Source organism: Flavobacterium hercynium, from assembly GCF_002217285.1.
Taxonomy (GTDB): Bacteria; Bacteroidota; Bacteroidia; order Flavobacteriales; family Flavobacteriaceae; genus Flavobacterium; species Flavobacterium hercynium.
Genome location: NZ_MUGW01000021.1, coordinates 1 through 57,671 on the forward strand (window position 1 = coordinate 1; position 57,671 = coordinate 57,671).

General features: G+C 33.4%; 55 protein-coding genes (1 of these 55 running past the window's edge). 22 read left to right on the forward strand and 33 right to left on the reverse strand.

Features of this window, described 5'->3' with window-relative positions:
- Window positions 1–216 precede the first annotated feature (216 nt).
- Entirely contained in the window at window positions 217–1,218 is a 1,002-nt protein-coding gene (locus B0A66_RS10880; protein ID WP_089049867.1) for a transposase, read from the forward strand.
- A 113-nt stretch (window positions 1,219–1,331) separates the two neighbouring features.
- Here the strand turns inward: B0A66_RS10880 and B0A66_RS10885 are convergent, their stop codons facing one another.
- From B0A66_RS10885 to B0A66_RS10895, 3 genes are read right to left on the reverse strand one after another with little or no spacing between them, the layout of a single operon-like run.
- Window positions 1,332–2,054, reverse strand: coding sequence for a hypothetical protein (locus B0A66_RS10885; protein ID WP_089049868.1), 723 nt, complete (start codon window positions 2,052–2,054; stop codon window positions 1,332–1,334).
- A complete protein-coding gene (locus B0A66_RS10890) occupies window positions 2,051–3,604 on the reverse strand; it encodes a zinc metalloprotease (protein ID WP_089049869.1) in 1,554 nt (517 codons plus the stop codon). The genes B0A66_RS10885 and B0A66_RS10890 overlap by 4 nt, the downstream gene beginning before the upstream one ends.
- A gap of 3 nt (window positions 3,605–3,607) precedes the next feature.
- Window positions 3,608–5,416, reverse strand: coding sequence for a type VI secretion system Vgr family protein (locus B0A66_RS10895; RefSeq protein ID WP_089049870.1), 1,809 nt, complete (start codon window positions 5,414–5,416; stop codon window positions 3,608–3,610).
- Between the two features lie 925 nt (window positions 5,417–6,341).
- Between B0A66_RS10895 and B0A66_RS10900 the strand changes: the two genes are divergently transcribed.
- Window positions 6,342–6,887, forward strand: coding sequence for a hypothetical protein (locus tag B0A66_RS10900; RefSeq protein ID WP_089049871.1), 546 nt, complete (start codon window positions 6,342–6,344; stop codon window positions 6,885–6,887).
- Between the two features lie 125 nt (window positions 6,888–7,012).
- Here B0A66_RS10900 and dtd read toward each other — a convergent pair whose 3' ends face one another.
- From dtd to B0A66_RS10965, 13 genes are all read right to left on the reverse strand, one after another.
- Window positions 7,013–7,465, reverse strand: coding sequence for a D-aminoacyl-tRNA deacylase (gene dtd, locus B0A66_RS10905; protein WP_089049872.1), 453 nt, complete (start codon window positions 7,463–7,465; stop codon window positions 7,013–7,015).
- A 98-nt stretch (window positions 7,466–7,563) separates the two neighbouring features.
- Window positions 7,564–7,926: a four helix bundle protein gene (locus tag B0A66_RS10910; protein WP_089049873.1), complete on the reverse strand. Its 363-nt coding sequence runs from the start codon at window positions 7,924–7,926 to the stop codon at window positions 7,564–7,566.
- A 30-nt stretch (window positions 7,927–7,956) separates the two neighbouring features.
- On the reverse strand, window positions 7,957–8,934 hold the full coding sequence (gene rsgA, locus B0A66_RS10915; RefSeq protein WP_089049874.1) for a ribosome small subunit-dependent GTPase A: 978 nt from the start codon (window positions 8,932–8,934) through the stop codon (window positions 7,957–7,959).
- 262 nt (window positions 8,935–9,196) lie between these two features.
- The gene (locus B0A66_RS10920) at window positions 9,197–10,279 is read right to left on the reverse strand and encodes a bifunctional 3-deoxy-7-phosphoheptulonate synthase/chorismate mutase type II (protein ID WP_089049875.1); all 1,083 of its coding nucleotides are present in this window, start codon (window positions 10,277–10,279) and stop codon (window positions 9,197–9,199) included.
- A gap of 13 nt (window positions 10,280–10,292) precedes the next feature.
- Window positions 10,293–11,150 carry a prephenate dehydrogenase gene (locus B0A66_RS10925; RefSeq protein ID WP_089049876.1) on the reverse strand — a complete coding sequence of 286 codons (858 nt, stop codon included), beginning with the start codon at window positions 11,148–11,150 and terminating at the stop codon, window positions 10,293–10,295.
- A 195-nt stretch (window positions 11,151–11,345) separates the two neighbouring features.
- A complete protein-coding gene (locus B0A66_RS10930) occupies window positions 11,346–12,491 on the reverse strand; it encodes a pyridoxal phosphate-dependent aminotransferase (protein WP_089049877.1) in 1,146 nt (381 codons plus the stop codon).
- A 153-nt stretch (window positions 12,492–12,644) separates the two neighbouring features.
- A complete protein-coding gene (locus tag B0A66_RS10935) occupies window positions 12,645–13,475 on the reverse strand; it encodes a prephenate dehydratase (protein WP_089049878.1) in 831 nt (276 codons plus the stop codon).
- Between the two features lie 376 nt (window positions 13,476–13,851).
- Complete coding sequence (locus B0A66_RS10940; protein WP_089049879.1) at window positions 13,852–14,151, reverse strand: type II toxin-antitoxin system RelE/ParE family toxin; 300 nt, start codon at window positions 14,149–14,151, stop codon at window positions 13,852–13,854.
- On the reverse strand, window positions 14,151–14,357 hold the full coding sequence (locus B0A66_RS10945) for an addiction module protein (protein ID WP_089049880.1): 207 nt from the start codon (window positions 14,355–14,357) through the stop codon (window positions 14,151–14,153). Before B0A66_RS10945 ends, B0A66_RS10940 begins: the two co-directional genes overlap by 1 nt.
- 81 nt (window positions 14,358–14,438) lie before the next feature.
- On the reverse strand, window positions 14,439–15,431 hold the full coding sequence (locus B0A66_RS10950; RefSeq protein ID WP_089049881.1) for a KilA-N domain-containing protein: 993 nt from the start codon (window positions 15,429–15,431) through the stop codon (window positions 14,439–14,441).
- 131 nt (window positions 15,432–15,562) lie between these two features.
- Complete coding sequence (locus B0A66_RS10955) at window positions 15,563–17,962, reverse strand: ribonucleoside-diphosphate reductase subunit alpha (RefSeq protein ID WP_089049882.1); 2,400 nt, start codon at window positions 17,960–17,962, stop codon at window positions 15,563–15,565.
- Between the two features lie 251 nt (window positions 17,963–18,213).
- Window positions 18,214–19,191 (reverse strand): ribonucleotide-diphosphate reductase subunit beta, encoded by a 978-nt coding sequence (locus B0A66_RS10960; protein WP_089049918.1) that lies wholly within the window; start codon window positions 19,189–19,191, stop codon window positions 18,214–18,216.
- A gap of 335 nt (window positions 19,192–19,526) precedes the next feature.
- Window positions 19,527–20,096 (reverse strand): DUF3109 family protein, encoded by a 570-nt coding sequence (locus tag B0A66_RS10965; protein WP_089049883.1) that lies wholly within the window; start codon window positions 20,094–20,096, stop codon window positions 19,527–19,529.
- A 316-nt stretch (window positions 20,097–20,412) separates the two neighbouring features.
- Here B0A66_RS10965 and B0A66_RS10970 point away from each other — a divergent pair, with 316 nt between their 5' ends.
- The 3 genes from B0A66_RS10970 to B0A66_RS10980 all read left to right on the forward strand — a co-directional run bounded on the left by B0A66_RS10970 (window position 20,413) and on the right by B0A66_RS10980 (window position 21,905).
- The gene (locus B0A66_RS10970) at window positions 20,413–20,991 is read left to right on the forward strand and encodes a MarC family protein (protein ID WP_089049884.1); all 579 of its coding nucleotides are present in this window, start codon (window positions 20,413–20,415) and stop codon (window positions 20,989–20,991) included.
- Between the two features lie 106 nt (window positions 20,992–21,097).
- On the forward strand, window positions 21,098–21,298 hold the full coding sequence (locus tag B0A66_RS10975; RefSeq protein WP_089049885.1) for a hypothetical protein: 201 nt from the start codon (window positions 21,098–21,100) through the stop codon (window positions 21,296–21,298).
- Between the two features lies 1 nt (window position 21,299).
- On the forward strand, window positions 21,300–21,905 hold the full coding sequence (locus B0A66_RS10980; protein ID WP_089049919.1) for an FAD-dependent oxidoreductase: 606 nt from the start codon (window positions 21,300–21,302) through the stop codon (window positions 21,903–21,905).
- A 110-nt stretch (window positions 21,906–22,015) separates the two neighbouring features.
- Here B0A66_RS10980 and B0A66_RS10985 read toward each other — a convergent pair whose 3' ends face one another.
- From B0A66_RS10985 to B0A66_RS11005, 5 genes are all read right to left on the reverse strand, one after another.
- Window positions 22,016–22,327, reverse strand: a complete 312-nt coding sequence (locus B0A66_RS10985; RefSeq protein WP_089049886.1) for a hypothetical protein — start codon at window positions 22,325–22,327, stop codon at window positions 22,016–22,018.
- Window positions 22,328–22,404: 77 nt separating this feature from the next.
- Window positions 22,405–22,770, reverse strand: coding sequence for a nuclear transport factor 2 family protein (locus B0A66_RS10990; protein ID WP_089049887.1), 366 nt, complete (start codon window positions 22,768–22,770; stop codon window positions 22,405–22,407).
- 19 nt (window positions 22,771–22,789) lie between these two features.
- Entirely contained in the window at window positions 22,790–24,367 is a 1,578-nt protein-coding gene (locus B0A66_RS10995; RefSeq protein WP_089049888.1) for a S41 family peptidase, read from the reverse strand.
- Window positions 24,367–24,798: a deoxycytidylate deaminase gene (locus B0A66_RS11000; protein ID WP_089049889.1), complete on the reverse strand. Its 432-nt coding sequence runs from the start codon at window positions 24,796–24,798 to the stop codon at window positions 24,367–24,369. Before B0A66_RS11000 ends, B0A66_RS10995 begins: the two co-directional genes overlap by 1 nt.
- 6 nt (window positions 24,799–24,804) lie before the next feature.
- A complete protein-coding gene (locus B0A66_RS11005; RefSeq protein ID WP_089049890.1) occupies window positions 24,805–25,398 on the reverse strand; it encodes a HupE/UreJ family protein in 594 nt (197 codons plus the stop codon).
- A 172-nt stretch (window positions 25,399–25,570) separates the two neighbouring features.
- Here B0A66_RS11005 and B0A66_RS11010 point away from each other — a divergent pair, with 172 nt between their 5' ends.
- A complete protein-coding gene (locus B0A66_RS11010; RefSeq protein ID WP_089049891.1) occupies window positions 25,571–26,002 on the forward strand; it encodes a tellurite resistance TerB family protein in 432 nt (143 codons plus the stop codon).
- 108 nt (window positions 26,003–26,110) lie between these two features.
- Here the strand turns inward: B0A66_RS11010 and B0A66_RS11015 are convergent, their stop codons facing one another.
- Window positions 26,111–26,503, reverse strand: coding sequence for a fimbrial biogenesis chaperone (locus B0A66_RS11015; protein WP_089049892.1), 393 nt, complete (start codon window positions 26,501–26,503; stop codon window positions 26,111–26,113).
- Window positions 26,504–26,687: 184 nt separating this feature from the next.
- Window positions 26,688–27,692, reverse strand: coding sequence for a class 1 fructose-bisphosphatase (fbp, locus tag B0A66_RS11020; RefSeq protein ID WP_089049893.1), 1,005 nt, complete (start codon window positions 27,690–27,692; stop codon window positions 26,688–26,690).
- A 266-nt stretch (window positions 27,693–27,958) separates the two neighbouring features.
- Between fbp and B0A66_RS11025 the strand changes: the two genes are divergently transcribed.
- The 5 genes from B0A66_RS11025 (at window position 27,959) to B0A66_RS11045 (ending at window position 35,275) form a co-directional block, all read left to right on the forward strand.
- Window positions 27,959–28,447 carry a GNAT family N-acetyltransferase gene (locus B0A66_RS11025; RefSeq protein ID WP_089049894.1) on the forward strand — a complete coding sequence of 163 codons (489 nt, stop codon included), beginning with the start codon at window positions 27,959–27,961 and terminating at the stop codon, window positions 28,445–28,447.
- Between the two features lie 62 nt (window positions 28,448–28,509).
- On the forward strand, window positions 28,510–29,769 hold the full coding sequence (locus B0A66_RS11030; RefSeq protein ID WP_089049895.1) for an aspartate kinase: 1,260 nt from the start codon (window positions 28,510–28,512) through the stop codon (window positions 29,767–29,769).
- A gap of 201 nt (window positions 29,770–29,970) precedes the next feature.
- Entirely contained in the window at window positions 29,971–33,402 is a 3,432-nt protein-coding gene (locus tag B0A66_RS11035; protein ID WP_089049896.1) for a hypothetical protein, read from the forward strand.
- 64 nt (window positions 33,403–33,466) lie between these two features.
- Window positions 33,467–33,970, forward strand: coding sequence for a hypothetical protein (locus B0A66_RS11040; RefSeq protein WP_089049897.1), 504 nt, complete (start codon window positions 33,467–33,469; stop codon window positions 33,968–33,970).
- Window positions 33,971–34,204: 234 nt separating this feature from the next.
- Window positions 34,205–35,275, forward strand: coding sequence for a glycosyltransferase (locus tag B0A66_RS11045; RefSeq protein WP_089049898.1), 1,071 nt, complete (start codon window positions 34,205–34,207; stop codon window positions 35,273–35,275).
- 2 nt (window positions 35,276–35,277) lie between these two features.
- On the opposite strand, the gene B0A66_RS11050 is transcribed toward B0A66_RS11045, so the two are convergent.
- The 3 genes from B0A66_RS11050 to B0A66_RS11060 all read right to left on the reverse strand — a co-directional run bounded on the left by B0A66_RS11050 (window position 35,278) and on the right by B0A66_RS11060 (window position 38,741).
- A complete protein-coding gene (locus B0A66_RS11050) occupies window positions 35,278–36,573 on the reverse strand; it encodes a porin (protein ID WP_089049899.1) in 1,296 nt (431 codons plus the stop codon).
- A gap of 171 nt (window positions 36,574–36,744) precedes the next feature.
- A complete protein-coding gene (locus B0A66_RS11055) occupies window positions 36,745–37,824 on the reverse strand; it encodes a sensor histidine kinase (protein WP_089049900.1) in 1,080 nt (359 codons plus the stop codon).
- Between the two features lie 233 nt (window positions 37,825–38,057).
- Entirely contained in the window at window positions 38,058–38,741 is a 684-nt protein-coding gene (locus B0A66_RS11060) for a response regulator transcription factor (RefSeq protein ID WP_089049901.1), read from the reverse strand.
- Window positions 38,742–38,971: 230 nt separating this feature from the next.
- Between B0A66_RS11060 and B0A66_RS11065 the strand changes: the two genes are divergently transcribed.
- The 4 genes from B0A66_RS11065 to B0A66_RS11080 all read left to right on the forward strand — a co-directional run bounded on the left by B0A66_RS11065 (window position 38,972) and on the right by B0A66_RS11080 (window position 44,719).
- Complete coding sequence (locus B0A66_RS11065; protein WP_089049902.1) at window positions 38,972–41,725, forward strand: TonB-dependent receptor; 2,754 nt, start codon at window positions 38,972–38,974, stop codon at window positions 41,723–41,725.
- Window positions 41,726–41,863: 138 nt separating this feature from the next.
- Window positions 41,864–43,069: a hypothetical protein gene (locus B0A66_RS11070; RefSeq protein WP_089049903.1), complete on the forward strand. Its 1,206-nt coding sequence runs from the start codon at window positions 41,864–41,866 to the stop codon at window positions 43,067–43,069.
- Window positions 43,070–43,299: 230 nt separating this feature from the next.
- Window positions 43,300–43,641 carry a T9SS type A sorting domain-containing protein gene (locus B0A66_RS11075; protein ID WP_089049904.1) on the forward strand — a complete coding sequence of 114 codons (342 nt, stop codon included), beginning with the start codon at window positions 43,300–43,302 and terminating at the stop codon, window positions 43,639–43,641.
- Between the two features lie 97 nt (window positions 43,642–43,738).
- Window positions 43,739–44,719 (forward strand): LuxE/PaaK family acyltransferase, encoded by a 981-nt coding sequence (locus B0A66_RS11080; protein WP_089049905.1) that lies wholly within the window; start codon window positions 43,739–43,741, stop codon window positions 44,717–44,719.
- A 443-nt stretch (window positions 44,720–45,162) separates the two neighbouring features.
- On the opposite strand, the gene tyrS is transcribed toward B0A66_RS11080, so the two are convergent.
- Window positions 45,163–46,458, reverse strand: coding sequence for a tyrosine--tRNA ligase (gene tyrS / locus B0A66_RS11090; protein WP_089049907.1), 1,296 nt, complete (start codon window positions 46,456–46,458; stop codon window positions 45,163–45,165).
- A 54-nt stretch (window positions 46,459–46,512) separates the two neighbouring features.
- On the opposite strand from tyrS, the gene B0A66_RS23200 reads away from it, so the two are divergent.
- Window positions 46,513–46,647, forward strand: a complete 135-nt coding sequence (locus B0A66_RS23200) for a hypothetical protein (protein WP_262490200.1) — start codon at window positions 46,513–46,515, stop codon at window positions 46,645–46,647.
- 243 nt (window positions 46,648–46,890) lie between these two features.
- Window positions 46,891–47,892: an NAD-dependent epimerase/dehydratase family protein gene (locus tag B0A66_RS11095; RefSeq protein WP_089049908.1), complete on the forward strand. Its 1,002-nt coding sequence runs from the start codon at window positions 46,891–46,893 to the stop codon at window positions 47,890–47,892.
- 1 nt (window position 47,893) lies between these two features.
- On the opposite strand, the gene B0A66_RS11100 is transcribed toward B0A66_RS11095, so the two are convergent.
- Genes B0A66_RS11100 through B0A66_RS11110 form a run of 3 tightly spaced genes read right to left on the reverse strand, consistent with a single transcriptional unit; the run spans window position 47,894 to window position 50,490 of the window.
- On the reverse strand, window positions 47,894–48,406 hold the full coding sequence (locus B0A66_RS11100; RefSeq protein WP_089049920.1) for a DUF4296 domain-containing protein: 513 nt from the start codon (window positions 48,404–48,406) through the stop codon (window positions 47,894–47,896).
- A 7-nt stretch (window positions 48,407–48,413) separates the two neighbouring features.
- A complete protein-coding gene (locus B0A66_RS11105) occupies window positions 48,414–49,754 on the reverse strand; it encodes a dihydroorotase (protein WP_089049909.1) in 1,341 nt (446 codons plus the stop codon).
- Window positions 49,755–49,764: 10 nt separating this feature from the next.
- Window positions 49,765–50,490, reverse strand: coding sequence for a polyprenol monophosphomannose synthase (locus tag B0A66_RS11110; protein ID WP_089049921.1), 726 nt, complete (start codon window positions 50,488–50,490; stop codon window positions 49,765–49,767).
- 105 nt (window positions 50,491–50,595) lie between these two features.
- Here B0A66_RS11110 and B0A66_RS11115 point away from each other — a divergent pair, with 105 nt between their 5' ends.
- The 3 genes from B0A66_RS11115 (at window position 50,596) to B0A66_RS11125 (ending at window position 52,656) form a co-directional block, all read left to right on the forward strand.
- Window positions 50,596–51,264: a DUF4271 domain-containing protein gene (locus B0A66_RS11115; protein ID WP_089049910.1), complete on the forward strand. Its 669-nt coding sequence runs from the start codon at window positions 50,596–50,598 to the stop codon at window positions 51,262–51,264.
- A gap of 14 nt (window positions 51,265–51,278) precedes the next feature.
- Entirely contained in the window at window positions 51,279–52,028 is a 750-nt protein-coding gene (locus tag B0A66_RS11120) for a uroporphyrinogen-III synthase (RefSeq protein ID WP_089049911.1), read from the forward strand.
- A gap of 157 nt (window positions 52,029–52,185) precedes the next feature.
- Complete coding sequence (locus B0A66_RS11125) at window positions 52,186–52,656, forward strand: Lrp/AsnC family transcriptional regulator (RefSeq protein ID WP_035681816.1); 471 nt, start codon at window positions 52,186–52,188, stop codon at window positions 52,654–52,656.
- A gap of 184 nt (window positions 52,657–52,840) precedes the next feature.
- On the opposite strand, the gene B0A66_RS11130 is transcribed toward B0A66_RS11125, so the two are convergent.
- From B0A66_RS11130 to B0A66_RS11140, 3 genes are all read right to left on the reverse strand, one after another.
- Window positions 52,841–53,527 (reverse strand): zinc metallopeptidase, encoded by a 687-nt coding sequence (locus B0A66_RS11130; RefSeq protein WP_089049912.1) that lies wholly within the window; start codon window positions 53,525–53,527, stop codon window positions 52,841–52,843.
- A 92-nt stretch (window positions 53,528–53,619) separates the two neighbouring features.
- Complete coding sequence (locus tag B0A66_RS11135) at window positions 53,620–54,258, reverse strand: response regulator (RefSeq protein ID WP_089049913.1); 639 nt, start codon at window positions 54,256–54,258, stop codon at window positions 53,620–53,622.
- A complete protein-coding gene (locus B0A66_RS11140) occupies window positions 54,251–56,260 on the reverse strand; it encodes an ATP-binding protein (protein ID WP_089049914.1) in 2,010 nt (669 codons plus the stop codon). The genes B0A66_RS11135 and B0A66_RS11140 overlap by 8 nt, the downstream gene beginning before the upstream one ends.
- A gap of 165 nt (window positions 56,261–56,425) precedes the next feature.
- Here B0A66_RS11140 and B0A66_RS11145 point away from each other — a divergent pair, with 165 nt between their 5' ends.
- Window positions 56,426–56,812, forward strand: coding sequence for an MmpS family transport accessory protein (locus B0A66_RS11145; protein ID WP_089049915.1), 387 nt, complete (start codon window positions 56,426–56,428; stop codon window positions 56,810–56,812).
- A 383-nt stretch (window positions 56,813–57,195) separates the two neighbouring features.
- Window positions 57,196–57,671, forward strand: partial view of a T9SS type A sorting domain-containing protein gene (locus tag B0A66_RS11150; protein WP_089049916.1) — the 5' portion only. The gene runs 13 nt beyond the window's last position; only the first 476 of its 489 coding nucleotides appear in the window; the start codon lies at window positions 57,196–57,198; the stop codon falls past the right edge of the window.

Here is a 57,671-nt window from a genome sequence, read left to right on the forward strand (position 1 = left end):
TTCGCCTTTACTTTGGATTTGATAAAAAATTTTAAATTTATTCAAAGGAAAGCAGAGGTGAACTTTAGACTTCGCTAGTTAAGAACTAAGCTGTGCATTAGTCCTCTGCCTTCTCCTTGAATCCCGTTGAATTGCTTCAAATAGAATGATAGACATGACGGTCTAATAAAGGCTCTAAAGAAGTTCAACATTTTTGTTTATCCTAAATTCAAAGTTATGAAAAAGTATTTATTTTATGTGGGGATTGATGTATCAAAAGCTAAATTGGATATTAATATTCTTGATTCGTTAACTCTTAAATCAGAACATTTTATCATAGAAAACAGCATTAAAAGTATTTCTATTTTTATTAAGAAACTTAATAAAAAAATTGATAGCGAATCAGCTCTTTTTTGCTGTGAAAATACAGGTGTTTATACTAACTATTTATCGACTGTTTTAGTAAACCTCTATCAAGACTTATGGATTGTTCCCGCTATAGAAATTAAAAGATCAAAAGGAATTTCAAGAGGGAAAAATGATAAAACTGACGCTAAAGATATTTCTTATTACAGTTATAGAAACATTGATAAATTAAAACTATTTACTTTATCAAGTATAGATATTCAGAAATTAAAAATCCTTTACACAGAGAGAGAAAAAATGCTAAAAGCCCTATTGCTTATACAAACGACTAAGGAAAGCAAAGCTTTTACTAATAAAATAATTTTCAAAGAAGTATCTCAGGTCAATCAATCGTTAGTCAAATCTATTAAAAATTCAATAAGTAAAATCGAATTAAAAATCAAAGAAGTAATAAAATCAAACGAACAATTAAGCAAACAAGCTCAACTTATTAAATCAATTCCAGGATTGGGGGAACAAACTAGTGTTTATTTAATAATTGCTACAAAAGGATTTACGGCATTTAAAAATTGGAGACAATTTGCCTGTTATTCAGGTGTTGCTCCTTTTGAATATAGTTCGGGTTCCAGTGTAAAAGGAAGGACGAGAGTAAATCATATGGCAGATAAAAAAATGAAGTCATTATTGCAAATGTGCGCTATGACAACATTAAAATATGACCCTCAATTAAAAGAATATTATAGTAAGAAAAAAGCAGAAGGCAAAAATTCAATGCTAGTTTTAAATAATATTAGATGCAAACTTATAAGCAGGGTTTTCGCTGTAATAGCTAGAGAAACTCCCTATATAAATACCTATAAATTTGCATCATAAATTTTAACCTTATTTATTTGTTTTTTATCATAGAATGCACAGCTGGGGCTACTTGCGAAGATTTCTCACTATCCGAAAGTGCAAGATTGCAGAAAATATCTTTCCTCAGAATACTAATTAAAACCAATCTCTTTATAATATTCTAAGGTTTCTTCAGTTCTTTTTATAACCTCTCCAGTATTGCCATCGATAAAATATCTTTTCCCCGGCTGTGTTCGTGTTTCTCCTATTTGATTATCTGGTGTTTCTATAGTGTACGATAAACCAGTATGCACGTAAACACTCCATAGTTTTTTATCAGATGTTTCAGAAGAATAAAATGACCCAACCATTTTGTTTCTTCTATTTACATCATCTTTCAAACCTTTCTTTAAACTTATTAATTTTTCTTTATCAAGAAATTGAAGTAATTCATTATAACTAAATTTTCCAAACTTTTTATCCTCATCTATTTCTTTAATTAACTTCCCTTGCTCATTATATTCATACCAAATACCAATTTTAAATGTTTCAGTATAAGGATCCCAACCGAAGACTTTCCCTTTTCTTCTTATTTTATAACTCTTTTTATCATATTGATAAACAACGGTGTAAAATTGATCTTTCTGTGGATATACATAAATTTCCCAATATTGTGCACTACCAGTTGGATAAAATTCTAAACCTTTATAGATATAATATTGCGATCTATCACTTGTCTTAAAATCAACAAATTCAGTATTCCAACTTTCGATAGGAAATCTTTCAAAAAAATTATTTTTAAGATCGTTTTGTATTAATCCTGTTTTACAGCTACAAGACAATAATGTTATAATTAAAAGCAGTATCTTTTTCATAATCTATTTAATATTTTCCATTGCCAATACCATGTCGTAATTCTAGGAATCGGTGTTGGTAAATTATGTGAGTAATCCATTATATTATCTGTTGTTTGAGCTTGATAGCAAAATGAAATTTCATTTGGTAAATTTACACCAAAAAATGAATGACGTAATCCTAAACCATGTAAGCATTCATGAGCAATTGTATATTCATTATGCATTTTAAACATAACACCAAAATTTGCTTTTAAACTTGAATACCCCGCAGTATAACCTGTCAATAGTTTGTCTTTATCAAAAACTATATCAGTACCATTTGCTAAAAAGAAAAGTTTAAAATAATCTTGAAACTGACCAGGATAATCCCTTTCTAATGTATCCTTTAAAAAGTCATCAAGACCCTCTCTATTTCCAATATTCGAATATTCAGAATCTTTTACATCAACTTGAAAACTACTATTAAAGTCTTTATTATCCACGTTATTGGCAGAAATTGATAAGTCAATTTTCACAGATTCTAAAACACCCATTTTCATTGCCTTGGTTACTATATTGGTTTTGATTAAAGCTTGTTTTAAATTTCTTTTTAAAATATCTAACCCATTAGAGCTCCCTGTTCCCTTACTGGTATTAACTAAAACCAGTAAAATATTTTTTGTTGCTTTCTTAGCAGGAGCAATCATTTTCAACACTCCTGCCAATAATTTTGCCGTTTGATTTCCTGCTTTATCTACCGAAATTGCCCAAACTTTTATTTCTTTATCTTCCGCAAACTCAGCCTTACAAGTAATTTCAATGTTCTCTATTTTATTTCTTAGTTTATTCTGTAAAATAGTATGTCTATCTATACTTACTAGTGGATGATTTTCATCCATTAGCACACCATCCATCTCAAAAATCAGTTTACTAGGCTTTATTTCTGTTCCACCTTGTTTCTCAAACTGAATATATAAATCTAATTGTGCTATTCCAGTCTCTATAAATTTCCTCGGTCTTAGAGGATCAGCTTCCCTAGCAAACAATGCAAGAACTGGCTTGTAATATTTTTTATTTATTGGACTACCTGAACTATCATTTTCTAATGAATATTCATAAACACCATATAATTCTTTTAGTTGATCTATTCTGTTAAATCTCGAAAATTCAGCAGGCTGAGGATCAGCTTTAAAATTAGTCGACCATTTATTACCATTATTAACAATTTGCTTTGAAGTATCTGTTAACTCTTTATCATAGTGTCTACCTACTAAAGTTTCATAGTTTACATCGCCTTGGCGCCTTGTATCTCCAATTCTAAACCAATCAAAACCAAACTCTCCTTTCCAAGAACCGTTCGGTCTAAATTGAACAATACATTTTGCATCTAAAATTTTAGGTTCGTCAGTTTTATCTTCTTCTTTTTTCTTTGGTGGTACATACTCATGATGGGTAATGCCGTTTTCTCCGCCGTCCAATATAACTTGTTTTGCAGCACTCATTGTCAAGTTTCCATCTAAAGCTTCTAGTATTGTAGCACCTTTACTTGTTTTGGTGATACTTCCTCCAACTATTCTTATTCTTGACATACTTTAGCTTTTAGTTTTTTCTCCACTATGCTGTTGTAATTCTTTATTAGATTTTAAAGAAAAATTATCCTCAGCACTATGCATAACATATTCTTTTGCAGATGTCTCCTGCCTTTCTTTACCAGTATGTGATTCTAAATTACCCTCAATATTTTCCATAAAATTACCTACAACATTCAGCATGTGATCTCCACCAACATTGGTGTTTAGCATCATTCCAACAATAGTCGTTTTATCACCCCCTGCACTTTCAGAAATATTTACGCCCGCACTAATACTAATGTTCTGACTAGCATTTAAGTTGATTGTCTCTGCATTTAAGTTGATAGCTTTTAAAGAGGTGATATCCAAATTCCCACCAACACTGTCTAATTTTATTTCGTTACCACCTACATCAGAAATAACAATACTTTCATCTTCGGTAAATTTTATAATAAGTCCGCTTCTAGTATGAATAGCTTTGATATTATTCTTACTATCCGAATATGGGCTTTTATCGTTTCCGTTGTATTGTGTTCCAATTACATACGGGTTTTGAATATTATTTCCTTCAAAACCTATTAATACTTCTTCTCCTATCTCTGGAATAAAGTAGAAACCTTTTCCTGAACCGGAATAAGGCTGTACCATACGAATCCATTCCGTTACAGCTGTTCCGCTTGCACCGTAGAATTCAACTTTTATTCTTCCTAATCCTTCAGGATCGTTATTCTCTTTTACCTTAGCAGGTTGGCTTTCAGCTTTGGCAAAAACATGGACGTTGGTATAATGTGGTGCGCTTACATCAGCAGGAATCGCTTTAAACTCACAAGAGTAATTTCCATGAACCTGTGAGTGATGAACCACCTCGATAGCAATAAGTTCATGTTCTACAGTTTGATTTTGTATAGTAAATACTTGTCCAACACCTATCGGAAAATAAGAAATTCCACTGTAGTATACGCTGTTGGCGTCGCTTCCCGCTGTTTGCATCGTTACCATTTCTTCAATGTCTTCTTTGCTGTTGGCATTCACTGTATAAACACCATTGTTTAAGTCAGGATTGGTAACAGTTCCCTGATTGTAGTTAATCACCGTTGCAAAGCTATCTTTACTGCCTGTAGCCGTTTTAGCCGATGAATTTCGAAGATTAGAAGCATTGTTATAATCAAATCCTGTTAAGGATATTTTATGCGAAGTCATATTAGTTTGAATGGTAAAGCCATGAAGCGAAGCGCCATTGATTAGCTTTACTTTGCTTTGTTTGGTTTGTCCAAATTGCATGCGCATTCCGTCAAAATAAAACCATTGTGCGTATCGTTGAGACAATCTGTTTATAAACTCAAAATTAGTTTCGTTATACTGTACCAGATTTTTAAATTCTTTGCGGTAGGTTGATTTTATAGAATCTCTTTGGTAGAACTCGCCGGGACCTTCACTAAAGAGGCTCACCACGATGTCATCCATATTCCGTTCTTTAAATGTTCGGGATCTTTTCATATCGTCCAAAACAATACTATGACTTACTCCTGAAACGTGTAATCCTGCCGGACCTCCGTGAAGATCAATTGAAGTTAGTTCAGTAATGATACCTTTACTCATTAATTTGATTCCTGTAAGGCTTTTAAAAGTAAAAATTACTTCATCACCTAAATAACTTCTCAAAGCTTTTGCCTGATCTGCAGGATTAATAATTGCTTTACCTGTGTATTGCCAGACAAAAGAAAAATGATGATGATCACCCATTTTCTGAGAGACCTTTAAATCATAATAGACAACGTTTTGAGTAAAACTTCCAACAGAAATATGAACTTGTTCTGAAAAATGCGACATTTTGTATTTTCGTTTTAGTAGGTTGTAAAATTGTATTTTAAGCTCTCTAATTACCAAAACAATTCGAACGAAATTGTAATTTTCAATCTCATCAATTAATCTTAAAAGCTAATGGATTGGGCAGGTTTCTTAAAATTTGTGCGAAAAGTACATATTTATTATTTGTAATCATAATCTCCTAAAATCATTTTTTTTATTATGGAGCGATTTAAAAAAAAAGATGCCGAAGCATCTTTTCCTTTTTCATTTTTTCGAGCAATTTTTCAATTTTTCTAAAAAAATTACATATCTACTTTTAACAAAGTATACCCTTAATATTCAGAGAAATAGATTTATCTATAGCTTCATATGTAAGTTTTTACATCAGTATTACTGATTTATTTACAGAAAAAAGCTGTTCACCATTAAGAATACTTGTCCATTTTTCTTATATTTGCTTTTAATCCGCCAGGATTGTATTTTTGCGATTCTTCATATAAAACATTTGAAGCGTTCGCTTTGAGTCTCGCTCTTGAAAACTGGTAATTTTTGCAACGAGATGATAAGTAAGATGCTCACGTCCTATGGCGTGGGCTCACTTATTGTTGCAAGGGTATACCAGTACCTCAAGGGCAGTAAGCTGAGTTCCGCGCCTTTTTTATGCTCAAAACTCTCCTTAAATTCTTAGCGCTATTTTTTCTGTTTTGTTTTAAGTTTCGTATCACAAAGTCGAACCTTTAAAACAACTTATAACTGTGAAATAGAACTTTATCTCCTTTATGCTCATTAAGCCGTTTACTTAATACATAAAAAATGATCCTCTACCTCGTCGACAAACTAGTATAGAGGATCGTAGCTAATTAAATTATCATCAAATTAACTTATCCAATATTATGAATAAATTTTCATTTTATATGGATAGGCAAACGCTTTATATCGTTTCCGCATGAAAAAAAATAAAATATCTTTTGAAACTACTTTTTGGGCACACCAAGAATTAAAAAACCCATTTGAAGTCGTTGATGCCTTTTTAGGTTCTGAGAATCTGACTTATTACAAACAAACCCTGAGCGAAATAGTTTTTTACAGAAGTAAAGACGAAATCTATCAAAAAGAATGTCCCGGAGATGTGTTTTTTTCTTATACCGCTTTTCGCTCTTTTCTTAGAGCATGTTCGGCACTGCAACACAAAAGCAAAAAATGGAAGGTTACAGCAGTATCCGCCGAAAAAAGATCCATACTCTCTTTGGCTTCCTTAACAATCGAAGAATACGAAAATCCTTTTACGGTGTTTGAAAATGCCTTTGCAGAACACTCCTTAGCCGATTTCGAATTCTTCCTCTGCGAAGTAATACATCTGGCATTACGTCCCACTAATGTAGAATTTGATTCGGATTTGCTTACACCTTATATTCATGTAATAAAAATGCTCGACGCAAGCCAATTACTAATGGAAAGTCAAATTGAAAAATTAGTGAATAACTGTGTTTGATGTTTCAATTTTTGAAGTATAAACAATAATAAAAGCATCGGTAACGGGAGTATGATCTAAAAAAAATCGATTATTCGAAAAAAGAGTGCTTCCGTTTACTGCGCTTTGATATATCTAAGATTTTTTTACTCCCTATTTTTACTATCAATTATTATCGTTACGGGTCCGTCATTTAGCAGACTAACCTTCATATCTGCACCAAAAATTCCGGTTTGTATTTTTTTACCAAACTCTTTTTCGAGAGTGCTAACAAAATTCTCATACATAGGAATTGCAAACTCAGGTTTTGAAGCTTTTAAGTACGAAGGACGGTTTCCTTTTTTTGTAGAAGCGTGTAGTGTAAATTGACTTACAACAATAATGTTGCCATCGACGTCCTGAACCGAGCAGTTCATAACATCATTTTCATCGCCAAATATTCTTATTTTAATGATTTTTCCAACGAGCCAGTCAATATCTTCCTGTGTATCGGCATCTTCAATACCTACTAAAACCAATAATCCTTTTTGAATATCAGCTGTTTTATTTCCTTCGACAGTTACAGAAGCTGAAGAAACTCTTTGAAGAACTACTCTCATAATAAATTGTGAATTATAAATTGTGAATTGTGAATTTACTAAGCTACTATTTTTCTTTTGTGGTAACTATTCTTGATAACTCACTTTTTAATTGTAAATTATTTGGCTGCCAATTTTTGTTTTGTTGTAATTATAATTGACGCTAAGATTTTATTGATCTCCAGAATATCAGATTTTATAGACTTAAATTGAGTTTCATTTAAATAATCTGACTGAAACAAAAGTTCTAACCAATAATCTGTCTCATTAGCTTCTTTTTGTACTATAGCAAGTTTATGAATAAAATCTTTTTTACTTTCTGCTTGTTCAGATTCACGAACTAATGCTCCAATTGATGTCCCGCTACGAAGTAACTGTTTGCTTAAAATAAACTCTCTTTTTTCCTGATTTAAAAACTGAAATAATTTAATAATTCTCAATGCAAAACTGAAGGATTTTATTTTTATAACATTCTCAGACATAATTCACAATTAACCATTCACCATTCAAAATTACTTTCTCAACTCATCGCTTGCTTTTCGGTCTTCATCATACGAATCTGTTCGGTAATGCTCGTCGTCACCTTCGAGAATTTTCAAATAACTGTTATAGCGTGACCAGGCGATTTCGTCTTTTTCAAGAGCTGCTTTGATAGCGCAATGCGGTTCTTCTTTATGCAAACAATTATTGAATTTACATTGGTCTTTTAAACGGAAGAATTCCGGAAAGTATCCGCTGATTTCTTCTTTTTCCATATCTACAATTCCGAAACCTTTAATTCCGGGCGTATCAATGATTTTAGCATTAAACGAAAGATCATACATTTCAGCAAAAGTGGTTGTATGTTGACCTTGCTTACTTGCTTCAGAAATAGTTTTGGTTTTAAGATGCAGCGAAGGCTCCATTGCATTTACCAAAGTCGATTTTCCAACACCTGAATGTCCTGAAAACATGCTTACTTTGTCAATCATCATTTCTTTTAATTCCTCAATTCCTTTCATTTCTGTTGAAGACACGCGAAGACATTTGTAACCTATTTGCTGATAAACGTATTGCATGTACAACTGATCGTCAAGCGTGGTTTCATCAAAAGTATCTATCTTATTAAAGACTAAAATAGTTTCAATGCCGTATGCTTCTGCAGTTACCAGAAAACGATCTATGAAATTAAATGTGGTTGGAGGATTATTTATGGTAATCAATAAAAACACACGATCAATATTAGACGCAATAATGTGCATCTGATGTGATAAATTTACAGATTTACGAACGATGTAGTTTTTTCTTTCATGAATATTATGAATCGTTCCTGTAATGGCATCTGATGTTTCTTCTAATTCATAATCGACAATATCACCTACAGCAATAGGATTTGTACTTTTAATACCTTTCATCCTAAACTTCCCCTTCATACGGCATTCTATAAAATCGCCTTGTTCAGATTTTACAGTGTACCAACTTCCTGTAGATTTATATACGATTCCTGTCATTTTTTTATTTTAGATATCTGAATTTAGATTTTAATTAGTTATTCTAAATCTGTGCAAAGATAAATGAATAATTTTAACCATATCAGTAATAAAGCCAGTAGAATGCGAATTTCTATAAAACAAAAAAATCTCCAACACTTCATGAGAAGCGATGGAGATTCTAAAAAAACAATCTACTTTTAATAGTGTGATATAAGTAAACTTAACTTCAAGTTTCTTTAAAAACTCAGAAAACTTATATCACTTATATAATTTAAAACAATTAAGCATTAAATATTTTTTCCTGGTGACCAATACTTTCCTGGTGAATCGCTTTGAACATTCTCAAAACAAACTCTTCAGTAAGACCTTTTTTCTCACCTTCAAGAATCATTTTTCCTAAGATTTCATTCCAACGGTTGTTTTGAAGAATTGCTACGTTAGCATCTTTTTTCACCTGACCAATTTCGTCTGCTACTTTCATACGTTTTCCTAACAACTCTAATAAGTTAGCATCAAGAACGTCGATATTAGCTCTTAATTTAGTCATTTTTGAACTGTACTCATCTGTAGTATCGTCTGTTTTTCTAATCGTCAAATCTTTAATGATTTGTTTCAAAGACTCAGGCGTAACTTGTTGAGCAGCATCCGACCAAGCGTTGTCCGGATCGTAATGTGTTTCGATGATCATACCATCGTAATTTAAATCTAAAGCTTCTTGCGTTACTTCAAAAATCATTTTACGATCTCCTGTAATGTGAGATGGATCGATGATTAATGGTAAATCAGGGAATTTATTTTGTAATTCGATAGCAATTTGCCATTCTGGAATGTTTCTGTATTTTGTTTTTTCGTAAGTAGAAAAACCTCTGTGAATAACACCTAATTTTTCGATTCCTGCCATATGTAAACGCTCAACACCACCTAACCATAAAGCTAAATCCGGGTTTACAGGATTCTTAACCAAAACAATTTTATCAGTTCCTTTTAATGTATCAGCAATTTCCTGAACAGCAAAAGGGTTTGCAGTTGTACGGGCACCAACCCATAAAACATCAATATCATGCTCCAAAGCCAATTTACAATGAGCCGCAGTTGCAACCTCAGTTCCCATTAATAAACCAGTTTCTTTTTTAGCTTTTTGTAACCATTTCAAACCAATTTCTCCAACACCTTCAAATCCTCCCGGACGCGTTCTTGGTTTCCAGATACCAGCTCTAAAAACACTAACTTTTGAATCTTTTAATTCATGAGCAATTTTCAAAACCTGATCTTCTGTTTCTGCACTACATGGTCCCGCAATCACAAGTGGGTGATTCAAATTGAAATCTTCTAACCACTTTCTCATTTCTTTCTTATTTTCCATCTTTCTAATTATTTTATTTTTTAATTGTTAATCCGTTTAATATCTCTTTTATTTTATTCGTGCTTTCCATTTCTTCGAAAATGGCATCGTAATCTTCTTCTTTTAGCAAATCCCTAAACCGACTCAGATTTGAAATGTATGCTTCTAATATATCCAGAACGTGTTCTTTGTTTTGCTTAAAAATCGGTGTCCACATTGCCGGAGAACTTTTTGCCAAACGAACTGTACTTTCAAATCCACTCCCCGCCATATCAAAAATATCCTGCTCATCTTTCTCCCTGTCCATTACTGTTTTTCCTAGCATAAACGAACTAATATGCGACAAATGCGAAACGTAAGCGATGTGTTTGTCGTGCGAAATCGGATCCATGTATCGAATCCTCATTCCTATTTCGCTAAAAAGCTTCAATGCTTTTTCCTGTAGCTTAAAAGTTGTTTTTTCGACCTCACAAATAATATTAGTTTTTCCCTGAAACAATCCTCTTATTGCTGCCGAAGGTCCTGAATACTCCGTTCCGGCAATTGGATGCGTAGCAATAAAATTTCTTCTTTTCGGGTGACTTGCTATCGCATCACAAATTGGTTTTTTAGTCGATCCTACTTCAAAAACAATTGTTTTCTCGCTAACCAAATCCAGCACTTTAGGCAAAACCGTCAGGGCAACATCTACAGGAACCGAAACAATTACAAAATCTGCATCGGTAAGTTCCTCAAAACTTCCTGCATGATCAATAACACCCAACTTAATTGCTTCCTGCACATGTTTGTCGTTATTGTCAATTCCAAAAATAGTAGCTTCAGGATGCTTCTCCTTGATGTCCAACACCATCGAACCACCTATTAACCCTATTCCTATTACGTATACTTTCATCTTTATTTTTTATTTGAAGCTAATCCTGCTCTCCGCTATATCTTTTCCGCCGAACCCCGGCGCAAAAGGATGCCGCTTCTATCAGGGCTAGAACATCTCGTTTTTTAAGACTTTTATTTTTTAGACTTGCTTCTTTTAATTTCTAACAACTTTTGCGAAAAAAAAATCTAAAATCTACAGTCTAAAATCTAAAATCTAAAACCGATCTATTGCTTCTTGTACTTTTTCTTCTTTCACACACAATGAGAATCTGATATATCCTTCGCCGTTGCTGCCAAAAATGGTTCCCGGCGTAATGAAAATATGTTTCTCGTATAATATTTCGTCAATGAACTTCTCAGCTGATTCGATTCCTTCTGGTAACTTAGCCCAGACAAAAAGCCCAACACCTTCCTGATAAACCTGGCAGCCTAACTTTTCTGCCAATTTATTCGTCAGTTCACGACGACGTTTATAAATTTTATTTTGCTCTTCGAACCAGGATTTATCGCAGTTCAAAGCTGCAATAGCCCCTTTCTGAATTCCGTAATACATTCCGCTGTCCATGTTGCTTTTTACTTTTAAGACTGCATCTATAATTTCAGCATTTCCTAAAACCATACCGACTCTCCAGCCCGCCATGTTAAAAGTTTTACTAAGCGAATTCAACTCTAAAGCTACTTCTTTTGCTCCTGCTACTTGTAATAAGCTCATTGGATTATCGTTCAGAACAAAACTATACGGATTATCGTTGACCAATAATATGTTATGTTTTTTTGCAAAAGCAACCAATTTTTCAAATAACGCTAAACTTCCTCTTGCTCCTGTTGGCATGTGCGGATAACCAAGCCACATGATTTTTACTTTCGAAAGATCTAATTTTTCCAAAGCTTCGAAGTCAGGCTCCCATGCATTTGCTTCTTTCAAGTCGTAATAAATCGGAACCGCTCCAACCAAATTGGTTACCGAAGTGTAGGTTGGATAACCTGGATTCGGAATCAAAACGTGATCTCCTTCGTTTAAGAAAGCCAATGAAATATGCATAATTCCTTCTTTCGAACCCATCAAAGGCAAAATTTCATTATTCGGATTTAACGCAACACCAAACTGATTCTGATAAAAATCGGCCATTCCTTTTCTCAATTCCGGCAATCCCTGATAGCTTTGATAGCCATGCCCGTTTTCATCTAAAATTGCAGAAGCAACTGCTTCAATAACTTCTTTTGACGGACTCAAATCAGGGCTTCCTATTCCCATATTGATGATCGATTTTCCTTCAGATTGCAGTTGTCGAACCTCTCTCAATTTTGATGAGAAGTAGTATTCTTCAACTGTTTCTAATCTTTTTGCTGTTGTAATCATTTTTTCTTCTTACTTTACGCTGTAAGCTTTAGGCTTTAGGCTCTTTTTTAAACGTTTTTCTTTCTTGCTTTAGGCTGTAAGCCGTATGCTTTAAGCTCTTTTTTAACTTTCTATTTTTTGACTTTATGACTTTCGACTTTACAACTTTAAGACTTATAAAGGCTTTGTGTTTTTATATTCTCCAAGCACTTTTAAATATTCTGCCATGATGCTTAATAGTGATTTGGCTTTTGCAAAATCTTCATATTTCTCGAATGTAAAATCTACGAAAAATGAATACTTCCAAGGTGTTTCAATTTTTGGAAGCGATTGAATTTTTGTCAAATTCAGTTTGCAATCGCTCATTACATTCAAAACCGCTGCTAAGCTTCCTCTTTTATGGTCTAATTCAAATTTGATTGACGCTCTGTTGATTTCGCTTTCAGGTAAAAATGAATTTTGCTTTTTAATAATTACAAAACGCGTCATATTGTTTTTGATCGTTTGAATTTCTGGAGCCAGAATTTCTAAATCATACATTTCTGATGCTGTTTTACTCCCAATTGCTGCAATTCCGGTTAATTGTTTTTCCTGAATTCTTCTCGCCGTTTCGGCTGTATCTTTATCTTCGACCAATTTAATATTCGGAAATTGCTTTAAGTAATCCATACATTGCAATAATGCCATTGGATGCGAATGAACCTCTTTTATATCCTCCATTTTCTGACCTTTCAATGCCATTAAATTTTGGTGAATGCTCAAATAATGCTCTCCAATAATGTGTAAATTATTCTTGTCAATCAAGGCATAATTCGGAATAATTGGTCCTGCAATTGAATTTTCGATCGCCATAACTGCCTGATCCGATTTTCCTGAAAGCAAGCTATCCACCAATTCTTCAAAAGACAAACACTCATCAATAGCCACATTTTCAGCGAAATACTCCTTCACTACCTGATGATGAAAAGAACCTTTAATACCTTGTATTGCAATTTTAGTTGTCATATAGTCAAAAAAAAATCCTGATTTGCATCAGGATTGTATATTAGTTTTATTTGTATTTTTTAATTTTCTCAAATAACCATAGCACAATCCTCACTTCTACTAAAGAAGAAATAAAAAGAGTTGCTAAAATAAAAACGGTTATTAGACATTTTGTTTGTGTTTGCGATTTGTTTTTCAATAAATACTTTTGCGAATGTATAAATTATTTTGACTTCTCCAAAAAAAATATTAACTTTTTTACAATAAAAAACCCTAATCTAACAAATTGCCTGACTTTTGTATGATATTTCTAGAATTAAAGGTTACAAATGTGATATTCGAAATTGAATTTGATAAAAATTAAAAACTAGTGAGTTAGTAAAGTTCTAAGTAACATCTATAGATTTAGTCTTTTTGACCAATTTTTAGGGGAACGAGAAGTGTGAAAAACCCCAATAACAACAATTTCTTCTTTCTCCATTTGATAATGTATTCCATAAGGAAATCTGGAAATAAAATGCATTCTTATATTTTTATACTTTTTTTGAAATAGATTCGGATTTCTCGAAATAGAATCAATTCCAGCTTCTAAACATAACTCAAAATCATAAGAGAGGCCGATTCTTTGCTTTTCATACCATAAAACTGCATCTTCAATATCATACAAAGCTTCTTTTACAAAACGAATTTTGTACATTATCGTATCGCTTTTAAATGTGCCTTAACCTCATCCCAAGAATACAATTCAGACTTACCTTCTTCCAAATTCTGAATACGAATATCTAATTCTCTTTTCACATCATCAGATATATCTAACTCTTCTTTAGAAACACTATCCCATAACTGCTCTGCTAAAATAATTTTTTCAGCATTGCTATACTTCGATAAATTTTTGATTTCCATATTATAAATATTACTAGTGGTGTTACAAATTTAATCAATTTTAACGTTGAAATGAAGACTCCCAAATGAGATTTTTGAAATTTAAAAGTCTCTGTTATCATTTGATTTTTGATTCATTTGCTTTTTCCTATTATTAAAATCAAGTAAGTTTTTTTCACTTGCCTCTAAAATATCTTTTTTCGATTCCGCTTCAATTTCATCTGGAGTAAAATTTCCTGCATTAATATACGTCATTGGATTTGACTTTTTTATAGATTTAACTATATCTACTTTTGCAAATTTCTCTTGTTGTTCTAAAGCTGTTCTTCTAAGAAATTCAAATCGCTTACTTTTTGGTGTCCCCAATTTTATCAATTCAGAATTTAAAGATTCTAAATTCGACATTACTAATAAGTCATTAATACTTGAAAAATCCCTCATGTTTTTACCCTCTTTAGCATAATCCGGATTAGCATCTTTCCATTGCTTTGCTGTATATCCATATAGTGCTAAATTCAACAAATCAGCTTCATTTGCATATTCAACACCTTGCTTTTCTAAAGGCAAAGAACTTTCTGGAATTATATGTTTTTGAACAGCATCTGTATGTAAAACATAATTAACTTTTGTCATTAATCGTCTTACATCCCATTCCAAATTGTATTGATTACTTTCAACTTCTTTAAGACGCTGATATTCTTTTATTATATACAATTGAAATATTGGGCTAATCCAAATTCCAAAATTAAAAGCAATGTCTTTATGAGCGTACGTTCCGCCATATCTTCCTGCTTTTGATTTAATTCCAATTGCATTAGTTGTTTCAATCCATTTTTTAGCTGATAAATAAAACCTGTTTAGGCCTGCTTCTTTTTTAATTCCCTCGAATTCGAGGGAATTAAAATCTGAATTATATAACTGCTCCCAAGCACCTAATAATTCAATAGTATTCTTATTACGCAACCAATTCTCAATAACTGAATTTCCTCCATCTAACTTAGAAACCATATCTGTAAGACAAATATAATCCTCACTACCAATAGTTGCAATTGAAATTTCTGTGTCTTGAACTATTATTTTTGACTTTTTAATCATTTTATCTTTCTTAAATTAACCTATCCATTATATTATCAACTTCATCTCTAAAAAAAAGCAGCTACCATTACGATAACTGCTTTTATAAATATATTAAAAATCTAAAATCTTAGCTCTAAAATCTAAAATTATTAAGCTCCACACATTTCACAATCTTCAGGACCTGCCGCTTGTGCTTTTAGCAACATTGCTTTGTATTCCTCAACATTGATTGATTCCGTTTCCGGAACTAAAACTGCTGCTGGCGCATCTTCTTCTTTTTTATCGTTGTTTAATGTGAATTTAATCGCATCTACAGCTGATTTTGTTCTTAGGTAGTACATCCCTGTTTTTAAACCAGATTGCCAAGCGTAGAAGTGCATTGACGTCAATTTAGAATAGTTTGCATCTTGCATGAACAAGTTCAACGATTGTGACTGGTCAATAAAGTAACCTCTCTGACGTGACATATCAATAATATCTTTCATCGACATTTCCCAAACTGTTTTGTAAAGATCTTTTAAATCTTGTGGAATAACATCAATGTTTTGAACAGATCCGTTATGACGCATAATTTCTTGTTTCAACGTTTCCGTCCACAATCCTAATTTTACTAAATCTTCCAGTAAGTGTTTATTTACTACAATAAACTCTCCAGACAATACACGACGTGTATAAATGTTTGAAGTATATGGTTCAAACGCTTCGTTGTTTCCTAAAATTTGTGAAGTCGAAGCTGTTGGCATTGGCGCTACTAACAATGAGTTACGAACTCCGTGTTCCATTACTTCTTTTCTTAATGAAGCCCAGTCCCAACGTCCTGATAATTCTTCATCTTTCATTCCCCACATGTTGTATTGGAATTCCCCTTTAGACATTGGTGAACCTTCAAATGTAGAATATGGACCTTCTTCTTTAGCCATTTCCATAGAAGCAGTTACAGCTGCAAAGTATAATGTTTCGAAAATTTCCTGGTTCAATGCTTTAGCTTCGTCGCTCGTAAACGGCATACGCAACATAATAAAAGCATCCGCTAAACCTTGCACTCCTAATCCTACCGGACGGTGGCGTAAGTTAGAATTTTCAGCTTCTTTTACCGGATAATAGTTTCTGTCGATTACTTTGTTCAGGTTTCGGGTTACACGTTTCGTAACATTGTAAAGCGCCTGGTGATCAAATTTTCCGTTATCAATAAACATTGGCAATGAAATAGAAGCCAGGTTACAAACTGCAATTTCATCTTTAGATGTATACTCCATAATCTCAGTACACAAGTTAGAAGAACGAATTGTTCCTAAATTCTTGTGATTCGATTTACGGTTTGCCGCATCTTTGTACAACATGTATGGTGTTCCGGTTTCGATTTGTGATTCCAGGATTTTCTCCCATAATTCACGTGCACGGATTGTTTTTCTTCCTTTTCCTCTAAATTCGTAATCCAAATACATGGCTTCGAATTCTTCTCCGTAAACATCGTATAAACCAGGACATTCGTTAGGACACATTAACGTCCATGAAGCATCTTCCTGTACACGTTTCATGAATAAATCAGATGTCCACATAGCGAAGAATAAATCTCTCGCACGCATTTCTTCTTTACCAGTGTTTTTCTTTAAATCAAGAAATTCAAAGATATCAGCATGCCAAGTCTCAATGTATATCGCAAAACTTCCTTTACGTTTTCCTCCACCTTGATCTACGTAACGAGCTGTATCGTTAAATACTCTCAACATTGGAACAATTCCGTTTGATGTTCCGTTTGTACCACGGATGTAAGATCCGGTTGCACGTACGTTGTGAATAGACAAACCAATTCCTCCTGCTGATTGCGAGATTTTAGCGGTTTGTTTTAATGTATCATAAATACCATCAATACTATCATCCTGCATTGCTAATAGAAAGCAAGAAGACATTTGTGGTTTTGGAGTTCCTGCATTGAACAATGTTGGTGTTGCATGCGTGAAAAACTTTTTAGACATCAAATCGTATGTTTCGATAACTGATTTTAAATCGTCTAAGTGAATTCCAACTGAAACACGCATCAACATGTGTTGTGGTCTTTCTACAATTTTACCATTTATTTTAAGCAAGTACGAACGCTCTAAGGTTTTGAAACCAAAGTAATCGTAATTAAAATCTCTTGTGTAAATGATGTGTGAATCTAAGAAAGCTGAGTTTTCCTGAATTACTTTGAATACTTCATCAGAAAGTAATGGAGCTTCTTGCCCGTTTCTTGGATTTACGTAATTGTACATATCTTTCATCGTTTCCGAGAAAGATTTTTTGGTATTAGAATGTAGATTCGAAATTGCCACACGAGCTGCTAATTGCGCATAATCAGGATGTGCAATTGTCATAGATGCTGCCGTTTCTGCCGCAAGATTATCCAGTTCAGATGTCGAAACCCCGTCATACAATCCTTCAATAACACGCATGGCTACTTTTACAGGATCTACAAGCTCATTCAAGCCGTAACACAATTTTTTAATTCTTTCTGTAATCTTATCAAACATTACGGGCTCTTTATGGCCATCTCTTTTTACTACATACATAAGTTTACTTTTTTAGTTATGAAAAATTGCAAGTCTCTGGAAAACGAATTTCAGGACTTAAACATTGTGTGTTTTTTAATTAATTTTTACGAATTATGAAATTCGCAATAGTTACCCGTTCCCGACCTATCAAATAGATCGAAAAACAAAAAAAATACTACTGAATCTACGATTTAGGGATAATAGATTCAACCTTAAAAATGATTTATTCTTTTAGTGTTTTTGGTGTCACTAAAAATTATTCCTGTTGTCTAAAAATCTGCATCAAATGAAATTTTCTGAGCATCACTATCGGTATTCATCACACCTGATTTTTGATACTCCGCAACACGTTTTTCAAAGAAATTGGTTTTTCCTTGTAACGATATCATATCCATGAAATCAAACGGATTTGCTGATCCATAAACACGTTCGCATTCTAATTCTACTAATAATCTATCGGCAACAAATTCCAGATATTGAGTCATTAAACCAGCGTTCATACCTATTAAACTTACCGGAAGAGATTCTGTAACAAACTCTCTTTCTATATTAAGGGCATCAACGATAATTTCTTTAATTCTTTCTTTTGGTACTTTGTTAATCAGGTGGTGATTATGTAAGTGTACTGCAAAATCACAATGTACACCTTCGTCACGCGAAATTAACTCGTTTGAGAAAGTTAAACCTGGCATTAATCCACGTTTTTTTAACCAATAAATAGAACAAAAAGCTCCAGAAAAGAAAATACCTTCTACGGCAGCAAAAGCAATTAGTCTTTCAGCAAATGAATCAGACTCGATCCATTTTAAAGCCCAGGCTGCTTTTTTACCAATAGCTGGAAAAACTTCTAACGCATTAAACAATTCTGCTTTCTCTGCTTCGTCTTTCACGTAGGTATCAATCAACAATGAATACGTTTCACTGTGAATGTTTTCCATCATGATTTGAAATCCGTAGAAAAACTTAGCTTCGGCATATTGCACCTCATTTACAAAATTCTCAGCAAGGTTTTCATTAACGATTCCATCAGAAGCAGCAAAAAACGCCAAAATATGTTTGATGAAATATCTTTCGTCATCGCTTAACTTATTATTCCAATCTGTTAAGTCCTGATGTAAGTCTATTTCTTCCGCAGTCCAGAAACTAGCTTCCATCTTCTTATACCATTCCCAAATATCATGATGTTTGATAGGAAAAATAACGAAACGGTTCTTGTTTTCTTGTAAAATTGGTTCGACTTGCGACATGGCTTTTATGTTTAATATTTGTGTTGAAATTTTGCTTTTCAAGTAGAGTACAAAGATTGTCATTTGTTGCCAAAAATAAAAGGCAAACTTATTCACAATCGGAGGTAGTTTTTAACAACGGAGTAAAAGTCGGACTTTTTTCACGCTATTATTAAACAATTGTAAATGAGTGTTTTAAAATCGTCATTTCGACCTTAAGCTACCTTTTAAAATAAGAATTTTGGAATACAAAACAAGAAAAAAAGCAATTCTTTTTTATTTTTTTTATATCTGCTTTTTACTTTTTTCGAGTACTTTTTGAACACTTCTCAGCAATAGTAATGGCTCGCGGATTTTTATGATTTTTTTAGTTCTTCGGCGACTTTTTCAAGCTCCAAATACCAATCGGCACCAAAGCGGCGAATTAGCGCTTCTTTGACAAATTTATACACCGGAACTTCCAATTCTTTACCTAATGAACAAGCATCATCGCAAATGTCCCATTTATCATAATTGACCGCAGCAAATTCTGTAAAGTCTTTTACACGTATTGGATATAAATGACACGAAACTGGTTTTTTCCAATCTACGATTCCCTGATTATAGGCTTGTTCGATACCACAAAGCGCTGTTTTTCCATCAAAGATCACATAGGCGCAATCTTTATTGTCAATTAACGGTGTTTCAAGATCACCGTCTGTACCTTTCACCCAGGTTCCCTGAGCTTCGATAGCAGCAATTCCTTCTTTTCGTAAAAAAGGTTTTACTTTATCATATATATCTTCCATGATTTTAGTCTCCGCTTCACTTAAAGGTGCACCAGCATCTCCATCAACACAACAAGCTCCTTTGCAAGCTGACAAATTGCACACAAATTCTTTTTCAAGAATATCTTCTGAAATAATGGTTTTTCCTAATTGAAACATGATTGTAAAATACTGAAATTTATAAAGTGCAAAGATAGTCAAAGAAAACGGATAAAAAATTCACCACAAAGATTCACAACGTTTTTCACAAAGATTCGCAAATAATGATTCTGTTTTACTCATTTGACAATTTAAACTTTGTGAATCTTTGCGAAAAATTTTTGCGATACTCTGTGATATCTTTCTTAATTGTTACAGATATCACTTTTTAAACCCATAAAGCTCATTTTTATAACAAAAATACATTGCGTTAAAAAAAAACTTACCTTTATCATCTACCTTTGCAAAAATTTTAAACGCTTAAAATCAAAGTAATATGCTAGAAATCGACTTTAAGGAAATTATCACTGTTGGAATGGTACTTTTTGCAGTAATTGACATTGTAGGATCTATTCCGATCATTGTTAATCTAAGAGCAAAAGTTGGTCATATCGAATCCGAGAAAGCTTCACTTGTTGCAGGACTTATTATGATCGTTTTTCTTTTTATCGGAGAAGGCTTTCTTAGTCTTATCGGTATTGATGTTCACTCGTTTGCCGTTGCCGGATCGTTTGTTTTGTTTTTCCTTGCTCTTGAAATGATTTTGGGTATTAGAATTTACCGTGACGAAGAACCGGGATCAGCTTCTATCGTTCCGTTAGCGTTTCCATTAATTGCAGGAGCAGGAACTATGACCACTTTACTTTCCTTACGATCTCAATTTCACACCATCAATATTGTTATTGCTATAGTTCTAAACATCATTTTGGTATACATCGTTTTAAAATCTTCTAAAAAAATCGAAACTTTATTAGGAGAAAACGGACTAGGCGTGGTCCGAAAGACTTTTGGTGTAATACTTTTAGCAATTGCTGTTAAATTATTCGCTGCTAATGTTAAAGGTCTATTCGTCTAAAATATATTTTTATAAATTTACCCCATAAAATCTAAATCAGGAGGCATTCTGCATTTATTTAAGCAGGGAACTCCACTTTATTATTTTAGAAAAATTAAACAGCCTTATGAAAATCTTCACTTCAGTTTTAGTGGTTCTAGCTTTAGCATTAATTGTTTTTAATATTACTTTGCTAGACTTCCAAAATCCTTTTCAAGGAGACAGTGTTATTGCTTTTATTGGAATCGCCGCTTCGTTTTGCGCCGTATTGATCCTTTTGATTTTTAGAATTTCAAAAAAAATCGAAGAAAAAACGCATGGCAGATAATATGTTCGATGTTTTAATTATTGGCGGAGGCGTTTCAGGCATGTCTTGTGCTCTGGTTCTGGGTTCTGCCAAAAACAAAGTATTTGTTACTGATAAAAAAATCGGAATATTGACACACCAAAAAAATTCTTCTTTACAGGAAGCAATTTTTTATAATGCTTACGGAATAACTTCAGGCAAATTCGGTTCCGAGTTATTAACCGAAAGCATCGAGCATTTAGAAGAAACTTACCCTCACATTACTCAGATTCCTAATGAAAAAGTAATGAAGGTTGAAGGTTCTTATCCTCACTTTACTGTTATTACCAATAAAAACGCATACACTACTCAAAATATCGTTATTGGAATTGGATCTGCAAATACTTTTGACATCGAAGGTTTATTACAATATGTAGAACCGCACAAAAAAGCACTTCCTGAAAAACAACGTATTCAGCTTAAAAACGACGATCATAAAGTTGTCGATGGTATTTACGCCATAGGAACATTAGCGGGCTGGAGAAGTCAGTTAGCAATTGCCGCAGGTAGTGGCGCTGCTGTTGCAACAGATATACTTACTTTATGGAATAATGGTGTGCAGACTCATGCGCACGACAGCATTCGATAAACTTCTTTATAAAATTAAAACCATTAAAAGATTAAGAACTTAAGCTTTGCAGCTACATTATCTTAATCTTTTAATGGTTTTTAAAATTTCAATACTGTTGCAGTATTAAACTATTTCACTGAAACGATTTCCTTTACTTTAATATGTTTCTCCGTATCTGTTTTCCAGATCTCACCTTTTAATGAAACCTCGTCTCCTTCTTTCAATTTCTTGTAGTTTTGCGGTCCGCCAACATTTACAATACTAATAACTGCAAAATAAACTTCATTTTTATCTGTATTTATTTTAGCTGTATAACCGTCTTTTCCAAATTCAATCGATTCAACTTTTCCTGAAACCGTATTTTTATCTTTCATACAAGCGCAAGAGATTACAAGTGTCATTAACACCGCCAAGAATCCTATTCTTTTTAAATTTTTCATGTTTATTGTTTAATTGTAAATCTCGCTCATTTTACGCAAAATTTATTATATTATATTTTAAAAAATTATTATTATTTCTATTGTAAAGCCACACCACTTCCTGCAATTACTTTTAGACTTTCATCAAATTGTTTCCAAACTCTATTATATCTAAAAACTCCATTGAAAACAGCACCATCAAATGTACCTTTCAACATCACCGTTACTGCAACAACAGCCAAATCATCAATTATTTTAATAATTTGGTCAGAAGCTTCTATTACCTCGATTTTCATTTTACCGGAACGATATGATTGTAAATCAAATTCTTTTGTAATAGTTTGTCCGTTCGGTAAATTAAAAAGCAAATCATGATGCAGGAGTTTATCCAACGTTGCAACATCAGCTGTTTTAATTGCTGTTAAAAGTTCGATTTCAGCATTTACAATAGTTTCTACTTTCATCTGACACAAAATTTAAAGATTATTTTTTAGACTTTAAAATGGACTTAATCATAGCATCGTCTTTTAAAATCACATCATAATAATACAGCTCACCATAAAGTTGTCTGGCAAATTCTGCTGCAATGTGACGATTGACTAAAGCTTTCGTTTTATCAAATTTCAAATCTAAACCTGTCATTACGATATAGTTTTGAAATTTCTTAAAATAAACATCAGTCTTATTCATTTTATCAAGAAACTCATTAAAACGAAGTCCCGCAAAAGCATTTCTGTTTTGATCGAGTGTTTCAAACACAAAGTGTCCCACAATTCCGGTTTGCAGTAAATAGGCAACATTTTCATTTCCGTGTTCTGCTTCGATTGGAACAAAAACATCCGGAACGATTCCGCCCCCACCGTAAACGATTTTACCTTTTGGTGTTTTGAATTTTAATGAATCCGCTACTTTGATGCTGTCTTTTGCATACAATTCACCGGATTTAACACGATCCTCTGATTCTTTAAAATATTCATCATTGCCTTTTTTATACGGCTTTTGAATCGATCTTCCTGTTGGCGTATAATATCGTGCTACCGTTAATCGCACGGCAGATCCGTCATTAAAATCCATTTCGCGCTGTACTAATCCTTTTCCAAAAGAACGACGTCCTACGATAGTTCCTCGATCATTATCCTGCAAAGCTCCCGCCAAGATTTCACTAGCAGAAGCACTGTTTTCGTTTATTAGAACATATACTTTACCGGTTTCAAAACTTCCTTCTTTTGTCGCAAATGTTTTTTCGGTAGAACCATTTTTATTTTTAGTAAAAACAATAAGTTGCTTGTCTTTCAAAAATTCGTCGGCAATTGCTACCGCTTCTTCCATATAACCACCGCCATTATCACGAAGATCAATGATAAGCGATTCCATTCCGTTTTGCTGTAATCTTGCTAATCCGGTTTTGAATTCTTTATAAGTTGTTTCAGCAAAACGATTGATTTTGATGTATCCTGTTTTATTTTCAAGCAATAAAGAAGCATCTACGCTTTTTAGCGGAATAACATCTCTCTTTATTTTAAACTTTAATTTCTTTTGTTCAGACTTTCTAAAAACTGTCAATTCTATTTCAGAACCTTTAACGCCTTTTAATTTTGAGAACAAGCTGTCTGAAGGTAATTTTCGACCAAATAATTTCGTTTTTCCGGCAAACAAAATTCGGTCTCCAGATTTTAATCCCGCTTTCGCTGAAGGTCCGTTTTCTACTGGTCTGATGATCGCAACCGAATCACGGTACATATAAAAGTTAATTCCGATTCCAACAAAATCACCTTTCATGCTTTCAGCAACTTCTGCTTGTTCGCTTGGCGGAATATAAACGGAATGCGGATCTAGTTTTGATAAGATATTATCGACGGTAAGGTTTACTATCGAATCGGTATTAACACTGTCAACATATTCAGTATTAATAAAATCGATTAATTTATTCAGTTTGGTTTTTGAATAATTTTTTGCCAAAATACGATCATCCTCAGGAGCATTCATCTTGCTTCCGAGAACTATGCCAAGAGCAAAAACTGCTCCTATGAGGATAGGTAAATATGTCGAATTAAATTTCATTATTCTTCTAAAACAGGAATATGTTCTACCTCTACTCCTGCTTTTATTAAAAATTGAATTCCCGAATCATCGCGATATCCATTATGATATACTACTCTGGTAATACCTGACTGATGTATTAATTTACTACATTCTTTACAAGGTGAAAGTGTAATATACAATGTCGCTCCTTCGCAGGATTGTGTAGATCGGGCTACTTTTAAAATTGCATTTGCCTCAGCATGCAAAACATCCCAACGGGTTAATCCGTCTTCATCTTCGCAGCAATTTTCAAATCCTGATGGTGTACCGTTGTATCCATCAGAAATAATCATTCGATCTCTTACGATAATAGCACCAACTTGTTTGCGTTTGCAATACGAAAGCAAACTCCATTCTTTGGCGATGCGCAAATACGCTTTATCGTATTTATTTAATTTTTTTACTTCCATTTAATTTTATCTGTTCCAGATCGGGCTTGAAATAATCATCGGAACAACAACTCCAATAATAAAAGCCGACATTACAAGTGCCCAGTCGCGTTTAGAAAAACGAAACACGGTTTGCACAATATATGACAGTACCAAAACTACAAAAACTACAATTATTTGTGCTGCTTCGATACCTAATGCAAATTCGCCTAAAGGTAGTAATTTCGATGTTGGCGTACCTCCTAAAATTGTCTTAAAATAATTAGAGAAACCAAGACCGTGAATTATACCAAAAAACAATGTTACAAAGAATATCAGATTAAGGCTTTCATTTTTAGTTGCTTTACCGGCTGTAAAAAGATGGAAAAAAGCAGTTATTAAAATCGTAATCGGAATTAAAAACTCTACCAAGCTTACTTTTACGGCAACAATTCCAAAAACAGATAGCATTAAAGCTAACGTGTGACCAACTGTAAAAACAGAAACTAAAATCAAAATGCGTTTCCAGTCTTTAAAGGTATAAGGAACGGTTAATGCGATTAAAAAAAGAACATGATCGTAAGCATTAATATCTAAAACATGCTTTAATCCTATCTGAAAATAAATCCAAAAATCTGACATAGGTATTATTATTTTAATTGATTAAGGGGTTGTAAACATACGATTAATTTTGAAAATTAAGGAAACCCCACAATTAAAACAACGCATAAAAATACGATAAATTTTATGACAACTTTAAAATTAATAATTTAAAAATAGATTTATCTTTGTTACTTAAAAACCCTAATTAATTATGCCATTTTCAGAATTATTTGATAACGAATTCAAACAAAGAAACAGAGGTCATTTCTCTGCAATTGTGCGTGTAGCTTTTGCTGACGGAAAAATTAGTCCAGAGGAACAAGAATTTTTGAATAAAATCTCTTCGACATTACAAATTTCAGAAGACGAATACAAAGAAATCCTTAAAGATCCTTGGAAACACCCAATAAACCCACCTTACTTATATACGCAGCGTCTAGAGCGTTTGTATGATTTAGCAAGAATGGTACATGTTGATCATCATTTAGGAGATCTTCAGGAAGTAATGCTTAGACGTATGGGATTAGCTCTTGGTTTTACTCCGGGAAATGTTAACTATATTGTTGCAAAAGCACTTTCTTTAGTAGACAAAAAAGTAGATTTAGATACTTTCGTTTTCGAAATGGAAAACATGAATAAATAACATACAGTATTCAGCTTTTTAGCGTTCAGTTACATGCTGATTTCTAAAATTGAATTGTAAAATTAAAAACCCGACAGAGTTAAAATTTTGTCGGGTTTGCTTTTTATTTTACTTTGACTGATTTACAACTATTCCATCATAGTAATTACCATTTTGCACACCAACAATCAATCTTCTGTCAGCTCCAGTGGTATTTTTATTCATCGTTATAATTATTTGTTTTCCTTCTTTTCTTTCTATTTGAAATTCAGCATTAGTAATCGTAAAGTCTTTTGCTATTGCATCAACTTTACTTATATCGATCAGCTCCTGATTAATAGCAACTTGATTAAGCCACCATCTCCCATCTTTGGTTGAAATGGTAACGGTATTTGATTCAGAGTCAAAAGTGACTTCTTTTTGAGACAGTTTAATATTATCATCCCATTTTCCGTCCTCCTGATTAGTACAGGAAATCAACAAAAAAAATGACATTAGCAATAAAGTAGTTATTTTTTTCATACAAGTTATTTAGGTAAAGGTTAGTAGATTTTTATTAATCAAAAATAAGACATTCCTCACACTTAATTGTTATGTGCATTTTAAATTATAAACCCGACAGATTTCAAAAATCTGTCGGGTTTTGTTTTAATATTCAAATAGAAATCTAACAAGTTTAAAAAACCTGTTAGGTTGACACTTTAGATTAACTTTCCGCCATAAACTGTTCAGCTTTCTCTACCATCTTACGGCTTCCGCAGAAAAACGGAACACGCTCGTGTAATTCTGTTGGCTGAATTTCCATGATTCTGCCAAAACCATCTGTCGCTTTTCCGCCTGCCTGTTCTGCTATAAAAGCCATTGGGTTGCATTCGTATAACAAACGCAATTTCCCTTTTGGTGCTTTAGAACTTGTTGGATACAAATAGATTCCGCCTTTGATCATATTTCGATGAAAATCGGCAACGAGACTTCCAATATACCTTGACGTATAAGGTCTGTCTTCTTCTTCACGCTGGCAGTATTTAATGTAATTTTTTACGCCTTGCGGAAAATGAACATAATTCCCTTCGTTGACCGAATATATGTTTCCGCTCTCGGGAAACTTCATATTAGGATGCGATAGGTAAAAAGTTCCGATGGCAGGATTTAAGGTAAAACCATTTACGCCATGACCTGTTGTATATACTAACATGGTCGAAGTACCGTAAATAACATATCCTGCTGCCACCTGATTTACGCCTGGTTGTAAAAAATCCTCGCTAGTTACCGGCGTTCCTATTGGTGTAATTCTTCTAAACACAGAAAAAATGGTCCCTACAGAAACATTTACATCTATGTTCGATGATCCGTCAAGCGGATCCATCAAGATCACGTACTTATTATTATGACAGTTGTCGCTCCCCTGAACTGTTATAAAATCGTCGTTTTCTTCCGATGCAATACCACAGACAATCTCACGGTTTATTAACGTCTGGATAAATACTTCGTTTGCATACACATCTAATTTTTGCTGGTCTTCGCCCTGAATATTTTGCTCGCCTGCTGCGCCAATAATATCGACTAACCCCGCTTTGTTTACTTTATAGTTTACGACTTTCGCCGCTAAACGTATAGAGTTGATGATTCGGGAAAGCTCTCCCGACGAATACTGAAATGCTTTTTGATTCTCAATAATAAACTCTCCTAGTGTTTTATTGCGTTCTTCCATTACTATATCGTTGTAATTTTAAATTTAAGTCACAAATATCGTCTTTTTTGTGAGAATGATTTAAAAATTATTTTGTTAGTTTGCTACTATTATATATTTGCTAAATAATGGCAAAAACGATAGTATAAAAACGGGGGATATTCGCTTATATCTGGCTAATTTTAAGAATAGTACGGAATTGGCTGAAAAACAAAAAAAGAGTTGAATATTTCAAAAAAAACAAGCACCGAAGTAATACAACAAAAGATAATAAATTTTACACAATTATGAATATTAGAAAAGGAAATCCTGAAGATATGAAGGCGGTTTTAGGACTGATACAGGAGTTGGCGATATTCGAAAAAGAACCTGAAGCAGTTGTTATAACCGAAGAAGATTTAAAACGTGATGGTTTTGGTGAAAAACCTTTGTTTCATGTTTTTGTCGCTGAAATTGAAAACGACAAACAAGCAAAAGAAATTGTTGGAATCGCGTTGTACTACTATCGCTATTCTACCTGGAAGGGAAAAACAATACATCTTGAGGATTTAATTGTAAAAGAAAAAATGCGTGGAACGGGATTAGGATCGGCACTTTATGCTGAAATCATGAAACAGGGAAAACGTGATAATGTTCGCAGAGTAGAATGGAATGTTCTGGACTGGAACACGCCGGCAGTGAATTTCTATAAAAATTCAGGTGCAAAAATTCTGGACGGCTGGCAAGTAGTACAAATGGATGAAGCAGGAGTTAATACCTTCCTAGAAAAATTATAAAAATATCGGATTTCACTTTGTCTTATAAAAGTGAAATTCAAAAATAAAATCGAAAATTAATAATGAGAGTATTTAAATTTGGTGGAGCATCTGTAAAAGATGCAGATGGGATTAAAAACGTATACGACGTTTTACAAAAAGTAGGTTACGAAGATGTGATTTTGGTTGTTTCTGCTATGGGGAAAACAACAAATGCACTTGAAGTTGTTATCAAGAATTATTTTGACAAATCTGTGGAGCTTGAAGCATCTGTACAGGAAATCAAAAATTATCATAATCAAATATTATTAGATTTATTTGAAGACGAAAAACAAGACGTTTTTGCTGCTGTACAAGCACAGTTTACAGAATTAGAATATTTCTTAGCGCACAATAAATCACCAAACTATAATTTCGTTTACGATCAGGTAGTGAGTTTTGGAGAATTAATTTCTACTACTATTTTAAGTTACTTCATGAATTTCAGAGGTATCAAAACACAATGGCTGGATGTTCGTAACTTCATCAAAACGAATGCGAATTACAGAGATGCCGAAGTTGATTGGGAAACAACACAACAAAATATCAGCAAAATAGTTCCGGGAAAAATGCTAAATATTACGCAGGGATTTTTAGGTGCTGACGAAAATAACTTTACTACAACATTAGGTCGTGAAGGTTCTGATTATACTGCCGGAATTTTTGCTTATTGCTTAAATGCCGAAAGTGTAACGATCTGGAAAGATGTACCGGGTGTTATGAATGCCGATCCGCGTTATTTTGAAAATGCGACTTTACTGAATCAAATTTCGTATCGTGAAGCTATTGAATTGGCTTTCTACGGAGCAACGGTTATTCACCCAAAAACATTACAGCCATTACAGAAAAAAGAAATTCCGCTATACGTAAAATCTTTTATCAATCCGCTGCTAAAAGGAACTTGCGTTTCTAAAGGTGTAGACTTAGAGCCTCAATTCCCTTGCTTTATTGTAAAGAGAAACCAGCTTTTAATTTCGCTTTCCTCTATAGATTTCTCTTTTATTATGGAAGAAAACATCAGTGAGATTTTTGCTTTGTTTCATGAATTTAAAATAAAAGTAAACTTAATACAGAACTCAGCGATTAGTTTTTCTGTTTGTGTTGAAGATAAATTTGGAAATTTCAATGACTTGAATGCTATTCTTTCTAAAAAATTCAAAGTAGATTATAGCGAGAATGTTACCTTATATACTATTCGTCATTTTAACGAACAGGCTTCTCACATTGTGGAAGCAAACAAAGAGGTTTTACTAAAACAAGTAAGCCGTGAAACAATGCAAATTGTTACCAAAGAATTAAATTAAACAACTAACTAACCAAGAATGCCAAAGGTTTCATTTTTTCATTAAAATGAAACCTTTTTTATTGGAACCTGATTCAGCAATCCCAAATTATTTTTTAACTATTCTTCAGTTGCAACTTTTCAGCTATAAGGTCAACAAAAATACCGCACTAATTTTACCAATTATAAATACTACTTTTGGCTTTTTAGAGTTAAAGTCATTATGTTGAAAAAATTACTGTTTTTTACGGTGCTTATCTGGTTTTCTGGTCTTCAGGCGCAGGAAACAGGATCATCGTATCAAACCAAAAAAGTAATAAGTACGCGAGACACGATTCATTTGGAGAAATTCAGCATTAACCCGAGTTTTTTTCAGCTTTTAAATACCAGAAATGAAACCATTGATTCTACATTTTATAAAGTAAATTTTCAAAAAGGTTTTTTACTTTTAAACGAAAACTTCACTTCTACTTCAGACACTTTAGTTGTCAATTATTTAAAATATCCCGATTTCCTGACCAAAGAATATGGTCTTTATCAGGATAGTCAAGTGGTGAGCAATGATGTTGGAACTGATAAATTATACAAAGTAAACAATGCTAACACCAAAACTTTTACTCCGTTTGACGGATTAAGTACTTCGGGAAGTATTACACGTGGCATTACGATTGGAAATAATCAGAATACGGTTTTAAACTCCAATTTAGATCTTCAGATTACAGGAAAAATTTCAGACAAGGTTAGTTTAAGAGCTTCTTTGCAGGACAGTAACATTCCGCTTCAGGATGGTGGTTATTCTCAAAAACTAGATCAGTTTGATAATATTTTCATGGAACTTTTTAGCGATAAATGGAATATTCGGGCAGGTGATGTTTTTTTAGAAAACAGAAAAACGCAATTTCTCAATTTTAATAAAAAAGTACAAGGTCTTTCTGCCAGCGTTGATTTTGGTGATGAAGAGAGCAAATCGAATGTTTTCGCCTCGGTAGCATTCGTAAGGGGACAATATGCGAAAAGTACTTTTACAGGACAGGAAGGCAATCAGGGTCCTTATAAATTAAAAGGTCAAAATGGCGAATTGTATGTCTTGGTAATTTCAGGTTCTGAGCGTGTTTATGTAAATGGTGTTTTGCTAAAACGAGGAGAAAACAACGATTATGTAATTAATTATAATGCTGGAGAAATCATTTTTACTTCGCTTTTTACGATTACTTCAGAAATGAGAATTAATGTAGAGTACCAATATTCTGAGCGAAATTATAACCGATTGGTGACTTACGCCGGCGCTACTCATGAAAATAAAAGCTGGAGTTTTGGCGGTTATGTGTATTCTGAAAATGATTTAAAAAACCAGCCTTTACAACAAAATCTTTCTACCGAGCAAGTTCAAATCTTAAGTCAGGCGGGAGATGATCAAAACTTAATGATTGCCCCATCAGCTTATGAAGACAAATATTCTGAAAATAAAATTTTGTACAAAAAAGCAATTTTCAATGGTGTTGAAGTTTATGAATACTCCAACAACTCCAGCGATGTTTTGTACAATGTAAAATTCAGTCTAGTCGGCAACAATGGCGGAAATTACATCATACAAAACAATAATTCTGTGGAGCGTATTTACGAATACATTGCTCCTGTAAATGGCGTTTTGCAAGGAAATTATGAACCTGTGGTTAAATTAGTGGCGCCAATGAAAATTCAGGTGGCTACTTTTTTAGGGAAATACAATCCTGACGAAAAAACACTGGCTGACTTTGAATTGGCAATGAGCAATTACGATCAAAATTTATTTTCTCCTATTAATGACAGTGACAATGATGGACTCGCTTTTAAAACCAACGTCAAAAAACGGTTGTTTACAAAAGACTGGACTTTAGATGCTTTTGCGAATTATCAATTTGTACAGGAAGATTTTAAATCTGTAGAACGTTTGTATAATATTGAGTTTAATCGTGACTGGAATCTAAATTCTACTCTTTTGGGTAATCAGAGTTTATTGGTTTCAGGTTTAAATTTTGATTTATTTCACAACAAAGAAACTTCAAACATTGGTTTGTTTACTTATCAATTCGAAAAATTAGATTACACGGAAAGTTATTCCGGAAGCAGGCATACTGCAAATGCTTTTTTTAAATTGAACAAATGGACGATTGAAAATCAAGGAAGCTTTTTAAATTCTGATGCCACTACTTCTACATCAAAATTTATCAGAAACCTTTCTAAAACCAAATATCATTTCGGAAAAAACTGGGTAGGCGGAAGTATACAGATTGAAGATAATCAGGAAAAAGATAAAGCAACCAATTTGTTTTCGGCCTTGAGCCAAAGATTTTCTGAATATGGCGTTTTTGTTGGTCGTGGCGATAGTACAAAAGTTTTTGTTGAAGTTGGATATCTACAGCGACGCAATGATAGTTTACAAAACGGTATACTCCAGCATGTAAACAATTCCAAAATGTATGTTTTGAAATCGAAATTAATTCAGAATAAGAAAACTGACTTAGCCGTTTACGCCAATTATCGTACGCTTGATTTTACAGATTCAACACGTAAGACGGAGCCTTCCTTAAATTCAAGAATCCTATACAACGACCGATTCTTCAATCAGTTTATGCAAATTGGAAGTGTCTATGAAACCAGTTCCGGAACAATCGCACAACAGGAATTTACCTATATTGAAGTTGCTGCCGGCCAAGGAGTTTATACCTGGAACGATTATAATGGGAACGGAATTCAGGAACTGGAAGAGTTTGAAATTGCTCCTTTTCCGGATCAGGCAAAATTTATACGCATCTTTTTACCAAATCAGGTTTACATTAAAACCAATCAAAATAAATTTTCGCAGTCGGTTACTTTAAATCCTCTGCAATGGCAAAATAAAACGGGTTTTAGAAAGCTGGCTTCTTATTTCTACAATCAAACTTCCTTTATTATGGATCGTAAGGTTAGAAATAATGGCGGTTCGTTTGAATTGAATCCGTTTAGTGGTGATGATGAGAATATGCTAGGCTTAAATTCAAGTTTCAGAAACAGTTTGTACTATAACCGAGGCAAACAGAAACATTCTGTTACTTATTCCTATCTCATCAATAAAGGTAAAAATCTACTTTCTGTAGGTTCGCAGAAGGTTGCCAACAATTCGCACCAAATGCAATACACGCATTTGTATCAGAAAAGCTGGCTCTTTAATTTCTTTACCAAAACCATAAAAACAACATTACTATCTGAGGATTTTATAGAAAAGAATTACGATTTACAAGGATATCAAATTGCTCCTAAGATTAGTTACTTGTTTTCAAAAAACACGAGTTTAGATTTCTTTTATGAATTTCAAACCAAGGAAAATCAAATTGGAGATGCTGAAACGTTATTGCAAAACCGAATCGGAACATCGTTTTCTTTTGCAGGCGATAAAAAAGTAACAATCAATGGGGAGTTTTCTTTTTATCAGAATAAATTCAGCGGAAATGAATTTTCATCGGTAGGTTTTCAAATGTTAGAAGGTCTTCAACAAGGGCAAAATCTGGTTTGGAAATTGCTTCTACAGAAAAACATAACACAGTTTCTGGATGTCAATGTTAATTATCAGGGACGAAAAAGCGAGACGGGAAATACGATTCATACAGGCAACGTTCAGCTTCGTGCTTATTTTTAACGCTTTGCGAAAAACATTACAATATATTTACTAATTTTAGTTGAAATTTAAAATCTATTAACTTATGAAAAAATTATTACTGCTTTGTTTTATAGTTGTTTTGTCTAGTAATTTTTACGGTCAGACAGCGCCTAAAACAACTAAAGCGAAAAGCGAAACTGCTGCGAAAAAAACAAAAGAAACTGCAGATAAAGCTGCAACAGATGCCAAAAAAGAAGCTGCGAAAGCTACAAAGGCATCCGACAAAGCAAAATCGGCTGCGGACAAAGCAACCGCCGATGCTAAAAAAGAAACTGCAAAAGAAAAAGCAACTAAAGAAAAAGCAGAAAGTACTAAAGCTGTCGCAAAAAAGACAGAAGCAAAAGCTGATGCTGTAAAAAAAGAGGCTGCTGCAACGAAAAAAACAGCTGCTAAAACAACCAAAACAGTAAAAGAAACAAACGAAAAAGCACCGAAAGTTGCTGATAAAGTTACCGGAGAATACAATGGTAAAAAAGTATATACCGGACCAAAAGGTGGTAAATATTACATTAACTCAAACGGAAATAAAACATACATTCAGGATTAAATTTTTAATTTTGACACTATATCAGAGACTAATCAAAAAAGATTAGTCTCTTTTTTTTAAGAATAAAATTGTATTATTTTAAATTTCTTCACAATACAACAACATGATCTCTTTTGATTTAACCTTTTTCACTGTTTTATCAGCTAAACTTTACAATAGAGTTAATAATTTAGTAATATCCTCGAAATAACAGAAAAGACATATTTATATATCTTCGTCAAAAAGCAAGTAAATATGAGTATTGAATATTCTGCAAACAAAACTATTCTCGTAGCTCCATTGAATTGGGGGTTAGGTCACGCTACAAGATGTATACCTATAATAAAAGCACTTCAGGACAACAATTACATTCCGATCATTGCATCAGATGGTATTGCGCTAGCTTTATTAAGAAAAGAATTTCCTTATATTCAAACGCTTGAATTACCTTCTTATCATATTGAATATGCGAAGAATGGTAAAAATTTTAAATGGAAACTGATTAAAAACTTACCCAAAATGATAACCGCCATTTTAGACGAGAAAAAAATGGTGAAATCGTGGATTAAAAAACACGGTATCGATGGTATCATTTCTGATAATCGATTGGGTGTTTACAGCAAAAAAGTTCCTTCTGTATTCATGACACATCAATTGAATGTTATGACCGGAAATACAACCTGGCTTACGAGTAAGTGTCATCAGGAAATTATGAAAAAATATACGGAATGCTGGATTCCTGATACTGATGCTGAAATAAATCTAACGGGAGAATTGGGTCATCTTAAAACAAATGATCTTAACCTAAAGTATATTGGCCCGCTAAGCAGAATGCGCAAAAAAGAGACTCCAAAAGTATATGATTTAATGGTTATTCTATCTGGTCCAGAACCTCAACGTACATTTTTGGAAGAAAAACTAAAAAAAGAAGTGTTACGCTACGAAGGCAAGGTAGTGTTTGTAAAAGGTGTGGTCGAAAAAACGCAGACAAAAGAAGAAATAGAGCATGTAACGTATTACAACTTCATGAACTCTAAACAATTGGAACAAACGTTTAATGAAAGTGATTTGGTTTTATGCCGTTCTGGTTATACTACGGTTATGGATTTAGCTAAGCTGGAAAAGAAAGCTTTTTTTATACCGACTCCAGGGCAATATGAGCAGGAATATCTTGCTATAAAACTTCAGAATGAAAATCTGGTTCCTTATGCAATGCAAAACGACTTTACTATCGAAGATCTTTCTAAAGTAAAATCGTTTAAAGGTTTATCTCAATTTCAAAACGAAATCGACTGGGACGCTATGTTTTCTATTTTTGAAGACTAATATTAGAAATTAAACTGCGCCTGCAATCTTAGTAAGTTTCCTTGCTGTCTGTTGACAGGAAGTGCGCTGTCCTGAAAAGTTCTGTCTGCAATAACGTATTGTGCTGTAAGTTCAAATGCTTCCATTGGTTGCCATTCTACACCAATTTCGTAATCTCTAACAACATAACTTCTGGCATCTTTTTCATATTTTTTTCCTCCATCGTAATATTGAAATTTTGCGAACGGATAAAGACGCTGTTTTTTTAGATCTAATTTATAATTCAGCATTACATATCCTCCATTTAGATCGGTTTCATCGATCGCATTGGTAACGGAATTGTAACGAGGACCTGTACCAACGTTGTATTCTGTTTGAATTCCAAAAGGTCTGGGATACAAAACAAAGGTTGCTCCCACTCGCTGGTCTTTTACATACTGCGGATCGTTTACGGCAACTCCTTGTGAAACTTCTCCTGTAAAAGCCCATTTTCCGGTATATGCCTGAATTCCTGGTTCAATAATCTGACTGCCAATAACAAAAGGATATGTTACTCTCGCTACTACGTTTAAGTCTCTGTTTCCGTCTAATCTATTCGCAATTTGTCCGTTGTAAACACCAAGACCAAAAACGCCAAAATCACCCGATCCTTTAAAACCATCTTTGACTAACATTGCAAAACGTTCTCTTATTTCTTTTGGTGCCCAATAAAAGAACATTCCTAAATCACGCTCGTTTTGTATGGCACTGTTCATAGCATCGTTACGATCTAACGTTAATCGCTGCGAACTTGATTGCATATTTTCGAAACCGTAAGGGATTTTACTTTGCCCTACGCGAAGGCGATATTCTCTTTTTTTATCAAAAGAAACATCGAAATACAAATCGCGAATCTGAACAAAATTTTGAATACCACTACTTGGTGAACTTGCGAAATCAGGCTGAAAGTAGAAAAACACATTAGAATGTACCTGACCTGAAAATACTAAACGGGCTCGTCTGATAAAAAGTCCGTTGTTTGCCTGTGCGTCCGGAGCTGTAGAAGTTGTTCCCCACGATCTGTCGCACTGATCACAAGATACTTTGTCATTTGTAGAAAACAAACCATTGTAACGTATTTGTGCATAACCTCTTAAAGAGATTTTGTCGTACCAATGTTCATTATTACTAACTCCTGATTTGGTATCGGGAAGTTTTGCATTATTGATGGAATCCAGAAGGCGAATTACTTCTTTCTTTACATCTTCTTTTTTTAAATCCTGTGCATTGGCAACACACGTAATTAGCAATAAAACTGCAATTATTTTTCTCTTTATCATTTTTTTTATCTAATGCACTACATTTCAGGATGCAAAGATGTATCACCAATGTTAATAAATCATTAACAGGGCGTTATCATAATAAGAAGATTTGTTTCTAAATCGTTATGCAACTATTAATCGTACTGATAAACTTTATTCTAAGGTGCTTATCAGAATTTAAACTTACAATTATTTAACTTCTGCTTTCACGTTTTTATGCGCTTTTTCGAGTGTAAACGAGAATTCAGATCCAATTCCGAATTCACTTTCAACATATACTTTTTCTTTATGCGCTTCGATAATATGTTTTACGATTGCAAGTCCTAAACCGGAACCTCCTTCAGATCGGGTTCCGCTTTTATCTACTCTGTAAAAACGTTCGAAAAGTCGGGGAATATTTTGTTTCTCAACACCTTCTCCATTATCACTAATTCGAATTAAAACTTTTTTCTTGGTAAGGTTTACAACACCAACTTCTGTTGATCCGCCATCCTTACCGTATTTAATAGAGTTTACGATCAGATTTTCTAAAACCTGCTGAATCCTGTCCTGATCTCCGCGAACGATTAAAGATTTGGTATTCTTGTTTTCAAAACCCAAAGTGATTTTCTTTTTATCAGCTTTCATTTCTAATAATTCAAAAACATTCTCGATCAGCTCAACAATATCAAAATCCGTAATCATTAAATCCAGATCACCCGATTCCAGTTTGGTAATCATATCTAAATCTTCGACAATATAGATTAAGCGCTCCACACCTTTCTCGGCACGTTTCAAGTACTTTTTTCTGATATTTTTATCATCCATTGCACCGTCAAGCAAAGTCGAAACATAACCCTGAACGGTAAACAAAGGTGTTTTAAGTTCATGCGAAACGTTTCCTAAAAACTCTCTTCGATATTGTTCTCTGATTTCGAGCATTTCAATTTCGAGTTTTTTATCTGTAGCAAACTTTTTCACTTCTCGTGAAAGTGTTTCCATATCAGTAGTAATAGGCTGATTAATAAGTGTAGTAGATTCCAATAACGAAACCTCATCGTATATTTTCTTAACCCTTCTGTAAATGAAACGTTCTACTCTGTACTGCAAAACCAGAAATGAAAAAATATAAATGGAAACTATAAAAATTGATCCAAATGCAACTTGATGTTTTAATTGACTTTTATAAAACAAGGACATTAATACAAGCACAAAGCCTGTTGAAAAGAGACTTATGTACAATGCCGATTTTATAGCAAATTTGTATGTTTTTTTAAAATTAATTTTCATTGATACTATTTAATCATTTAGAGATTAAGAATGTTTGTATGTTGTTATCGAGCTAAAAAATTCTCCTGAATTATCATTTGAACGAAACAAAGTTAACTCAAAAACCATATAAAAAATTAAAGTTCAAACGATCTTTAACTCCTTATATGGTTTATATTTATGTGTCAGATTGATTTAATGTTGAATCTCAAACCTTAGTAACTTAGCAACTAAGAAACTCAGTACCTTAAAATCTAAACTTCAAATTTGTAACCTACTCCTTTTATTGTTTTAAAAAGATCTTCACCAATCTTTTCGCGTAATTTTCTGATATGAACATCGATTGTTCTGCCTCCAACCACTACTTCATTGCCCCAGACTTTATCCAGAATTTCATCTCTTTTAAAAACTTTTCCAGGTTTTGAAGCTAATAAATAAAACAATTCGAATTCTTTTCTTGGTAAAGCAATTTCTACATTGCCTTTAATAATCTTATATTCTTCACGGTTAATCTCGATTCCGCCAACATTTAGAGTATCGCTAACGACTTCTTGTTCTTTTAACCTTCTTAACAAAGCCTTTACTTTGCTGACCAATAATTTTGGTTTTATTGGTTTGGTAATGTAATCATCTGCACCAGCATCAAAACCAGCAACTTGAGAATAGTCCTCACTTCTTGCCGTCAAAAATGTTATAATAACGTTATTTAATTCCGGAATTTTTCTGATGTGTTCACAAGCTTCCATACCGTCCATTTCTGCCATCATCACATCCATAATAATTAGATCCGGCATTTCTTTTTGGGCTTTTGCTATAGCGTCTTTTCCGTTTGAAGCTGTTACAATTTGATAGCCTTCCTGAGCAAGGTTATAGCCTACAATCTCCAGAATATCCGGTTCGTCGTCGACCAATAAAATCTTGGTTTGTGTTTTTTTCATAAAGTAGCAAAAATTGAGTTTTATCATCAGATTTTATTGTTATAAATCTGATGTTTTTTGATTGCGATGGTAAATATAATAATAAATCAACCGTTAAATTTCCCTGTTAACGGTAATTTAATCTCGTAACAATTTGATAATCTACAGCACACAAAAACATAACAAGTGCCTAACATGAACTTTACAGTACGGTTCTTTCTTTGCCAAAAAATAAATTAAACACAACTAAGATGAAATTCAATTTAAAATTTCTATTAATTACATTATTTATCTGTTCGGTTTCGATCGCACAAAACAAAGGTACGATTTCTGGTGTATTATCAGACAAAGAATCAAACAATCAAGCACTACCTTTTGCAAATGTCCTATTAAAAGGAACAAACATTAGCGCTAACACTGATTTTGACGGAAAATATTCGCTAAGTGTTAATCCTGGAGATTACACTATAATTTTTAGTTTCGTTGGTTACGAATCTGTTGAGAAACCGGTAACTGTAGTTGCAGGTCAAACTACAACTGTTAACCAAGTCCTTACTTCAGGAGGTTATACACTTCAGGATGTAGTAGTAAAATCTGCTGCAGTAAGCAAACAAAAAGAATCAGCTTTGCTTTTAGAGCAAAAAAATGCAGTTGACATTAAACAGTCAATTGGTGCACAGGAATTATCAAGAAAAGGTGTGGGCGATGTAGCTGCTGCCGTTGCAAAAACTTCTGGAGTTTCTAAACAAGAAGGAAGCAATAACGTATATGTTAGAGGACTTGGTGACCGTTACAACTCTACTTCTATGAATGGATTACCAATTCCTTCAAATGATCCGGAGAGAAAAAACATTGCTCTTGACCTTTTTTCAACTGACATTGTTGAATATATTTCAATCGACAAATCTTATGGATCAAGAATGTATGGTGACTTCGCCGGAGGAAATGTAGATATCGTTTCTAAAGATTACCGCGGAAAAGGAATGTTCGAAATTTCATTAGGATCTAAAGTAAACACTAACGCATTACAAAACGCGGATAACTTTTTATTATCACAAGGTCCAAGTAAAACAGGTTTTGTTTCTTACGGTGTTCCACAAAATGCTTTAGACGGATATAATTTCAAAAACAGTCTTAATCCTGGAAAAGAAAGTCCTTATGGAGGAAACTTTAATGTAAAAGCAGGAAAAACTTTCAACATTGGTGAAGAAGGAAAACTTAGCGTTTTTGGAACTGCAAGTTTTAACAATGGTTTCGAATATAGAGAAGGATTAAGTCAAAGTGTGAATGCTCAGGCTGCGTCATTAAAATCTTTCCAACAAGAAAAGTATACGTACAACACGAATACTACAGGAATGTTTAATGCGAACTATCGCCTTAACAAAAACCATAAAATTGGATATAACTTCTTATTTATCAATTCATCTGAACAAACCAGAGATACTTATTTTGGAAGTGATCGTGATTATGATAATGAAAATGCTAGTCTTCTCGTTCAAAGAGGTACATTCACACAAAACACTGTTTACATCAACCAATTGTTAGGAAACCACAAAGTGACTGATAAAATTGATTTTGACTGGGGAGTTTCATACAACACCGTTAAAGGTGATATGCCGGACAGAACTCAAAACAAGATGTTCCGCAACACAGCAACTGGAATCTATACAATTGCTCAAAGAACAACTACTGACAACAACAGATACTATCAAAATTTGAAAGAAGATGAAGCAGCTGCTAATCTTGCTTTTACTTACAAACTAGGCGATAAAGAAGCTGGAGAATCTAAAGGGAAAATTGTAGCAGGTTATAATGGTAAATTTAAAAAACGTGATTTCGAAGCTATTCAATTTAACTTCCCTATAAGCCAGATTGGTCAAAATACTGCTGTAGATCCAAATAATTTAGATTCTTTCTTTAATCAGCAAAATTACAACAACGGTGTTTTCTCTATCAGTTCTTTTGCTGGAATGACACCTCAAACTTACGATGGTAAGCAAGATATTCACGCTGGATTTGCAAATATAGAATACAAACTAAGTGACAAGTTAAGCTCTGTTTTAGGTTTTAGATATGAAAAAATATCGCAAACAGTGAACTGGAGAACACAACTTGATGCAGGAGGAGGAACAAATACATTTGACAGAAATGAATTTTTACCAAGTGTTGCATTGAAATATGAATTGAACGAAAAACAAAATCTTCGTTTGGCTGCAAGCAAGACGTATACATTACCTCAGTTTAAAGAACGTGCTTTGTTTATCTATGAAGATGTAATGGAGACTAAAATTGGTAACCCAAATTTATATCCTTCACAAAATTACAATCTTGACCTTAAATGGGAAATGTTCCCAAAAAGTGACGAATTGTTTTCTGTTACTGCTTTCGGAAAATATATCTTAGATCCAATCAATGAGGTAATTGTTGCCTCTGCATCAAATGACATTTCATGGGTAAACATTGGAGATACAGGTTACGCTTACGGAGTTGAATTAGAAGCAAGAAAAAACATTTTTGAAATTGAAGGAGAATATACAAACAAATTATCTTTTGGTTTTAATGCTTCTTTAATGAAAACATATCAGGATATCGACAAGTTAAAAGTTCAAAAAGAGACACAAAACAAAATGAACATTAACCTTACAGATACCAATTCAGGTTTTACAGGAGCTTCTGATTTAATTTTGAATGCTGATTTATCTTATACCAAAAATTTCAAAAATGATTCTGGTATCATGGCAACACTTGCCTACAATCATTACTCTGACAAACTATACGCAATTGGATCTGAAGGGAAAGGGAATTTAGTTGACAAAGCTATGGGTTCATTAGACCTTGTTTTCAAAACTAAACTAAACAAAAGCCTAGGAATTGATTTTGGAGCAAGAAACCTTTTAAATCCGGAATTCAAAAGAGTTCAGGAGAATGCTGGTGGAGACGTACTTGTTTTCAACTATAAAAAAGGAATGACATTTGGTTTAGGAGTAAATTACCAATTACAATAAAAAAGAGGTTAAGGGATTGACTTATCAATTCCTTAACATTCGATTAAAAAACATATAACAAACGCTTTACAACAGCTTAACGTTGATTCGGTCTTAAGTTCTCAACTTTGCATAAACACAAACTAATTAAAAAAAGTAATGAAAAACACAATTTCAAAAATTTTCGGTTTAGCGGCACTATCGCTTGTAACACTTACAACATCTTGCTCTAGCGACAACAATGACGAACCAGTAGTTGAAGTACCATCTTCTACATTCGTGGTAAACAGAGACAATCTTCAAGGAGAGATTAAAGATGGAGAAGTTATTTTAGAATCTGGAATTTACAAACTTACAGGAAAATTAGTAGTTAATGCTGGTGCAAAACTTACTATCAAAGCCGGAGTAACTGTTGAAGCTACTACATTAGACATAACAAAACTTGAGTCTATCAGATATATCGCAATTTCTCAAGGTGGAAAAATCGACGTTCAAGGAACAGCTACAACTCCTGTTGTTTTTACAGCTACAGATAAAAAACCAGCCGCTTGGGGTGGTTTAGTAATCTGTGGAAAAGCTCCAATCAACAAAGGAACAACTGCTCAAGCTGAAGTTTCTGACTTAGCTTACGGTGGAACTGATGCTGCTGATAACTCTGGATCAATTAAATATTTAAGAATCGAATATCCTGGTTACGCTTACACTGCTGATAAAGAATTCAACGGACTTTCTTTATTTGGAGTTGGAAAAGGAACTGTTATTGATTACGTTCAAATTTTCGAAAGCTCTGATGACGGATTCGAGTGGTTCGGTGGAACTGTTGATGCAAAACACTTAGTAGTTTCTAACAAAGATGCTGCATTAGTAGGTGATGATTTATTTGACTGGACTGAAGGATGGAATGGAAATGGTGAAAACTGGTATGGAATCAGAACAAACGCTGGTAACAGAGGTATCGAAGCTGATAACAATTCTAACAACCACTTAGCTACTCCAATTTCTTTCCCAACAATTAAAAACATAACTTTAATTGGTTTTGGTTCAAACGATACAAGTTCAGAGTCTCAAGCTTTCAAATTAAGAGTTGGAACTAAAGGTAAGTTTGACAACGTTGTATTAAAAGGATGGAAAGTTGGTTTTGATGTTCAACACACTGAAACTGTTGGATATATTGGAACTGATTTAATCGCAACTAATGTTTCTTTCGAAGATGTAACTTCAAAAGCTGTAGCTAAAAATACAGATAATACAACTTTAGCTGAAGCTGACGCTTTTAAAGTTTTCACAGAAAAAGCTGATGCAACTGGAGCTGGAAACGGTTCAGGAGTTCCTACTTGGGCTCAAGGATGGACAAAAGGTCTATAATCTAAAAGACAGCAACATATTATAATAAGAAACACTCTAATTTTTAGAGTGTTTCTTTTTTTTGCTTAAAAAGTAAAAGTTTAAGATTGGCTCTTAGCCCGCTATTATTGACATTACGCTAATCCACTCGAAAACAAAATGTTAAAAACATCCTAAAAACTCAGGATGTTTTTTTTTGGTGCAATTTTTGTAATTTTTTTTTATTATATTTACTATTCTAAAATTTCGCGATGGCAAAAAACTACTTTTATACAATACTCTTACTGGCTTTTTTATTTACAACTGGGACTTATGCTCAGGATAGTAAACAATCGTCAAAACCTCAGGAAGTAATTGCTACTATTGAGGGACTTAGCTTGTATCCTAACCCCGTTACAAACGGCAAAGTATATATTTCATCCCGAAATGATTTAGAAAAAGAAATTGTTGTCTTTGACCTTTTAGGGAAAAAAGTGCTTCAGGCTCATTTAACTTCAAAAGAATTAAACGTTGCTGATTTGACTCCGGGTGTTTACATCATTAAAATAACAGAAGAAAACACCACAGCAACACGAAAATTGATCATCCGATAAAATCGAAATAAATACACCATAAGCCTCAAAGAAATTTGAGGCTTTTTTTATTGCTTTTACGTGCTGCAATTATTTATATCTTTGCACAAAAAAAGTTTTGATTACAGCCAACGATATATTTACGATTTCAAGTCAAAAGCAATTTGAAAAAATAGCCCTTAAAGTTTTTCGTTTTCAACACGAGAATAACGTGGTATATCGTGATTTCTGTAATTTTTTAAAAGTTAATCCGCAAGAAGTAAAATCACTACAGCAAATTCCATTTTTACCAATACAGTTTTTCAAAAGTCACGAAGTTGTTTCTAATTCAGATCTTCCACAGGTTACTTTTACCAGCAGTGGTACAACCGGAATGGTTACCAGCCGCCATTTAGTTACAGATGTGTCACTTTATGAGGATAGTTATCGTAACGGATTTTCTCAGTTTTATGGCAATATCGAAGATTACGTTGTTTTAGCCCTTTTACCGTCTTATCTTGAACGAGATGGGTCTTCGCTTATTTATATGGTCGAAGATCTTATAAAGTTATCTAATCAGGCAGAGAGCGGGTTTTATTTGCACAATCACGACGACTTAATTAAAAAATTAACGGCTCTTGATGAAGCAGGTCAAAATGTAATTCTGATTGGCGTAACTTATGCTTTGTTGGATTTGATTGAAAAACATCAATTCAACCTTCAAAACACCATTATTATGGAAACAGGAGGAATGAAAGGCAAACGTAAAGAAATGATTCGCGAGGAATTGCACGAACAACTTTGCCAAGGTTTTGGCGTATCTGCGATTCATTCAGAATATGGCATGACCGAATTACTTGCGCAAGCGTATTCTCTTGGAGAAGGCGTATTCGAATGTCCTTCCTGGATGCATATTCTTGTTCGTGATCCGGAAGACGCTTTGACTTATGTAAAAGATGGAAAAACAGGCGGAATAAATGTGATTGATTTAGCTAATATAAATTCTTGCTCCTTTATTGCCACACAAGATTTAGGCAAAAAAAATCCCAACAACTCTTTCGAGGTATTGGGACGTTTTGATAATTCTGATATTCGTGGTTGTAATCTAATGGTTCTTTAAGTTTTGTTGATTCGTTGATTTGTTTAATCGTTAATTTGATGATTTGCTTAATCGGTTAATCGTTGATTGGGTTAATCGCTGATTTGTTTAATCGATTAACTTAGTATTACAAATGCAATCATAATAATAAAACTCAAAACAGGTAATAAACTTATACTACCCCAAAGCAGTTTTGTTTTCCAATTGTAATTTTCTTTTGAAACAAAAATAGCATTTAGTATTCCACACACAAAAGAAAACAAAACAAGAATATAATTGGACATCCATAAAAAATGATATAGAATTCTAAACTCATGAAATCTATATCTTCCAGAGATATAACCGAAAATCATTCCTGCTATAAAAATTCCACATATAATTAACGCTCTCTTTTGCAACTTATTAAATCGAATATTATCCATTAAGATTCCAACAATCGATTAAACGACAAAACAAATAATCGATTAAACAACTCTAATCACGAAATAATTCTTCTTTCCACTTTGTAACAACACAAACTGATTGTTGATTAAATCATTTGCTGTTAATACAAAATCTTCTTTTATCTTTTCTCTGTTTACAGAAATTGAATTTGCTGTTAAGGCACGTCTTGCTTCTCCGTTTGATTTAAAGAAACCTGTTTTTTCGTTTAAAACAGTAATAATATCCAATCCGTTCTCTAAGTCTGCTTTTGCAATTTCTGCCTGAGGAACACCATCAAAAACTTCTAAAAAAGTAGTCTCATCTAATTTCTTCAAGTCATCTGCAGTAGAATTTCCGAACAAAATATTAGAAGCCTGAATTGCTTTTTCCAGTTCCTCTTCAGAGTGAACAAAAATTGTAATTTCTTCTGCCAATTTCTTTTGCAAAACTCTTAAATGTGGTGCTGCTTTATGTTCTTCTATTAAAGCATCAATCGCGTCTTTATCTAAAAAAGTAAAGATTTTGATGTATTTCTCTGCATCAACATCTGTTGAGTTTACCCAAAACTGGTAAAATTTGTATACTGAAGTTTTATCAGCATCTAACCAAACATTTCCTCCTTCAGATTTTCCGAATTTAGATCCGTCTGCTTTTGTAATTAATGGCGTTGTCAATGCAAAAGCTTTTGCTCCTTCTCCACCCATTCTGCGCACTAATTCAGTTCCTGTGGTAATATTTCCCCACTGATCAGAACCTCCCATTTGTAAAACGCAGTTGTTGTTTTTATATAAATGATAAAAATCGTATCCTTGAATCAACTGATAAGTAAACTCTGTAAAAGACATTCCTTCGCCTTCTCCGGCAAATCTCTTTTTCACAGAATCCTTAGCCATCATATAATTTACGGTGATACGTTTTCCAACTTCACGAGCAAAATCGATAAACGAGAATTCTTTCATCCAGTCATAGTTGTTTACCATAACCGGAGCATTTGTATCTTTTGAATTAAAATCTAAGAAACGGGATAATACGCTTTTAATACCTGCAACGTTTTTAGCCAACGTTTCTTCGTTCAGCAAATTTCTTTCGTCAGATTTACCAGATGGATCACCAATCATTCCGGTTGCACCACCAACCAAAGCAATAGGCTGATGACCAAAATTCTTTAAATGAACCAATAAAATGATCTGAACCATACTACCAATATGTAGTGAATCTGCCGTTGGATCAAAACCTATATATGCCGTTGTTACTTCTTTCAGCAATTGTTCTTCCGTTCCTGGCATGCTATCGTGATATAACCCGCGCCACTTTAATTCTTCAACTAGATTCTTCATTTTTAAAATAATTTGTGCAAATGTAATCAATGTCAATATCAATATCAAAAAGCAATGGAAATTTCAATGACAATGGCAATAGCAATGGCAAAAAACAATAGCAATATCAAAAAGCAATGGCAATGGCAATGGCAATATGCAATGTCAATGGCAATGGCAATATGCAATGTCAATGTCAAAAAACAATAACAATATCAATATGAAAAGCAATAACAACTTCAATACGCAAAAAGTATAACAAAAGTGATTCAAATCACATTCCTAGGTATAATCAGACTAAGACCATGTTGTTTGCAGCTCAGCAACTTTATAACTTTATAAAAACCTTTGCACCTTTGTAACTCAGAACCTTTGTAGCTTTACAAAAAAAACCTTTGCAACTTTGCAACTCTACTAACTTTGTAACTTTACAAAAAACCTTATCTTTACAAAATGATATTAGTAACAGGAGGAACTGGTTTAGTGGGTGCGCATTTATTACTTCATTTAGTTGAAAATGGAGAAAATGTTCGGGCAATATACCGCAGCCAAAATAATATTCAAAAAACTAAATCTATTTTTGAACTTTATAAAAAAGGAGATTTATTTCAAAAGATCTCTTGGTTTGAAGCTGACATCCTTGACATTCCTGCCCTCGAAATTGCCTTTACCGATATTGAATATGTTTATCACTGCGCTGCGTTAATTTCTTTTGATCCGAAAGATGAAGATAAACTACGAAAAACAAATATTGAAGGAACGGCCAATATGGTTAATTTTTCGATTGCTTACGGCATAAAGAAATTTTGCTTTGTAAGTTCTATTGCCGCTTTGGGCGATTTAGCAGCTCACGAAACTTCTATAACGGAAAAAACTGAATGGAATCCCGAAAAACCGCACAGTGATTACGCCATTTCTAAATATGGTGCGGAAATGGAGGTTTGGCGTGGACTTCAGGAAGGTTTGGATGTTATTATCATTAATCCGGGTGTTATTCTGGGGCCAATTCCTACTGCAAAAATCTGTGCACAAGGAAGTGCTGAACTTTATACAAAAGTCGCAAACGGACTTTCGTTTTATACCTTAGGAAGTACTGGTTTTATTTCTGTAACAGATGTGATCAGGATTGCATTTGAATTAATGAAAAGCGATATTAAAAATGAACGCTTTACTTTAATCGCAGATAACATTGTTTTTAAAGATATTCTAAACACTATAGCCGAAGCTTTGAAAGTAAAAAAACCAAACATTCATGCAAAACCTTTATTCATGAATTTTCTATGGATTGCTGACGGGATATTTTCTACATTATTTTTTCAGAAAAGACGTTTAACGAAAGCAACTGCAAAAGCTTCTTATTCTAACAATCTGTATTCTAATGAAAAAATAAAAACCGCTCTGGGAACGGTTTTTTTAGATGTACATCAATACATAAAAGATATATCGAGGTTTTAACCTATTTTTTCTTAGCACCAAATCCTCTTCTTTTTCTTAAAGAATCAGTCAGTACTTTTCTTATTGAATCTTCTTTCGTTAATTTTACTGCTGTCGGTTTTGCAGGAGAAGCTGCTTTTATACTATCTTTCTTTTTCTTGCTTTCTTTTGCAGCCTTCTTCTTCTCTTCGATTTTTACTAAAGTATCTGCCTTTTTTTGCTCTTTTTCTAAGCGGTGCGAAATCTCGTCAAACATATCTTTGTACGTCTCGTAATTAGAAGCATAATAGATGTTGCTTTGCGCGAATTGCAAACTGTCCACTTTATATTTTTGCAGCACAAATCTTTTTGTACTGGTATCATTTGAGTCCAGCGAAAGAGGATTGTTATATTTTATAGCTTCCAGCAAAGCTAAATCGCACATAATATCAACCATTTTTCCTCTTTCTATAAGTTTCTTAGGCTCATGAATAAGCTCCTTTTTACAACTTACAGCAAGAAACAAAACCAATATTACGATTAAAAAGTTCTTCATTTCTGTTTTATCTATCAAATAATAATCTCTTTCCTTTGCGAATGTCTTTTACCTTAAAATTATTATAAACCAACTCACCATTTACAAACGTATGTGTGATTCTTGATTTAAAAGTATAATTTTCAAAAGGAGACCAACCGCATTTAGACAGAATATTTTCCGGCTTAACACTCCATGGTAAACTTGGATTTACAATTACTAAATCGGCAAAGTAACCTTCTTTAATAAAACCTCTTTTCTCAATTTTGAAAATCTTTGCCGGATTGTGACACATTTTCTCTACAATCTTCTCCACTGTAATTTTACCTTGGTGATGTGCTTCAAACAAAGCAACAACAGCATGTTGTACTAACGGTCCTCCAGAAGGAGCATTAAGATACGACTGGCTTTTTTCTTCTTTTGTATGAGGTGCGTGATCTGTTGCAATAACATCTATACGCCCGTCATTTAAAGCTTTCCAAAGTTCTTTTCTGTCGTCAGCAGTTTTAACAGCAGGATTCCATTTTATGAAATTGCCTTTTGTTTTATAATCTTCATCTGTAAACCAAAGATGGTGTACACAAACCTCTGCGGTAATTTTTTTATCTTCTAATGGAATTTTATTGGTAAAAAGTTCCATTTCTTTTGCTGTCGAAAGATGAAAGATATGCAAGCGCGCTCCTGTTTTCTTTGCCAGCGCCACCGCTTTTGATGATGAAATATAACATGCCTCGGCACTGCGGATCAAATGATGTGCTGTTACAGGAACATCATCACCATATTGCTCTTTGAAGGTAGCCAGGTTATTTTTTATTGTTGTTTCATCTTCACAATGAACTGCAATTAACATTGGAGTACTTGAAAATATTTTCTCTAAAGTTGCTTCGTTATCAACCAGCATGTTTCCTGTCGAAGAACCTAAAAAGATTTTTATTCCCGCAACGTTTTTCGGATTCGTTTTTAGAACTTCTTCAAGGTTATCATTGGTTGCTCCCATCATGAACGAATAATTCGCAAATGATTTTACAGCAGCTATTTGATATTTTTCTTCTAAAATTTCCTGAGTAACGGCATTTGGAACTGTATTCGGCTGCTCGATAAAAGAGGTAATACCGCCGGCAACAGCAGCACGTGATTCTGATTCGATATCGCCTTTGTGTGTTAATCCCGGTTCTCTAAAATGCACTTGATCGTCAATAGCACCCGGAATCAAATAATTCCCTTCGGCATCAATAACAATACAATCTGAAGTTTTTAGGCTTATGCTATCTGAAATCTCAACAATTAAGTCGTTTTCAACCAGGACATCTCCTTCAAAAATAGATCCTTCGTTTACAATTTTAGCATTTTTAATTAAAATCCTATTCATCGTTATGGGTTTATAATGTATTGACTAATTTTTTTAATCGAAGTGAAATCACACCAAGAATAGCTTCTTTTATAATGGCATTACTCATTTTTGAGACACCTTTAGTTCTATCTGTAAAAATGATTGGAACTTCGGTAATATTAAATTTTGCGCAATAGGTTCTGTATTTCATTTCAATCTGAAACGCATAACCAACAAATTTTATTTTATGAAGTCCTATCTTTTCTAAGACTTCTCTTCTATAACAAACAAAACCCGCTGTAGCATCATGAATTTTCATTCCCGTGATAAATTTCACGTATACCGAAGCAAAGTAAGACATCAACACACGGCTTAAAGGCCAGTTTACAACATTTACGCCTGTTACATAACGGGAACCAATCGCTAAATCAGCTCCTCCAAAATGACAGGCATCAAATAATTTTTCAAGATCGTTTGGATTGTGTGAAAAATCAGCATCCATCTCGAAAATATAATTATACTGACGCTCCAATGCCCATTTAAAACCGTGAACATAAGCCGTTCCCAATCCTGCTTTTTTAGCTCTTTTTTCTAAAAATAATCTATCAGGAAATTCTTCCTGCAACGCAACTACTTTATCTGCAGTATGGTCCGGAGAATTATCATCAATAATTAACAGATGAAAGGGTTTATGTTGAGAAAGAACAGCTCTAACTATACTTTCTATGTTCTCAATTTCGTTATAGGTGGGAATTATGACAATACAATCATTCATTTTTTTGCGTAATTTCATGGCAAAAGTAAACTTTTTATGCCATTTGATTCATAATAAATCTATAATAAAAGTATTGACACAAAAAATTACTAATTTTGTACCGCTATGATAGAACACCTTAATCCCCGAATTATCGAGAACAAAGACTGGGCAACATTTTTATTTGTGTTGGCCTTTGCTCTTATTGCTATTACAAAATCAGCATACGAAACGAGATTTAGCGAGTTTAGCAGATTAATTGTTTCTGATAAATACGCCAAAATTTATCGTGACACCAGCAATCTGAAAGGAAGTTTTATTGTTGGATTATTTTTTGTGCAGATTATCTCTTTTTCTTTTTTCATTTTAATGATTATGCATGCTTTTGGGTATGCCGAAAAAACAGATTGGGTTCTATTTATTCAAATCGCGACTTTCCTTCTTTATTTTATTCTGGCGAAATATTTATTAGAAAAAATTGTGGCCACTTCTTTCAATATTGAAGAATTTATCGACACTCTTAACCTTCAAAAGGCAACATACAGAACTTACATAGGTGTATTAATCCTTCCTTTTAATGCAATTTTGTTTTATCACGACGGTATTCCAAAAAGTGTACTGCTTGTAATCATTGGTATTGCGCTTTGTATAAGTCTATTCTCATACTTTATTTCAATTAAAACGCATCAAAATATAATATTGAGCAAGTTATTTTATTTTATTTTATATCTTTGCGCTCTTGAAATAGCCCCTTATTATTTCATATATTATTGGATAAGTAAAGAGGTGGCTTAGTAAATGTTTATAATATGAAAGTGAAAACAATTTTGGTGTCACAGCCTGAACCTAAAGTGGAAAATTCTCCTTACTTTGAGCTCCAACAAAAACACAAAATAAAAATTGATTTCAGACCATTTATTCATGTGGAAGGGGTTAACGCAAAAGAGATTAGATTACAAAAAATTGATCTAAATCATTACACTGCGATTATTTTGACAAGCCGTAATGCGGTAGATCATTTTTTCAGAGTAGCCGATGAAATGCGCTACAAAGTTCCTGAAGGACTGAAATATTTTTGTCAATCAGAAGCCGTTGCGTTTTACCTGCAAAAATATGTAGTCTACAGAAAACGTAAAATTTACGTTGGAGCAAAAGATTTTGCTGATTTATCTCCTTTGATCAAAAAGTACAAAGACGAAAAATTCCTGCTTCCTGCATCTGATCAATTAAATGCTGACGCTCCTGTAACTTTGAATGGCTTAAAAGTAGATTGGACTCAAGCGGTTTTTTACAAAACAGTAATGAGTGACTTATCTGATTTAGCAGACGTTTATTATGATGTTCTGGCGTTTTTTAGCCCAACTGGAATTAAATCATTATTTAAAAACTTCCCTGATTTCAAACAAAACGAAACCAGAATTGCGGTTTTTGGAAGCACTACTCAAAAAGAGGCTTTAGATTACGGATTAAGAATTGATATTCTTGCACCAACACCTGAAACACCTTCGATGACAATGGCTTTAGAAAAATACATTAGCGAAGCAAACAAAGGAAAATAATCCTGTTTACAATATTCCCGATTTTTATCGGCACTAAAATTCCAAAATCTAACGACATACTGTTGGATTTTGGAATTTTTCTTTTTAAATCATTTTGATTACATTTGATTTACAACTAAAACCAAAAAACCAAAATTAGTTTCAAATTGCAATTCACATGAAAATCAACTCGCTCTTAATTGAAATCGACGGAATCGACAAAGAAATACTTCGCTATCTCATGGACGATGCCCGTAAACCTATTTTACAAATCGCCAATAAAATAGGAATCTCCGGAGCTGCTATTCATCAGCGTTTGAAAAAACTGGAACAATCCGGTGTTATATCGGGATCTAAATTTACTGTAAACCCAAAAGTACTAGGCTACAATACAATGGCATTCGTGGGCGTTTATCTCGATAAAGCTTCCCGAAATTCAGAAGCCGTAAAAGATTTAAAAAAAATACCCGAAGTTCTAGAATGTCATTACACAACCGGAAACTGGTCTGTTTTGATTAAAATTATTTGTCGCGATAACGAGCACTTAATGCAGCTTCTAAACACTAAAATACAAGCCATCGAAGGTGTATCAAGAACAGAAACTTTTATATCATTAGATCAGCAAATTGATAGGCAGATTCAACTATAGATTGTTAGATTGTTAGATTGTTGGACTACTTAGATTATTTTGATTGAAAAATTGAAGAATTAAAAGATTGAAAGATTTAACGAATAAACAGATAAACGATTCAACAACAAACAAAAAGCCCGATTAAAAAATCGGGCTTTTGTTTTAAATTGACTAATTATCTAATTAGCATATTATCTAATTCTTAATTCCTTCTGCTTCCAGAATAAATGGAAATATAATACAGCAGCGTTGCAATTGATCCTATGGCGGCAACAACATACGTTCTTGCAGCCCATTTTAATGCATCTTTAGCACCTGCCTGCTCTTCTTTTGTCAGCATGTGTTTATTTTCCAACCAGGCTAACGCTCTGTTACTCGCATCGTATTCTACTGGTAACGTTACAATCGTAAACAAAGTTGTCGCAGCAAAAATGATGATTCCGATTAGCAATAACTGAGGAAAAGCATTAATCATTAAAATCCCTGCAATTAAAATCCATTGTACATAATTAGAGGCAACACTTACGATTGGTACTAATTTAGAACGCAGCGTAAGCCATTCGTAACCTATTGAATGTTGTACCGCGTGACCACATTCGTGCGCCGCAACAGCAGCCGCAGCCGCATTACGATGATTGTAAACAGCTTCACTTAAATTTACGGTTTTATCAGACGGATTATAGTGATCGGTCAATTGACCCGGAGTCGAAATAACGCGAACATCTGTAATTCCGTTATCGGCTAGCATTTTTTCAGCAATTTCTGCGCCGCTCATTCCGTTTCTTAATTGCAATTTAGAGTATAATTCGAATTTACTTTTCAGCTTCGAACTGACCAGCCAGCTGAATAACATAATTGCTCCTGCAATAATTAAATAGTCTATTCTCATATCTTTAGTTTTATTTGATTGATTATTAAAGTTACAAAACAAACTACAATTTCTGAACCAAATTAAAAAAATGTCATTTTGGCATTCTGGATTTATGCGTTCAAAAGATTATTCTTTAAAAGAAAAGCCATCAATTCTGCTACATTTTTAGTTTTATACTTCTGAAGTATATTGCGTCGATGTGTCTGCACCGTCAAGAAGCTTAAAAATAATTCATCAGCAATTTCCTGAGTCGATTTACCTTTAGACAATAACATTACAATATCTTTTTCTCTTCTGCTCAGGCTCGGAATTCTTTCTAAATCTTCAGACTGAGGCTGACTAATTATTGCCTTTACCTCATCACTAAAAACGATTTCACCTTCAATTGCTTTATTTATGCAACGTTTAAATTCTTCAAAAGAGGCACTTTTTAGAATATAACCATTACCGCCATTCTGAATAAACTGCATTACCAGACTTCTTTCTGATTGGCTGCTCATTCCAATAATGACAATTTGAGGATACTTTTGCTTAATTGTTTTACAAAGATCCACCCCGTTTATTACAGGAAGAAAAATATCCATCAAAATTAAATCGACTTCATTTTCTTCAATATACTCTACCAATTTTACGCCAGATTGCAATTTACCCACAATCTCAACACTTTCTAAATCTGACAATAATCCCGAAATTCCCGAAATCACAATTGGATGATCGTCTACAATAATCGTTTTATATGCTTTATCCATTTGATGTTGCTTCTTTTTTTACTTTCAATTCAATATAAGCTGCTGTTCCGTTATTTGGTTCACTTTGAATTTCAACTTTTCCATGCAGAAAGTCAACGCGATTTCTGATATTTCGCAATCCCATTCCGCTATTATTTTTATCCAAAACATCAAAACCAATCCCATTATCTTCGACTGTGATATAGAAGGTCTCTTTATTTTGAGAACAGGAAACTAATATTTCTGTTGCCTCAGCATATTTTAAAGCATTATTCAATAATTCCTGAATAATACGGTAAATAACAATTTCATAATTTTTAGGAAGGTTTGGTTTTGGAATCAGATATTGAAACTCAATTTTAGTATTGGCATTAGAATTTCGCATACATAAATCCTGCAATGCATGTTCCAAACTCAATTTAAGCAAACTTTCCGGCATTAAGTTTTGAGAAATATTCCTTAATTCTTTAATCGAATTATCAAGTAATACATTGACATCTGTTGCGCTTAAGTTATTTTGGTTTTCTGCTAACTTCAAATGAATTTTCAATCCCGAAAGCATACTCCCTAATCCGTCATGCAAATCTCTCGCAATTCGTTTTCTTTCCACTTCTTCTCCTTCAATCAGCGCATTAGAAACGGATAATTTTTGCTGATTCTCAAGCACATCTAATTCTTGCTGGTAATTAATTTCTTTCTGAGCACTTAATTTCTTTTGATTGTTATTCAATATCCACAAAAATAAAACGGTAAGAAACAACAAAACAGACAACACCGCAAACAAAACAGAATTCAGTCGATTGTTATGCAGCATTAATGATGCTCTTTCGTTTTGCGACTGAAGCAAGGTGATCTTTTTCTCGTTCTCTGCTTTCTTAAACTTTGCTTCCAGTTCTACGATATCACTTTTAAACTTCGTATCATTCAAACTATCATTGATTACATTGTATTTATTGGCATAGAAGTATGCTTTATCGTAATCTTTAGTAGCATTGTAAACCTTAGACAATTCATTGAAATAGTTTTTCTGATCTACAATAAAAGGTGTTTTACTTAAAAGATATTCCAAATTTGCCTTTGCTTTTGCGTAATTCTTTAATTTGAATAAAACTTCATATTCAGCAAATTTCAATCGGTTTAAAGCAATCTGATTTTGATGTTTATCTGCTGATCGAATACCTTTTTCATAACTCTCTAATGCTGTTTCGTGTTTGTTTTGCTTAGCATAATAAATCCCTTCTGAATAATAATAAGAATCATTTAGGTTTGATTCGGGATGGTATTCTAATTTAGCATAGGCTTTATCCAGAACTTTCTTTGCGTCATAAAATCTTTTTAATTCTACCAGATTTTCTGCATTAATGATATACGTTTCTACCTTAGACTCAATTAAGGTTGGTGATCGTTTTGTTGCCACTTCTATGTAATATTGTGCATCACGCAGGTATTCACTCGCTTTTTGACGTTCGTTATTATTCATAAAAATAATAGCAACCGCTTTATACAAAGCGCTTATTAGTTCGTGATCTTTACTCTTTTTAGCAATAGGAATAGCCTCATGTACCAACAACTTCATGTAAGCCTTTTCATTGTTACTTCTTTGCTGCATGATGCCATAATTCTGAAGCACGATAGCACGTAGTCGATAAGCTTCTATATTATTGTACGCTTTCAGTTTTTCATTGGCTTCAAGCAGTGTTTTTTCGAAACCTTCAGCATCTCCTTTCTCCAAAAAACGAGATGAATTATAGTAAATTGATGCATCTACCAAAAATGGATATTTAGTTTTCAACTTATTGGCCTGCTCCAAATATTCCTTTGACTTTGTACCGTCCTGTACCATCAAATACAACTTAGACAATCTAAAACTGTAAATACTTTTAAGACTATCTGAATTTGTTTTTTTTGTAAGTGTAGCAATACTATCGATATAAACGGAATCATCATCTAAAGAGAGAATAACCTGTGAATAGGTTATGGCAGAGAAAAATAGAAAAAATAGAACTGGGTAAATTTTCTTCATGAATCGTGGTTTTTTCAAATTTATTAAAATTTAAATGTTACGAAAAGAAAAATTACATTTTTACCTGATATCAGGTAATACAAAATACACTTAATCAGGTATTGAACTTTCCTTAATAAGCTTCTAGTTTTGCTGAGAGAAATATTAATTTTTAAAAAACGTATTATGAAATCTATTTTTAAAACTTTAGCTATTGCATTGACTCTTGCTTTTACTGCAGTGTCTTGCAGCAGCGACAACGATAATGGTTCTGGATCAAGAGACGTTAAGTATGAAATAACCGGAAATTATAAAGGAAAACTTGGTGCTACTTATATGGAGTCTGGTAACGCCGGACAAAATGTAGATGTTACTACTTTACCTTGGACTAAAGAATTTAAAGCTTCTGGAGATACTACCGGAGCAGGAATTACTGTAAGTGGAAATGGTGGTGCTGAAAACGAAACTATAACAGTAAAAATTTATGTTGGTGGAAAAGTAGTAAAAGAAACTACTGCAAAAGCAACTAGCGACGGAATTATTATAGCAATTCCTGGTACTTACATATTTTAAAACATTTTTTTTAAGCCTTTGAATTTTATTTTATTTTGGAGAAAAGAGAAAGCTTCGGGTGATTCCGAAGCTTTTCTTTTTTATGCTTTTTTCTAACTCTAAGTAAACCTACACAAAAAACACTAGTAAACTAACATAGCATTTTTTTTAAAGACTTCTTACATTACAGAAACAAAGACATCAAGACCAAAAATTAACAACCTAATCATTTTATTGTAAATACCTTACCACTTTTTCTCCTATACAACAGGAAAAATACCACACACTAAAAAGCGAGATATAAATCTCGCTTTTTTTGTTAAAAAAATATTTTTAACATTCACCCTGTAGGAACTTGTAAATTAAAACTTATTTTTGTGATCCAACACACATATCTCAACTATATGAAGAAATATATACTTGTATTTTTACTTATTGGGTCGTTTACAAATGCTCAGGAAAAACTAACATTCGATTACGATACTGCCGGAAATCAAACGAACAGAATGTTAATCTGCATCAACTGCATCGATGTAATCACTGATGAATTAGAGGATAAAGGCAACGAGGAAGACCCAAAAGAAGATCCCAAAGATGATGATGAGAGCGAAGACAGCACTACAGAAGATCCTTCTAAAGAAACGGCTATTTCCTATTATCCCAACCCAGTTAAAGAAGAATTATTCATTGACCGGAGACAATTGTCTAATGAAAATCCCGTAACAACAATTGCTGTTTATTCCTTATCCGGTCAGGCGATAAAAACACAACCGATAGCCAATGGACAAAACGGCCTAACACTTCCGTTTAGCGAATATCCCGCAGGTGTCTACATTGTTTTGATTTCCCATAAAAACGGTGAAGACAAATCGATTAAAAT

Coding starts and splice junctions, on each gene's coding strand:
- B0A66_RS10990 (WP_089049887.1), bottom strand. CDS start 22,770: ATGAAAGTAGAAACTATTGTAAATGCTGAAATCGAACTTTTAACAGCA.
- B0A66_RS11100 (WP_089049920.1), bottom strand. CDS start 48,406: ATGAAGAACTTTTTAATCGTAATATTGGTTTTGTTTCTTGCTGTAAGT.
- B0A66_RS11040 (WP_089049897.1), top strand. CDS start 33,467: ATGAAAAAATTATTACTGCTTTGTTTTATAGTTGTTTTGTCTAGTAAT.
- rsgA (WP_089049874.1), bottom strand. CDS start 8,934: ATGACAGGAATCGTATATAAATCTACAGGAAGTTGGTACACTGTAAAA.
- B0A66_RS11070 (WP_089049903.1), top strand. CDS start 41,864: ATGAAAAACACAATTTCAAAAATTTTCGGTTTAGCGGCACTATCGCTT.
- B0A66_RS10890 (WP_089049869.1), bottom strand. CDS start 3,604: ATGTCAAGAATAAGAATAGTTGGAGGAAGTATCACCAAAACAAGTAAA.
- B0A66_RS11035 (WP_089049896.1), top strand. CDS start 29,971: ATGTTGAAAAAATTACTGTTTTTTACGGTGCTTATCTGGTTTTCTGGT.
- B0A66_RS23200 (WP_262490200.1), top strand. CDS start 46,513: ATGGAAATTTCAATGACAATGGCAATAGCAATGGCAAAAAACAATAGC.
- B0A66_RS10975 (WP_089049885.1), top strand. CDS start 21,098: ATGAAAATCTTCACTTCAGTTTTAGTGGTTCTAGCTTTAGCATTAATT.
- B0A66_RS10980 (WP_089049919.1), top strand. CDS start 21,300: ATGTTCGATGTTTTAATTATTGGCGGAGGCGTTTCAGGCATGTCTTGT.
- B0A66_RS11065 (WP_089049902.1), top strand. CDS start 38,972: ATGAAATTCAATTTAAAATTTCTATTAATTACATTATTTATCTGTTCG.
- B0A66_RS10960 (WP_089049918.1), bottom strand. CDS start 19,191: ATGTCGCAAGTCGAACCAATTTTACAAGAAAACAAGAACCGTTTCGTT.
- B0A66_RS11130 (WP_089049912.1), bottom strand. CDS start 53,527: ATGAGAATAGACTATTTAATTATTGCAGGAGCAATTATGTTATTCAGC.
- B0A66_RS10920 (WP_089049875.1), bottom strand. CDS start 10,279: ATGGAAAATAAGAAAGAAATGAGAAAGTGGTTAGAAGATTTCAATTTG.
- B0A66_RS10965 (WP_089049883.1), bottom strand. CDS start 20,096: ATGTTTCAATTAGGAAAAACCATTATTTCAGAAGATATTCTTGAAAAA.
- B0A66_RS11145 (WP_089049915.1), top strand. CDS start 56,426: ATGAAATCTATTTTTAAAACTTTAGCTATTGCATTGACTCTTGCTTTT.
- B0A66_RS10880 (WP_089049867.1), top strand. CDS start 217: ATGAAAAAGTATTTATTTTATGTGGGGATTGATGTATCAAAAGCTAAA.
- B0A66_RS11050 (WP_089049899.1), bottom strand. CDS start 36,573: ATGATAAAGAGAAAAATAATTGCAGTTTTATTGCTAATTACGTGTGTT.
- B0A66_RS11075 (WP_089049904.1), top strand. CDS start 43,300: ATGGCAAAAAACTACTTTTATACAATACTCTTACTGGCTTTTTTATTT.
- fbp (WP_089049893.1), bottom strand. CDS start 27,692: ATGGAAGAACGCAATAAAACACTAGGAGAGTTTATTATTGAGAATCAA.
- B0A66_RS10930 (WP_089049877.1), bottom strand. CDS start 12,491: ATGATTACAACAGCAAAAAGATTAGAAACAGTTGAAGAATACTACTTC.
- B0A66_RS11005 (WP_089049890.1), bottom strand. CDS start 25,398: ATGTCAGATTTTTGGATTTATTTTCAGATAGGATTAAAGCATGTTTTA.
- B0A66_RS10910 (WP_089049873.1), bottom strand. CDS start 7,926: ATGTCTGAGAATGTTATAAAAATAAAATCCTTCAGTTTTGCATTGAGA.
- B0A66_RS10935 (WP_089049878.1), bottom strand. CDS start 13,475: ATGACAACTAAAATTGCAATACAAGGTATTAAAGGTTCTTTTCATCAT.
- dtd (WP_089049872.1), bottom strand. CDS start 7,465: ATGAGAGTAGTTCTTCAAAGAGTTTCTTCAGCTTCTGTAACTGTCGAA.
- B0A66_RS11055 (WP_089049900.1), bottom strand. CDS start 37,824: ATGAAAATTAATTTTAAAAAAACATACAAATTTGCTATAAAATCGGCA.
- B0A66_RS11135 (WP_089049913.1), bottom strand. CDS start 54,258: ATGGATAAAGCATATAAAACGATTATTGTAGACGATCATCCAATTGTG.
- tyrS (WP_089049907.1), bottom strand. CDS start 46,458: ATGAAGAATCTAGTTGAAGAATTAAAGTGGCGCGGGTTATATCACGAT.
- B0A66_RS10955 (WP_089049882.1), bottom strand. CDS start 17,962: ATGTATGTAGTAAAAAGAGATGGCCATAAAGAGCCCGTAATGTTTGAT.
- B0A66_RS11105 (WP_089049909.1), bottom strand. CDS start 49,754: ATGAATAGGATTTTAATTAAAAATGCTAAAATTGTAAACGAAGGATCT.
- B0A66_RS10885 (WP_089049868.1), bottom strand. CDS start 2,054: ATGAAAAAGATACTGCTTTTAATTATAACATTATTGTCTTGTAGCTGT.
- B0A66_RS11140 (WP_089049914.1), bottom strand. CDS start 56,260: ATGAAGAAAATTTACCCAGTTCTATTTTTTCTATTTTTCTCTGCCATA.
- B0A66_RS11025 (WP_089049894.1), top strand. CDS start 27,959: ATGAATATTAGAAAAGGAAATCCTGAAGATATGAAGGCGGTTTTAGGA.
- B0A66_RS11015 (WP_089049892.1), bottom strand. CDS start 26,503: ATGAAAAAAATAACTACTTTATTGCTAATGTCATTTTTTTTGTTGATT.
- B0A66_RS10940 (WP_089049879.1), bottom strand. CDS start 14,151: ATGTACAAAATTCGTTTTGTAAAAGAAGCTTTGTATGATATTGAAGAT.
- B0A66_RS11120 (WP_089049911.1), top strand. CDS start 51,279: ATGAAAGTGAAAACAATTTTGGTGTCACAGCCTGAACCTAAAGTGGAA.
- B0A66_RS10945 (WP_089049880.1), bottom strand. CDS start 14,357: ATGGAAATCAAAAATTTATCGAAGTATAGCAATGCTGAAAAAATTATT.
- B0A66_RS10995 (WP_089049888.1), bottom strand. CDS start 24,367: ATGAAATTTAATTCGACATATTTACCTATCCTCATAGGAGCAGTTTTT.
- B0A66_RS11010 (WP_089049891.1), top strand. CDS start 25,571: ATGCCATTTTCAGAATTATTTGATAACGAATTCAAACAAAGAAACAGA.
- B0A66_RS10925 (WP_089049876.1), bottom strand. CDS start 11,150: ATGAAAGTATACGTAATAGGAATAGGGTTAATAGGTGGTTCGATGGTG.
- B0A66_RS11115 (WP_089049910.1), top strand. CDS start 50,596: ATGATAGAACACCTTAATCCCCGAATTATCGAGAACAAAGACTGGGCA.
- B0A66_RS11125 (WP_035681816.1), top strand. CDS start 52,186: ATGAAAATCAACTCGCTCTTAATTGAAATCGACGGAATCGACAAAGAA.
- B0A66_RS10950 (WP_089049881.1), bottom strand. CDS start 15,431: ATGATTAAAAAGTCAAAAATAATAGTTCAAGACACAGAAATTTCAATT.
- B0A66_RS10900 (WP_089049871.1), top strand. CDS start 6,342: ATGAAAAAAAATAAAATATCTTTTGAAACTACTTTTTGGGCACACCAA.
- B0A66_RS11045 (WP_089049898.1), top strand. CDS start 34,205: ATGAGTATTGAATATTCTGCAAACAAAACTATTCTCGTAGCTCCATTG.
- B0A66_RS10895 (WP_089049870.1), bottom strand. CDS start 5,416: ATGTCGCATTTTTCAGAACAAGTTCATATTTCTGTTGGAAGTTTTACT.
- B0A66_RS11095 (WP_089049908.1), top strand. CDS start 46,891: ATGATATTAGTAACAGGAGGAACTGGTTTAGTGGGTGCGCATTTATTA.
- B0A66_RS11030 (WP_089049895.1), top strand. CDS start 28,510: ATGAGAGTATTTAAATTTGGTGGAGCATCTGTAAAAGATGCAGATGGG.
- B0A66_RS10985 (WP_089049886.1), bottom strand. CDS start 22,327: ATGAAAAATTTAAAAAGAATAGGATTCTTGGCGGTGTTAATGACACTT.
- B0A66_RS11110 (WP_089049921.1), bottom strand. CDS start 50,490: ATGAATGATTGTATTGTCATAATTCCCACCTATAACGAAATTGAGAAC.
- B0A66_RS11000 (WP_089049889.1), bottom strand. CDS start 24,798: ATGGAAGTAAAAAAATTAAATAAATACGATAAAGCGTATTTGCGCATC.
- B0A66_RS10970 (WP_089049884.1), top strand. CDS start 20,413: ATGCTAGAAATCGACTTTAAGGAAATTATCACTGTTGGAATGGTACTT.
- B0A66_RS11060 (WP_089049901.1), bottom strand. CDS start 38,741: ATGAAAAAAACACAAACCAAGATTTTATTGGTCGACGACGAACCGGAT.